Source organism: Alkanindiges hydrocarboniclasticus, assembly GCF_001982605.1.
Taxonomy (GTDB): domain Bacteria; phylum Pseudomonadota; class Gammaproteobacteria; order Pseudomonadales; family Moraxellaceae; genus Alkanindiges; species Alkanindiges hydrocarboniclasticus.
This window is the reverse complement of sequence record NZ_MLCN01000008.1, coordinates 173,015-230,685: the sequence shown is the minus strand read 5'-3', so window position 1 is coordinate 230,685 and position 57,671 is coordinate 173,015. Positions and strand designations below refer to the sequence as shown.

The following is a 57,671-nucleotide window of genomic DNA, read 5'->3' as shown; positions in this document are numbered from 1 at the left end:
GGTTTGCCCGGTAACCTGCCACGTGTTCTGCCAAATGGTACGCGTGCCCGCATTGATACTGCGTCATGGCAGTGGCCTGCCCTGTTCAAGTTCCTGCAACTGCAAGGTAATGTCGATACCTATGAAATGTATCGCACTTTTAACTGTGGTGTCGGCATGGTCATTGCGGTAAGCAGTGAAGACAGCGAAAAAGCCTTGGCACAGTTACAGGCTGCGGGTGAAACAGCATGGGTCATTGGAAAAATTGAGGCAGATGCACAGTCAACCACTGATGCAGACGACCAAGTGAGGGTAATTCTGGCGTGATTAGATTTGCAGTTTTAGCTTCTGGGAATGGAAGTAATCTTCAGGCAATGATTGATGCAGTCCAGCAGGGTCGCATTCAGGCAGAGTTGGTCGGGGTTATTTCCAATATACCGGATGCCTATGCCCTGCAACGCGCCAAAGATGCAGGTATTCGCGCCCTGGTAGTTGACCATCGCCAGTTTGCTGACCGCGATGCCTTTGAAGCCGAGATGATTGCCGTGCTGCTAAACTGGCAGGTGGATGTGATTGTACTGGCTGGTTTTATGCGGGTGCTGACTGCCAATTTTGTGAATCGCTTTAGTGGCCAGCTGATTAACATTCACCCGTCGTTGTTGCCCGCTTACAAAGGTTTAAATACGCATCAGCGAGTGTTAAATACTGGTGACCGTTTTCATGGCTGTACAGTGCATTTTGTGACGGCAGAGCTGGATTCAGGCGCGGCGATTGCCCAGTCTGTATTACAGGTTTGCCCGCAGGATAATGTGCAAAGCCTGAAAGCCAAAATCCATGTGCTGGAACATGAGTTGTATCCGCGCATTATGGGCTGGATTGCGGCTGGACGTGTGGCGCTGCTGGGTAATCAGGCCTATCTAGATGGGCAACCCCTGCTTGAACCCGTGCGGTTTATGCATGAACAGCTGATGCGCTGCATAAAATAAGCCGCTTTTGCTGATTACACATGTGTTTCATGTCTGGTTTAATTTTTATCTTCAGTTTAAATAGATGGCTTAGATTTCTAATTTAAACGGTATAAAGCACAAGCCAAACCATGCCAGTTCTGATTAATGCAGGCTGGCATTTTTAGTTTTCGCTAATGGACTATTTTGAAGCTGCTTATTCAGCTTTGCCCATTTGCATAATAATATCGGCCAATTGATCCAGCGTCATAGGGCCTTCCGGCTTATACCATGTCACTGTCCATGAAATAGCGCCACCAATTAAACGCCGCCAGATAAATGGAGGGTGTTTGATCAGGCCTTCCTGTTGCGCACGGTCCAACACGTTTAACCAGATTTGCTCATAGTATTCACGCATATTCAGCAAATAATCCTGCCGGTCTGGCGTCAAGGCATCCCACTCAAACACCAGCACCGCCATCGCTGTGCCGGTATCCCCGTTGATAGATTCCAGCTCGGCCCGGATCAAGCCCCGAATCTGGTTGAACGTGCCGGTGGCCTGTTGCACCGCCTGCTCCATGCGCGCTGTGTTGTAGCGAATGGCTTCTTCCATCACCGCCAGCAGGATATCATCCTTGCTTTTAAAGTGATGAAACAGGCTGCCGGATTGAATGCCAACCAGCTGCGCCAGCTCCCGAACTGTGGTTGACGCATATCCATTTCGCCGAAACAGGTAAGCGGCTGCCCGCATAACACGTCCACGCGGACTATCATCAAGCCCGCCTATTTGCGGCAATTGCTCCAGACTTTTAATTTCAAGCATTCATTTCAACCGTTAATTCCTACTTAAGCCTGAGCCACTCTGTTCAGGCCCTACTTCTGGTTTACTGTGCTGGCCTGCCGTAACGACTGACCATTTTGCACCACCAAAATGATACATTTTAACAATCACAAACCTAGCGCTTGCTTGGTATGGTTGTATTACGAATGGTACATTGAGTCAGGCAGATGAGCAACCCGGCAAATCATATGGATGCTGAACAACATAAAATTGTGCGAATTGGCTGTGCATCGGCGTTTTGGGGCGATACCAATACGGCTGCTTTTCAACTGGTTCACCTGAGTAATATTGACTATCTGGTGTTTGATTATCTGGCCGAAATCACCATGTCAATTATGGCTAATGCCCGGATGAAAGACTCCAATATGGGCTATGCCACCGACTTTGTTACTCGTGTTATGGCACCGTTGCTAAAAACCATTGCCAAAAAAAATATTAAGGTAATTAGTAATGCGGGTGGTGTGAACCCCATTGCCTGTCGTGATGCACTAAATAAGCTTATTACAGATGCTGGGCTGGACCTGAAAGTTGCCGTGGTGCTGGGCGATGACCTGATCGATAAGCAAAAAGAATTACAAGCCCTCAAGGTTGGCGAAATGCAAACAGGTGAACCATTACCCGCCAGTATTGCCAGCATTAATGCCTATTTGGGAGCCACACCCGTACAGGTTGCACTGGATCAGGGTGCTGACATTGTCATTACAGGACGTGTGGTGGATTCTGCCGTGGTGCTCGGGCCATTGATGCATGAATTTGGCTGGCAAACAACGGACTATGACCTGCTGGCACAAGGGGCACTGGCAGGCCATGTAATTGAATGCGGTGCCCAATGTACCGGCGGTAATTTCACCGACTGGCATCTGGTAAAAGACGGCTATTCCAATATGGGCTTTCCTATTGTGGAAGTAAGCCAGGATGGCAGCTTTGTAGTGACCAAGCCGGAAGCAACCGGTGGGCTAGTAAGTACAGCTACCGTAGGCGAGCAAATTGTTTATGAAATAGGTGATCCGCAGTCTTATTTGCTACCCGACGTCGTGGCTGATTTTAGCCATGTGCAACTGGAACAAGTGGACGACAACCGGGTAAAAGTGACTGGTGCGCTGGGCCGTGCCCCTACCCATCAGTACAAGGTAAGCGCAACTTATGCTGATGGGTTTCGGGTACTGGTAAGTTTTATGCTGGGCGGGCGTGATGCCAAGGCCAAAGCCGAAGCGGTTTCGCACGCCATTCTGGACAAATGCCAGCGTGTTTTGGCCATGCGCAATGTACCGGGATTTACTTCAACTTCAGTAGAAATACTGGGTACAGAAACCACTTATGGCGCTCAGGCACGGCATCAGGATACGCGTGAAGTGGTGATTAAAATGGCGGTGACCCATCCATTTAAGGAAGCCTGCCTGTTTTTTGCGTCTGAAATTGCGCAGGCAGCAACAGGGATGGCGCCCGGCATTACCGGTATTGTGGGTGGCCGTCCTAAAGCCTCGCCCGTTGTGAAGCTGTTTTCATTTTTGATTGATAAGGATCAGGTGCCGGTTGAAATCGAATTCAATGGCAAACGCACCGCTATTCCTGTCACAGCGCAGCCCACTGAGTTACCTGCGCCCCTAAGCAGTGGTGAAACTGCAAATAGCAATACAGTTTCCGATGCAGCAAGTGCATTGACTGAAGTCCCTCTTATTCAGCTCGCGTATGCCCGCAGTGGTGATAAAGGCAACCATTCCAATATTGGCGTGATTGCGCGCAAACCGGAATTTTTACCTTGGATTCGTGCATCGCTAACCGAGCAGGCCGTTGCAGCGTATATGAGTCATGTGCTAGATGATGCCAGCAGCGAAGTCATACGTTATGAGTTACCGGGTTTTCATGCGCTGAACTTTATGCTGAAAAATGCTTTGGGCGGTGGCGGTATTGCCAGCTTGCGTATTGATCCGCAAGGCAAGGCATTTGGCCAGCAGTTACTGGATATATTAGTAAAAATCCCGAAAGAACTATTGTAATTTTTAGAGAGATTCAAATGGGATATGACGTTCATATTACACGCAAAAAATTTTGGTTTGATGAAATCAATGAAGATATTGCTTTGGAAGAATGGATAGAGCTTGTCATTGAAGATTCAGAAATGAGACTGGATAAATTTGCCGAAACCAGCTTGAGTAATGGTCAGATATTGCGTGTAGAAAGTGAAGGATTAGCTGTTTGGACTAGTTATAGCAAACATGCTGAGAATGAAAGTATGGCTTGGTTTGACTATTTTAATGGACGTATTGCAGTAAAAAATCCTGATAGTGAAATATTGGGGAAAATGTGGTCTTTAGCGCAGAAACTGGCGGCAAAAGTCCAAGGTGATGAAGGTGAAATTTATGATGCTTATGGAAATGTCACTGAGTAAAAATTCAATTTGAACTGAATATAACGAAGTAAAGAATGCTTTAAGGAAAACAGATATGTCGTATCACTCAATTTTTCGCCATGATGCCTTTTTGGACAAAGTGATTATTGTCACTGGTGGCGGCTCGGGTATTGGGCGCTGTACCGCACATGAACTGGCCAGTCTTGGCGCACAAGTGATTATTACCGGACGCAAGCCGGAAAAACTGGATACTGTGGCTGAGGAAATTAGCAGCGATGGTGGCAAGGCGCTGGGTCTGGTGTGCGATATCCGTGATGAAGCACAGGTTAAGGACACCATTGCCAAGGTCATTGAACAGTTTGGCAAAATTGATGGACTGGTCAATAACGCTGGCGGCCAGTTTCCTTCGGCGCTGGAAAGTATTTCTGCCAATGGTTTTGATGCTGTAGTACGCAACAACCTGAATGGTACTTTCCTGATGATGCGCGAAGCCTACAATCAATGGATGGCCAAACATGGTGGCTCCATGGTGAACATGACTGCTGACATGTGGGGCGGTATGCCGGGAATGGGGCATTCTGGTGCTGCGCGCTCCGGGGTGGATAACCTGACCAAAACTGCCTCGGTGGAATGGGCCAAATCGGGTGTGCGGGTCAATGCCGTATCACCGGGATGGATTATGTCGTCTGGCATGGATACTTATCAGGGCGATTTTGCCAAGTTTGTAATCCCCAGTCTGTCGGGCAATGTGCCACTTAAGCGTATGGGCACCGAATCGGAAGTGTCTTCGGCTATTTGTTATTTACTGTCTGATGCGGCTGCATTTGTGTCTGGCGTGACCTTGCGCATTGATGGTGCAGCGTCTTTAGGTACACGCATGTATCCCTTATCTGATGCCAAAAACAGTCATTCCTATAATGGATTTCATCGTGCCTTTATTCCCGATGTTCTTAAACCCAAAGAAGAACAGGATCAATCCTGCCAGCCACAAACAGAAGACTCACCACGTGAAGAGAGCCAGCTATGAGTATTTTAAACAGTGAGCTGGATGCCACTAGTTCCGGCTTTGCGACCAACCGTACGGCCATGCAAAAAGCCATTGATGAGATGCGTGCCGTTCAGCAAAAAGTGCTGGATAAATCATTTGAAGCCAAGCCCAAGTTTGACAAGCGTGGCAAGATTCTGCCGCATGAACGCATCAAGCTGTTGCTGGATGCAGGCTCCCCTTTTGTCGAGTTGTGCGGGTTTGTGGGCTTTCAGATGTTTGATGATAAGGATGGCTCCGACGCTGGCGGCGGCGTGATTTCCGGTATTGGTTTTGTGCAGGGCGTGCGTTGCCTGATTAGTGCCGCCAATAGCGCCATCAAAGGCGGCACCATGTCACCGATGGGTGTGCAAAAAACCCTGCGCCTACAGGAAATTGCACTGGAAAATAAATTGCCAGTGATTACCCTGACTGAAAGTGGTGGAGCCAACCTGAACTATGCCGCAGAAGTTTTTATTCCCGGCGGCAAGACTTTTGCCAATCAGGCTCGACTATCGGCGGCGGGGATTCCACAAATTTCTGTCGTGCATGGTAACGCAACGGCGGGTGGTGCTTACCAGCCCGGCCTGTCCGATTATGTGATTGCCATTCGCAAGCAAACTGAAATGTTTCTGGCTGGGCCACCACTGCTGCGTGCTGCCACAGGTGAAATTGCCAGCAGTGAAGAACTGGGCGGCGCAGAAATTCATGCCCAGATTGCAGGCACAGCAGAATATCTGGCAGAAAACGATGCCGATGGCATTCGCATGGCACGTGATGTCTTGGCCATGCTGAACTGGAAGGAACAAACTTCAGTTAATGCAGAAAATTATTTAGAACCCCGCTATCCGATTGACGACGTACTAGGGCTGATTCCTGCTGATCCCAAACAGCCGTTTGATATGAAGGAAGTGATTGCGCGCTTGGTCGATGATTCCGATTTTCTGGAATTCAAACAGGAATTTGATGCACTGACCGTGTGCGGCTGGGCAAAAATTGGTGGCAAGACCATTGGCATTATTACCAACAATGGCCCGATTACACCGCAAGGTGCAGTGAAAACGGCCCAGTTTATCCAGCTATGTGACCAGACCCAGCGTCCTTTACTTTTCCTGCATAACACCACTGGTTTTATTGTGGGAACAGACGCTGAGCAAAGCGGCATTATCAAGCATGGTTCCAAGCTGATCCAGGCGGTTGCCAATGCCCGTGTACCGCGTATTTCCATTGTGGTGGGTGGTTCTTATGGTGCAGGTAACTATGCCATGTCGGGTCGTGGCTTATCACCGCGCTTTATTTTTGCGTGGCCCAATTCACGCACCGCAGTAATGGGTGGCGCACAGGCTGGCAAGGTATTGCGTATTGTGACGGAAGAAAAGCAGCGGCAAAAAGGCATGGAACCTGATCCGCAAGTGCTGGATTTTCTGGAGCAAGGCACCGCTGCCAAACTGGAACAGCAAAGTGGTGCGCTATTTAACTCTGCCCGTTTGCATGATGATGGCCTGATCGACCCGCGTGACACACGTCGTCTGCTGATATTTTTATTGCAAACCATTGCAGAGGCTGAACAGCGTCAATTAACAGCCAGCAGCTTTGGCGTGGCACGACTTTAATTTTTTACACCATTCATTTTTCAGATTAATCAAAGAAATTTTTAAAGGACATTTAAATGAAATTTAGCCCGGAACATGACGCCCTACGCCGCAGCGCCCGCCAGTTTGTGGAAAAAGAATTAAACCCGCACATTCCGCAGTGGGAAGAAGCCGGACGTTTTCCCATTCACGACGTGTTTAAAAAAATGGGCGACCTTGGCCTGCTGGGAATTTGCAAGCCCACTGAAAATGGCGGGTTGGGGCTGGATTATTCCTATAATCTGGTGGTGGCAGAAGAACTGGGCCGTGCAGCGTGCGGTGGCGTGCCGCTGGCAATTGGCGTACAAACTGATATGGCAACCCCGGCCCTTGCCCGTTTTGGTAGCCCAGAACTGCGTGATGAATTTTTAAACAAGGCCATTACTGGTGAATATGTTGCTGCCATTGCAGTCTCTGAGCCACATGCTGGTTCAGACGTGGCGGCCATTAAAACCACCGCTAAAAAAGACGGTGATGATTACATCATTAATGGCACCAAAATGTGGATCACCAATTCACTGCAAGCCGACTTTTTTTGCTTGCTGGCCAACACCTCTGATGATAAGCCACACGTCAATAAATCCATGATCATTGTGCCTGCCACAACGCCGGGCATTAGTTTTTCTGAACCATTAAACAAACTGGGCATGCGCTCAACCACCACCGCACAGGTATTTTTTGACAATGTGCGGGTGCCACAGCGCAATCTGGTGGGCGTGGAAGGCATGGGCTTTATGATGCAAATGATGCAATTTCAGGAAGAACGCCTGTGGGCAGCCGCCAATGCTATTGGTGGACTGGATCATTTGATTGAACAAACCATTGAATATTGCAAAGAACGCAGCACTTTTGGCCAACCGCTGATTAACAACCAGTCGGTACATTTCCGTCTGGCTGAACTGCAAACCGAAGTGGAAGCCTTGCGCGCGCTGACTTATCAGGCTTGTGAAGCGCATATTGCCGGTGAAAACGTAACCAAGCTGGCATCCATGGCAAAACTTAAAGCTGGACGCCTCACCCGTGAAGTGGCGGATAGCTGCCTGCAATACTGGGGCGGCATGGGCTTTATGTGGGATAACCCCGCATCCCAGCTCTATCGTGATGGCCGCTTAGGTTCAATTGGTGGTGGCGCTGATGAAATCATGCTGGGCATTATCTGCAAGCTGATGGATATTCTGCCGAAAAAACAAAAATAATCGGAAACCAAAAAGCTGCAATCCAGAAAGCCAGTGCAAGGAGCACAAGCATGCGATTCACCGCAGAACATGACGCCTTAAAACGTACTACCTTGCAGTTTGTGCAAAATGAGCTGAATCCTTACGCAGAACAATGGGAACGCGAAGGCCAGTTTCCCATGCATGAGGTGTTTAAGAAAATGGGCGATCTGGGTTTGCTGGGAATTTGCAAGCCGGAGCAATATGGCGGCTTGGGGCTGGATTATTCCTACAATCTGGTGGTCACCGAAGCATTGGGCAGTATGGTATGTGGCGGCGTACCTTTGGCAATTGGTGTGCAAACCGACATGTGTACCCCTGCCCTTGCGCGTTTTGGCAGTGAAGAAATCAAGCAGGAATTTCTGGTGCCTGCCATTGCCGGTAATCTGGTGGGTTCAATTGCAGTCTCTGAGCCACATGCTGGTTCAGACGTGGCGGCCATTAAAACCACCGCTAAAAAAGACGGTGATGATTACATCATTAATGGCAGCAAAATGTGGATTACCAACTCGCTGCAAGCTGATTTTTTATGTTTGCTGGCCAATACATCGGATGACGCGCCACATCGCAACAAGTCGCTGATTGTGGTTCCCACTAAAACACCGGGCATCAGCTTTTCTGAGCCCTTGCACAAGCTGGGTATGCGTTCCAGCCAAACCGCACAAATTTTTCTGGACAATGTGCGGGTGCCGCAGCGGTATTTAATTGGCGAAGAAGGTGCCGGTTTTCGTATGCAAATGATGCAATTTCAGGAAGAACGCCTGTGGCTGGCGGCCAATGCACTAGGTGCCATGGAATATTGTCTGGAAAAAACCATTGAATACTGTCAGCAACGCAAAACCTTTGGCCAGCCGTTAATTCACAATCAGGTCGTTCATTTTCGCTTTGCCGAACTGCAAACTGAAATTGAAGCCTTGCGCGCACTGACTTATCAAGCCTGCGAAGCCATGCTGGCCGGTGAAGATGTTTCCAAGCTAGCATCCATGGCAAAACTTAAAGCTGGACGCCTCACCCGTGAAGTGGCGGATAGCTGCCTGCAATACTGGGGCGGCATGGGCTTTATGTGGGATAACCCGGCATCCCAGCTCTATCGTGATGGCCGCCTGATTTCAATTGGTGGTGGCGCTGATGAAATCATGCTAGGCATTATCTGCAAGCTCATGCAAATTGCCCCTGCCAAGCGTTAAATTTTAGGAAAAAAGAATATGTTTGGAATTGAAAACCCACAAACCCTGCTGCTCCAGCAAGCTGGTGCAGTGCTGCACATTACCTTGAATCGCCCGGAATTGCGCAATGCCATGAGTGAAACCATGCTGCGTGAACTGGTTAGCGTATTTACTGCCATTAAGGATGACTTGAACATTCGTGCTGTCGTGCTGCGGGGTGCTGGTGGGCATTTTTGTGCCGGAGGCGACATCAAGGACATGGCTGCCTTGCGGAGCGAAGCCATGAATGCTGGCAACCATGACGGTTATATCCGTTTTAACCGTGCCTTTGGCACCCTGATTGAACAGGTCAACCATGCACCACAAGTGGTGGTGGCGGTACTCGAAGGTGCGGTTTTGGGTGGTGGTTTTGGCTTGGCTTGTGTGTCGGATGTGGCATTGTGCCGTGACAATGCGCAGTTTGGCTTGCCTGAAACTGGCCTCGGCGTGATTCCAGCGCAAATTGCCCCGTTTGTGGTACAGCGCATTGGCCTGACGCAAGCCCGTCGTCTGGCACTATTGGGCAACCGTTTTAATGGGCAGGAAGCTGCGCGCATTGGCATTGTGCATGAGGTGCTGTCCAGTGATGACACCTTAAATGAAGCTCTGGCAACCACCTTACAGCACATTCGCCGTACTGCACCTAACGCCAGCCGTGTGACCAAAGCCCTGCTACACACTAGTACTCAGGTCAATGATCTGGGCAACACACTGGATCAGGCAGCGGTACAGTTTGCCGCAGCAGTGAGTAGTGACGAAGGCACTGAGGGCACCATGGCATTTATCCAGAAACGCTTGCCAACATGGGCTGACTAAACCAGTTCAAGTAATCAATATTTTTAATGTTTTGTATTTAACTTTTATCTAATTTTTTATTGAAATGGGAGGCCGCATGGCATTCTCCAAAGTTTTAGTTGCCAACCGTGGTGAGATTGCAGTGCGTGTGATGCGCACTGCCAAAGCATTGGGCTACCAGACCGTGGCGGTTTACTCCAAAGCCGATGCCAAGGCGTTACATGTGCAATATGCCGATGAAGCCGTGTGTATTGGTGAATCCAAGGTCAGTGAATCTTACCTGAAGATTGAAAATATTTTAAATGCGGCCAAGCTCACTGGCGCAGATGCGATTCATCCGGGTTATGGTTTTTTATCAGAAAATTCCGGATTTGCGCAGGCATGCCAACAGGCAGGCATTTGCTTTATTGGCCCGACGCCAGACGCCATTGAACTGATGGGCAGCAAGCGCCTGTCCAAAATTGCCATGATTGAAGCCGGTGTACCCTGCATTCCCGGTTATGAAGGCGGCGAGCAATCACTAGAACATCTAACCGAGCAAGGCCAAAAAATCGGTTTTCCTTTAATGGTGAAAGCCTCGGCAGGCGGTGGTGGCCGTGGCATGCGTCTGGTCGAAACAGCAGATGACTTGCCTGCTGCACTGGCAACCGCCCGTTCCGAAGCTGAAAATGCCTTTGGTTCTGGTGAACTGATTCTGGAACGTGCCGTTATTGCCCCGCGCCATGTGGAAGTACAGGTGTTTGGCGATACGCATGGCAATGTGGTGTACCTGTTTGAGCGTGACTGCTCCATTCAGCGCCGCCACCAGAAAGTGGTCGAAGAAGCGCCCTGTCCGGTAATGACTGATGACCTGCGCCAGCGTATGGGTGAAGCTGCCGTGGCAGCAGCCAAATCCTGCAATTATGTGGGCGCTGGCACGGTTGAATTCTTGCTCGATAGCAACGGGAATTTTTATTTTCTGGAAATGAATACCCGCTTGCAGGTTGAGCATCCGGTGACTGAGCTGATCACCGGACTTGATCTAGTGGAATGGCAACTCCGCGTAGCCAATGGTGAGCCGTTACCTTTACAGCAAGACCAGTTGCAACTTAACGGCCATGCCATTGAAGTGCGCCTGTATGCCGAAGACCCAAGCCAGCAGTTTTTGCCACAAACTGGCTCTGTATTGCTGTGGCAGCCAGCAAGCTTGCCCAATGTCCGTATTGATCATGGCATGACACCACAAGGCGAAGTGAGCCCGTTTTATGACCCGATGATTGCCAAAATCATTGCTTATGGCAAAACCCGTGAGGATGCCGTGCGCCTGCTGGCCCGCGCGGTGGAAGATTCTGTGCTGCTGGGGGTAAATAGCAACAAACAGTTTTTGGTCAACCTGTTACGCCATCCTGAGCTGGTTGCAGGCAATACCAGCACGGCATTTATTGCCCAGCATTTTAGTGACGATGTGAGTCTTCATCCGGTGAATGCGGACTTTGAATCACTGGCGATTACAGCGGCATTGTATGCCAGTTCAGATGATGAAAATAATCAGGTTTGGCAAAGTGCACTGGATTTGCCACGAGTCATCAAGCTGCAAATGGGTGAGCAAACTTATACCATACAAATCTTGGCAAAAAATGATGGCTTGCATGTAAGCTGGAATGAGCAACAGGCAACTTTGCAAATACTACATCAGCAAGAAAACCTGCTGACTTATATCTGGCAAGGGGTGCGCCGCAACGTGGCATTTGTCCAGCAGCAGGATACGCTGTATCTGGATCGTGCCAATGGCAACCTGACCATTCAGCATACCACCTATGCACCGCCTGCCAGTGCCAATACCGCAGGTGATGGCCAAATCCGTGCACCAATGGATGGCGCTATTGTCAATGTGCTGGTTAATGCTGGCGATACCGTGACTAAAGGCCAAACTCTGTTGATTCTGGAAGCCATGAAAATCCAGCAGCAAATCAAGGCCGATGTAGACGGTATAGTGGCTGAAATCATTGGGCAAATTGGCCAGCAAGTGAAAAAACGTCAGGTATTGCTGAAAATTGAAGTAAACCAAGCATAAGGTTTAAGCGGTGTACAATACCCGGCCTATACGATAGATACGACAATTGAACTTATAAATACCCATAAAAAAAGCCAGTCATCAAAGACTGGCTTTTTTACAGCAATGGAATGCTACTTTTGCTGCTCGACAATTAACTGCTTAGCCAAGCGTGCCACCTGTTCCGGATGCTCTAGCGGAAACATGTGGCCGCCTTCAGTGATAATGTATTCAATACCCAGCAGTCGTTTTACCCGCTGTGGAAAACCTCGCTGTAAAAACTGACTGCTTTGACCCACCACCAGCTTGACTGGTACTTTGGGTGCCTTGCGCGGTGCAAACCAGAATAGCGATGGATTGGTACGGAAAATTTCCACTTCTGCCATTTTGGGAATGCTTAGGGTCACCCCACCACGGATCGGGTCTTCGGTCAGGCCATAGCGGATATAATCATCAAAACACTGTGGGTCAAAATTGGCAAAAAATCCGCGTGACCTGAGTTTTTCCGCCGCCTGTTCACGGCTTTCCCAGTGATCACGGCGGTTAATGGAAATCCCGGCAGGGGTTAGTTTATCTACATATTTCTGGTTAAACAGCTTTGCCAGATGAATGCCAAATGATGGAAAGCCATTAATCAGGGGCGGATCCAGCATAATTAATTGCTGGAATAGTTCTGGCCGGCGATAGGCTGCCATAAAGCTCAGCAAGCCACCCAGTGAATGACCCATGGCAATCACGGGCCTGCCCTGTGCCTGCCGTTCAATACTGTCAATGACCTGTGTAACCAGATGCGTCCAGTGATTGGAAATCGGATACTTGGGATCAGTCCCAATTTCCGGCAAATACACCACATCATATTCATCAGCCAGGGCTTCAAAAAACTTGCTGTAAACTTTTGAAGGAATCCCATTGGCATGGGCAAAGTGAATCAGGGGTTTCATCGAAGCTCCGCAGTTTGCTGGCTCTCTAGCCGTTGCTGAATAGACATCCCGATTCCCTGTCCAATTGAAGTACCCATGCGTCCAAGCAGGCTTTCCAGTGGATTGGCAGGCAGCGTGTATTCTACCGTTTTATCCAGTTTCAGTTCACGTGCCAGTGAGCTTACGTTTCCATTATGGTCAGCCAGCCCTAGAGCAATGGCTTGCTCACCGGTCCAGAACAAGCCACTAAACAGATCCGGATTGTCTTTTAGGCGCTTACCACGGCCCGCTTTTACTGCTGCAATAAAGTGTCCATGCACATTGTTCAACAGGTTCTGGATATGCACCTGCTCTTCCGGGTTAACCGGCTGGGTCGGGCTTAAAATTGCTTTATGGTCGCCGGCAGTCATGGTACGGTCTTCTACGCCAATTTTACGTGCCAGTTCCGACACCCCATAGTTGGGCATAATCACGCCAATGGAACCCACCAGACTGGATGGATTGACATAAATTTCATCGGCAGCCGAGGCAATATAATAAGCACCCGATGCACCCATATCACCAATCACGGCATAAACTTTCTTGTCCTTGTGCGCTGTACGCAGGCGCCTGATTTCCTGCCAGATTTCATCTGACTGGACAGGTGAACCACCGGGCGAATTGATTCTGAGTGCAATAGCCTTGCTACCACTGGCATTAAATGCTTTTTCCAGTGCCTCTGAAACATCTTCACTGTTAACGTCATTAGAGCCGGAACCAATCGTGCCATCAATATCAACCACGGCCAGATGTGGCGATGTGCTGCCTACCGACACACTGCCGCCATCCTGCGTACTACAGCCACGACCCATGATGATAAACAGCAGCAGCACATAAGCAAAAGCCAGCAGCTTGAAAAAAATGCTCCAGCGGCGAGCACGGCGCTGCTCCTGCACCGACGCCAGTACGGCTTTTTCTAGTATCTGTAAGGCATCACCCTGATGAGGCGCTGATGCATTGGAAGATAAACGTGGGTCTTGTTGACCGGGTGTATTGGAAGAATTTGGTTTTGGTGGCCAATCGGACATGAAAAGAACCTTATAAAATGGTTTTATGCAAAAGTTGCGAACTGTTGACCGGTGCTATTTTGCTTTTAAAAACTGACAGATAGCTTGTTGTAGCGCATGGCTCAACCAGTTATTTTAGCCAACCCGCTCTACCAGCCCATCTGTGTCAAATCATAGCGCATTAATGCTAGGAGGCAAATTGCTTTGTTTCAACAGCAAAAGCGTTAAAACTTTTGCTAAAGAGTAGCTACAATAGCAGCTTGCCCCTTTCTTCAAAATATGGTTACTTTCAAAGTATTATGGTTCAGGATAAACCACCTGCTGTTTCTGGCTTGGGTCGCACGCTGGCTATCATTAGCAAATTACCACTGGCCCTGCTGCAATGGCTGGCCCGGCTGGCTGCGGCACTGCTGGGTAGTCTGCCCGCTGCCAAAGCCTTTAAAACAGTCAATCGTAATCTGCAAATTGCCTTTCCCGGGCTATCTGCTGAGCAGCGTCACCAACTAACCCGAAAATCTGTTGCAGCCCAGTTTCAGTCCTCACTGGAATTTGTCAAAATCTGGGGTAATCCACCACAGTTTAGCCTTGACCATATTTGCCATGTTGAGGGACAGCAGCTACTAACCCATGCCATTGCCAGCAAAAAAGGACTCATTCTGGTATTGCCGCATTTTGGCAGCTGGGAAATCATGAACGCCTGGCTCAACCAGTTTACCGAAATGGTCATCATGTACAAGCCGGGCCAGAATCAGGCACTGGACCAGTTTGTACTTAAGGCCCGAAGCCGGCTGCGGGCCACTCTGGTTCCGACTGATGAAAACGGGGTACGCCAGATTTTTCGGGCGCTTAAACAGGGTGGCGTAACCGTAATCCTGCCCGATCATACCCCAAAAGCATCAGGAGGCCTGTATTCACCATTTTTTGGCTGCCCGGTACTCACCACCACACTGGTCTCCCGCCTGGCACAAAAAACCCAGTGTGAAGTGCTGCAATTATCCTGTATTCGCCAGCCGGATCATGGTGGATTTTCCCTGCTCATTGAGCCGGTAGACAGTCGCATTCGCAGCCCAGATTTACAAACTTCGGTAGACACCCTGAACCACAGTATTGAACAACTGGTACGACGCTATCCCAAGCATTATCACTGGAGCTATAAGCGCTTTAAGGCCAATCCCCTGCTTAAAAATGTCTACTATGTGACGGATGAACAAGCTGCGTTAGAGGTTGCCAAAGCGCAGCAGGTTTTTACCAGTAAAGTAGATGCATATCCTTCACAAGACTAATCAGTGTTCAAGCCGTTGCAGCCACAGGTTTTTATCACGGTAGCGCTGTGGCTTGATCAATACGTCCCTGCCCAGTTCATACGTCAGCGTGCCACTGTCAATAGTAGAATCAACCGCTATGCGTTGCTCGGCAAGGCGTGCCAGTACAATCGGCTTGGGATGGCCGTAACGGTTAAGATAGCCAGCAGAAACTACGGCACGCTGCGGCTGTACAGTGGCCAAAAACTGGCTGGAACTGCTGTGCTGGCTACCATGATGGCCTAAAACCAATAAATCTGCCTGTAATGGCATGGCCTGCTGTTGCAGTAAAAACTCGGTATACAGTCCAGCATCTCCCATAATCAGCACCCGCTGAGCCGCAAGCCCATCCTGCGCAGGCACTTCCACCATCAGCACACATGATTTTTCATTTTTTGAGCTTTCATTTTTGCCCTCGGCCCGAAAATGTGCGGGTAGCGGCGACAGTACACTAAATTGCACCCCATCCCATTGCCAGCTTTGCCCAGCCTCACACAAATGCGTGGGATATGGCTCAAACGCCTCATTGCTGGTGAGCTGACTGACGGCCAGTTGCTGCAATACTGCGGGCGCACCGCCGCTATGGTCATTATCCAGATGAGTGAGCATCAGCTTATCCAGCCTTTGAATTCCCTGTACCTGTAAGGCCGGAATCACTACCTTTTCACCCATACTGTTATTGCCAATTTTTGCGCCAGCATCCACCAGCATGGCATGTTGCCGGGTTTTTAATAGAATGCTCAGGCCCTGCCCTACATCCAGTACCTGAACTGTTAATGGTGCTATCGGCCGTACCGGATAACAGGCCGGGATGAGTAAAAAGGCAATCCACCAGCGCGGCAGTATGCCTTTGGGCAATATTAAAATGACCAGTATGGCAAACAGGGCGAATAGCTGGAGCGGGCCTAAATAAAAAGGCTGCAAGGCTTTAGGGAAATACCCGGCCAGAACCTGCAATATAAAATGGAAAGCTTTAAGCAAGGCCAGCGCCAGTTGCCAAAGTACATCAGCCAGCGCAGGTGACAGTAATGACAACGCATAAGCCAGTAAGTTAATCGGTAATATCACTGCACTTAACAATGGAATGGCCAGCAAATTAACCAAAGGAGCCAACCATGAGATTTTGGCAAAACTCAGCAATACCAGTGGTGCCAGCAATATAAACAATCGCCATTGCAGGTGCACAAACTCCTTGCCTGTGCTATGCCAATTTTTGAGCTTACTGCTGGGAGCCGCCGCATTAGCCTCGTCTGATTGCGGTACATGCATGCTCAGCAAAATGGCCACTGCCCCAAAGGACAACCAGAATGCAGCGGATAATATGGCCAATGGATCAAGCAGCAATAAAACACTCGCCGCCATCAGTAAAATATAACTACTGCGCCAGCGCTTGCGAAACCACAGCAAGGCAACGGTCAGGCCAACCATGCACACAGTGCGCTGTGCTGGAATATCAAAGCCGGCAAGCCCTGCATACAGCAGCACCACCAGCATAAAAATAGGCAATAACCATCGCTGCCGTTCTGCCTTTAAATACAGTGACGGAAAGCAATCCAGCAGTTTTTGCAGTAGCCATGTAATCATTAGCGCAGCCAAAATCACATGGGGGCCAGAAATGGCCAGCAGGTGACTAATACCCATTTTCTGGTAAAGCAGCGTGGTATCTGCATCTATCAGGCTGCGATCACCCGTGAGTAAGCCCAGCAATACCCCTGTGGCAGGACTGCTTTTTCCAGATTCCAATTGAATAAAATGCTGACGGATTCGCAGGCGCTCGTGCTGCAACGCATGATTAACCTGCTGTACCAGTGAATCAGGTTTTAGCGGTAACTGTGCAACCTGTAATGGCGTTAACGGTTGCGCTGACTGAATCGTTCCAGTCGCTACAATATGCTGCTGTAATAGCCACTTTTCCACATCAAACGCACCGGGCGACGCGTTACTGTGCGCAGGTTTTAACTTAACCTGTACCCGCCACAACTGTCCGGGTCGCATCTCTGGGGGCGTAACTGGTTGCTGGCGGTTCCAGTCAAAAGGCCCATACAACAACCATTTCACCGGCTGATTTGACTTATGATTAAATTCACGGTTTGCCACAACTGGCTCAACCACTTGCCGCCATTGTTCACCAACCCCGTCACTAATACCCACCACACGCACAACAGCGCTTTGCTCAACCGGCTGGCTTAAACGCTGTTGCAAAGCATGATTGAGTTGCCAGTGTGCATAACCTGCCCCAAAAATAAAGGCTAGCCCCAGCATGGCAACCTTAGTCATGCCATGCAAAATAGCTTGAGATATTAAATACTGCCGAACACGTCCAGTGTCCAAGACTGTAATCATAAACAGCAGTAATAACAGGCTTAGCAGCCAGCCAAAAACAGGCAGTGATGCAGCAAAACTATTGCTATAGCCAATCGTCGTTACCCCGGCAATAAAGCCCAGCAATGCCATCATCAATTGTTATTACTCTAAAATTTCTTATTTTTTATTGAATATAAAAGCCTTGCCAATCTGTTCATGCATGGATTGGCAAGGCCACAGGTTTTGTACCTAGTTTGAAGAATTAACCCACAAACCATCCTGCATATGCAAAATACGATCTCCTGAATGCGCTAGCTGGTCATCATGCGTCACAATCAGCATGGCCATATTTAGTTCGCTACGTAAATCCTTGAGCAAATCCATAATGTCCAGCGCCGTACGACGATCCAGATTTCCCGTTGGTTCATCGGCCAGTACCACGGCCGGACTGGTTACCAGCGCACGGGCCAGTGCCACCCGCTGGCGCTCACCACCGGACAGCTCACCGGGTTTATGGGTCAGGCGATGCTTTAGCCCAACCTTGGTCAGCAATTCAGTAGCACGCTGCTGGGCCTGTTCCACGGTGCTGTTTTCACGCAGCATCAAGGGCATGCTTACATTTTCAATTGCATCAAACTCGGGCAGCAAATGATGAAACTGATAAACAAACCCCAGATACTGGTTGCGCAGGTTGCCACGCTTGGTTTCGTTCAGCCGGTTCATGGCATGGCCCTTGAGGATAATCTCGCCTGATGTGGGCAAATCCAAGCCGCCCAGAATATGCAGCAGTGTACTTTTACCTGAACCACTGGTTCCCACAATAGAAACAAACTCGCCTTCGTGAATGGAAAAATCAAGGCCTTTTAACACCTCAACCTGATTACGGCCATCATCAAAGGTTTTGCTTAAACGCTGCGCCGAAAGCACTACATTGGTATGATTTTTTTGCAAATGCGGTTGCGGATTATTCATAGCGTAGCGCCTCTGCCGGTTGAATCTGGGCGGCACGGCGTGCCGGATAAATAGTGGCCAAAAAGCTTAACAGCAATGAGATTGACACCACAGTCAGTACATCCTGCCAGCGCAGATAAGAGGGCAAATAATTAATAAAGTAGGCATCAAACAAATGCAGGCCAAAGGTAGTGTTAATCCAGCCCAGCAGATCGCTAATGCTGAGGGCAAATAAAACCCCCAAGGCAGCACCGGCCAGTGTTCCAAATGCACCAATAATCACGCCCTGCACCATAAAAATCCGGGTAATGGTGGCAGGTGAAGCACCTAATGTTCTTAAAATGGCAATGTCTGATTTTTTATCAGTCACCACCATCACCAGCGATGACACAATATTAAAAGCCGCCACCAGCACAATTAAAAACAGCAACAGGCTCACCATGGCCTTTTCCATTTGAATGGCGCTAAACAGGTTACCGTGGGTTTCTGTCCAGTTGCTGGCATAATAATTAGGCGGTAGCTGGTTCAGTAGTTTACTGGCCACTTCAGGTGCGGCAAAAATATCATCCAGCTTCATGCGCACCCCTTGCGCACCATCCGGCAGGCGCAACAACTTGGCGGCATCATTAAGTGCAATGTAGCCAATCATTGAATCCACATCGGCACCAATGCTAAAAATTCCCACCACGGTAAAGCGCTTAAAGCGGGGCACTACCCCTGCTGGCGATGGCGAGGCCTCAGGCAACACCAGCGTAACCTTGTCATTAACCTGCAGGCCCAGTCCATCAGCCATGCCTTTGCCAATCACAATGCCAAACTCGCCATCCTTTAAATTATCCAGTGACCCGGCAGTCATATAATTCTGGACAATGGAAACCTTCTTCTCAAACTTTGGATCAATGCCGCTTACCAGAATACCAGCCACCTGCCCCTGCGCTGTCAACATGCCCTGCAACTGGGTAAACGGTGCAGAACCAGCGACATGTTGTTGTTTATCAGCTAATTCGACTAAAGGTCGCCATTCAGGTAAAATTTCTGTAGACGACACAGTCGCTTGAGGTATCATACCCAAAATGCGGTTTTTGAGTTCACGGTCAAAACCATTCATGACTGACAGAACAGTAATTAAAACTGCGACCCCAAGCGTTAGGCCAATGATGGACACTAAGGCAATAAAAGAAATGAAGTGATTGCTCCGCCGTGCTCGAGTGTATCGCAACCCAACAAACAGCGAGATCGGCTTAAACATATAGTCATCCGAGGAAAGAAAATGGAAAATTTACAGCAGGGAGCAGACACAGGTGAACGCCGTCTCATGTCACGCATCAATGCTGCCTTACGTACCAACTATCAACTCATCACCCGTACTGATGCGCTTAAAGACCCTTACGACCCCAGTTTTGTACTGCCCCGCTATTTTTTACTACTGGCAGAGCTAGACGAACTCGATAGTGTTCAGCAGCAAATCGCACTGGCCTTGCAAAAGGAAAGCCCGATTGTTGCACGTGTGGTTCAATTGATGAATCAAAAACTTGATCTTATCACTGGTGCTTTATATGACGCCATGGTTGAAACCATGCTGCCAAGCCCATCGCGTGTCAACATCTCTGAAAGCGGGCTGTCTTTCTATGCACGTGAACGCATTCCACCCGGTTCGCATGTTCACCTAACCTTAAGCCATCCTGAAAATTCATTTCATCTGGCAGCGACAGCACGTGTGGTTTACAGTGAAGATGAAGACCTTGAAGGCTTTAGAACCGGTGCTTACTTTATTAGCCTGCATCCCAATGATCGCGCCAAGCTGGCGGAATGCATCAACCAGAAACTGACCGAAGAAAATGAACTTGATCAGTTTAAGGCACTGGATGATTACTAATAAATTTTTAAGAATCACAACGTTTCAGTTAAGCCAGCCGTCATTCAGCGCTATTTTTAAGCGTAGGGCCTGAAAAAATCCTTAAAGGAAAATCAGTTCCTACGCTTTTTTTAACTCTCATTTTCACTGATTCATCAAGACAGTTTTTAATAACTCTCCTGCTGAGTCAACCTGTCTTTACAGCCCAGTCAATTCGGCCAAAATAACAAAGCGGCCACTTTAAATCAAAAGCTTAAGCGTAAATGTAAATTTTTTATAATGGTAAGCCCTGATTAAGAATAAAATAAAAACGCCCAGTCAAAGCAACTGAGCGTTAGAAATTCTTAAGCCAAATTTAACATGTTCTCACAAAGCAGCCGCCTTATGTCTGCTTTTTTCTAAATCCCACCATCCATTCCCGTACAAAATAAAGAATTAGTCCCAATAGCACAATCCCAACGCCATTTATCACTCCGGCTCCAATATGCTCATGGTTAAACCATACCCCCCATAACAGGGCCAGTACCGGGGTAAGTACTGTGGTAAGCGCAACTGTAGATGGATTAAGACGTTGTACCAGGTCAAAGTAGCACAGCATGGCAATAATCGACGCCACTACCACACTGTATAAAATTGCCATAATGGTTAATGTAGATGGCAGGTGCGTAGGCAAATGCTGCCAAAATAAGGGCATTAGCAATACAATGCCCACAGCAGAAATCACCAGTGAACCTGTGGTTTGAACCAGCGGATGCAGGTTGGCCTGTATACTTTTTACCCAGAACATGGAACCGACATAACACAACACAGCCAGAAAAATCAGGCCAATGCCCACAGGCTGCACAAAAGCACGTTCACCGCTTAAACAAATAAAACCCAGACCCAGCACTGCGATTAACATGCCCAGCCATTGTTCTGCAAACAGATGTTGTTCTTTAGTCCATATATATGACATCAGGCCAGCAACCAGCGGTGCAAAGCCAAACAACAGCGAAATCAAACCTGAGGCCAGATACGGCGCTGCCATGTAGGTCAGCAGCATAGCACCCAGCAGGCTTAAGCTACCGGCAATATAACTTTGCAAGGCCAGCTTATGTAGCGGCAACGCTAAACGAATAACCTTGCAAATGACATAGGCCAATGCAGCCGCCAGTACAAAACGCGCGGTCAATGCCCACATGGGATGCAGATCCTGCACACTCCACACCACCGCCAGCGGGGTACTTGACCAGATCAGTACCAGTAAAATATAGCGGCTACCTACCTGCCAGCGGCTAGCACTTTCTGCGGCCACTGTCATTGCTGTCTCGGCACTGGTGGGTAACCGCAACAGCTGCGGTGGCTTTTCACTACTCATCGTTGTTCTCCTGCTTTTAATGTAGTTAACGTTATCAGTGTGCTGATTCACTCTGCCGATCACATGACATAAAATCAGCAATATCAAAAACCAGCCATAAAAAAAGCCGCTCTGAGAGCGGCTATAAATCGAAATCCTGAAGCTATTTCCGCTCGTATTTTCCCAAGATTGCTGCCCAGATACGCGCAGCCACAGGTCGTACCACATTACGTGATACTCGGGGAGACACAACGGAAACCACATTGATTAAGTTCATGCGCTGATCATGCGCTTAAATTTTGACAGGCGCAAGACATTTCCGGATAAACCAGATAATTTTTATCCTGCTTACATTACCAGCAAAAATAACAGAACCTCAATAATAGAAATCTGGTGCTTATCAACTATAGTGCTTTGTTTTATATAATTTTTATGATTAAACTTTAATAATGCTCTTAGTCCAGAACCTGAGCCACCCGCTGCTGCAATCCTGGAATAATTTCTGTTTCAAACCATGGATTTCGCCGTAGCCAGAAAATATTGCGTGGACTCGGATGCGGTAAAGGCATGACATGTGGCCAGAACTCACGCCAGTTCATTACATTTTTAGTGAGTGAATCATGGGCCGCTTTAAGGTGATATGCCTGCGCATACTGGCCAATTAAAATCGTTAGCTCAATATTTGGCAAGGCTTTAAGTAGCTGATCATGCCATGTTGCTGCACATTCTGGCCGCGGTGGCAAATCACCCGATTTGCCTTTGCCTGGATAGCAAAATCCCATGGGAACAATGGCAATCTGGGTTGCATCGTAAAATGTCTCGCGGCTTAGCCCTAGCCAGTGCCGCAAGCGGTCGCCACTGGCATCATTAAATGGAATCCCGCTATCATGTGCTTTCCGACCCGGCGCCTGCGAGGCAATCAGGATTTTTGCCTGCGGGTTAAACTGCAAAATGGGTCGCGTGCCCTGCGGCAAAAAATCAGCGCACTGATTACAGCTACGAATGTCTTGAAGCAAGCTATCAATAGCTGAAAGATCAGTAGTAGAAATACGGTCAGAACACTGCGACAAAGCTTGTCCATATACTGTGGGGATAAGTGTTTAATGGGGATTATCAGTGACTTCTCAATACAATGAAGCGTGCAATATCGACGAGAAATTTTGTGTCCTAAACACACTATAACCTGACAAAATAAGGAACTGCTGATACGACAGCACCAATTAAAACGATCAACCCCGGGCTTTCAATAAAATAAGGAAAAATCATTAAAATCAAACCACATAAAAATGGCACAATGGTTTTTTGCTTTTTGCCATAGATAAAATAGCCCAGTCCAATGGAGCTAAACAGTACGCCGAGAAGTAATTGTGAGGTGTTCATTTTTTACGTCCAATTACTATTGTGCTAGAGATGAGCTAAAAATCCATAAACTGAAGTAACGTCTTGGCCATCTATAATAATTTTTATTTTCTCTCCACTACCACAATAAACAGTTAAAAATTTCTTTTTAAAAGTTACATTAATATCATTCTCAACATCCACACAACCATAATAAATCGTTATCATTGAATTAGATAATAAAGTATATCCCACCCCCCATGGCTCAAATATAACCTCAATACTATGATTTAATGGGTTACGCCATGAAAAACTAATGACTCGCATCTTTACGCTTCTGCTTTTGAATGGTTTTTTCCAGCGAATCTGCAAAGGCCTTTTTTTCTTTATCTGAAATGGGTGGTGGCCCGCCCGTTTGTACCCCTGCCCCACGCAGTACTTCCATATAATCACGCAAATGCAAACGTGCGCGCACATTATCCGGTGTATAAATATCACCGCGTGGATGAATCGCTATTCCGCCTTTTTCAATCACTTGCGCCGCCAATGGAATATCCTGCGTGACCACAATATCGCCAGCCTGCATGCGCTCTACAATTTCACGGTCGGCACTATCCGCGCCATGTGCCACCTGAATGGACTTGATCCGAACAGAAGGCTTAATGCCCAGCGGCTGGTTGGCCACAAACGTAACACCCAGTAAATGACGGTCTGAGGTACGAAAAATAATATCGCGCAAAATGCGTGGAATGGCATCCGCATCAATCCAGAGATGAAAACTGGCAGGAGTTTGTGGTTCATTCATATGAGGTTAAACATTAAAATTTTGGTTAAGCCTAAAATGTATGGCTCAACAAAGCAATTATCATTTTTTATTCTGATAAATGGCAGCGAAGCCTAATGCACCACTGCCATCACAACATTAAAAATTAGCGTGGTGCCATGCGAATTGCACCATCCAGACGAATCGTTTCACCATTCATAAAGCTGTTTTCAACAATATGCACGGCAAACTGGCCATATTCACTAGGATGCCCCAAACGTTTCGGGAACTGGGTCATTTCAATCAGTGGCATTTTTACAGAATCCGGTGAGCTATTCATCAGCGGTGTATTAAAAATCCCCGGTGCAATGCAATTGACACGGACACCGATCACTGCCAGATCGCGTGCTAATGGCAAAGTCATGCCCACAACCCCACCCTTGGAGGCAGAATACGCCACCTGACCAATCTGGCCATCAAAGGCTGCTACAGACGCAGTATTAATAATTACGCCACGCTCGCCATCATCATTAACAGGTGCATTATGCTGCATGGCTTCTGCCGCCAGACGGGTTACATTAAAGGTTCCAATCAGGTTAATCTGGATCACTTTGGCAAAGGTATTTAAAGGATGCGCGCCATTTTTACCTACCGTCCGGGTTGCCGAGCCAATACCTGCGCAGTTGACACAAATATGCAAGCCCCCAAACAAGGCAACCACTTGCTGAATGGCAGCATGCACTGCTACCTCATCGGTTACGTCTACGACTAGAGCGCGTACGTTTTCACCCAGACGCTGGGTTACTTCATCACCTTGTTGCTGGTTCAGGTCAAAAATCACTACCTTGGCACCTTTGGCCACAAAGGCCTCTACCGTTGCCAAGCCCAGCCCTGACGCACCACCAGTGACAATGGCGACTTTATCCTGTAACTGCATTATCATGCTCCTTTGTTACTATTTAATAGGGTTAATCTGAAAAACCAAAAAAATCATACCTGAGATTATCCTAAAATTTACTAGCAATAATTGCCACAACTTAGGCCAAAAACGTCGCTCTATCAGCTCTACAAAATTTTACGCAAGGATAGAATTCTATAAAAACTAAATTTATCAAATGTTTGCTAACATCATAATTTAAAATGATGAGTATAATATAATCATATTTTACCTAAATAGTTTGCTATATTTACACATCAACCTATTGAATTTTATAGAATTAATTAATTTACAAGTTACTCATTGGTATAAATTGGTATCTTAAATAAAAACTGCTTTTGTGGTTTAATATAACCATAATTTTTGTGGCGGCTGTTTCGCGATCCGAAGCCCGCTGTTTTGTACGTTGTACGCATCAAAGATAGGCCTCACCATGACCAAAGTGAACGCACCTGAATTCGTTCGCCACCCCAAGCTCATCGCATGGGTGGAAGAAATCGCCGCATTAACGCAACCTGACCGTATTGAATGGTGCGATGGCAGCGAAGAAGAAAATCAACGCCTGCTGGACCTCATGGTTGCAAACGGCACCATGCGCAAATTAAACCAAGAAAAACATCCAAACTCCTATCTTGCCAACTCCAGCCCCTCTGACGTTGCCCGTGTTGAAGACCGTACCTTTATCTGTTCTGAAAAACAGGAAGATGCTGGTGCAACCAATCACTGGACTGATCCGGCTGAAATGCGTCAAACCTTAAATGGCCTGTTTGAAGGCTGCATGCGTGGTCGTACCATGTATGTTGTTCCTTTTTCCATGGGCCCACTGGGTAGCCATATTGCACATATCGGGATTGAGCTGTCTGACTCTCCTTATGTGGTGGTGAATATGCGCATGATGGCGCGTATGGGCAAAGAAGTATACGACGTACTGGGTACCGACGGTGAATTTGTTCCTTGTGTGCATTCGGTAGGCATGCCGCTGGAAGCTGGCCAGAAAGACGTAACCTGGCCATGCAGTGACACCAAATATATCGTTCATTATCCTGAAACCCGTGAAATCTGGTCTTATGGTTCAGGTTATGGTGGCAATGCACTGCTGGGCAAAAAATGTTTGGCGCTGCGTATTGCTTCGGTGATGGGCCGTGACCAAGGCTGGCTAGCTGAACACATGCTGATTCTGGGCTTAACCAGCCCACAAGGTGAAAAACATTACGTTGCTGCGGCATTCCCATCTGCCTGTGGTAAAACCAACTTTGCCATGCTGATTCCACCGGCTGGTTTTGAGGGCTGGAAAGTTGAAACCGTCGGTGATGATATTGCCTGGATCAAGCCTGGTGAAGATGGACGTTTATATGCCATTAATCCGGAAGCTGGTTTCTTTGGCGTGGCACCGGGTACTAACACCAAGACCAACCCGAACTGCATGGCAACCCTGAACCAAAACGTGATTTATACCAACGTTGCGGTGACTGAAGATGGCGAAGTGTGGTGGGAAGGTTTAAGCAAAGAAGCTCCAGCAGGTCTTACCGACTGGACTGGCAAGCCATGGACACCTGAGTCAGGGAACAAAGCTGCGCATCCAAATGCCCGCTTTACCGTTTCTGCCAGCCAGTGCCCATCCATTGATGCTGACTGGGAAAACCCGGCCGGTGTACCGATTTCTGCCTTTATCTTCGGTGGCCGTCGTGCGGATACTGTGCCTTTAGTGGTCGAAGCATTTGACTGGGTTGATGGTGTTTATAAAGCAGCTACCATGGGCTCTGAAACCACTGCTGCTGCTGTTGGCCAGCAAGGTATTGTCCGTCGTGACCCGTTTGCCATGCTGCCATTTGCCGGCTATAACATGGGTGATTACTTCCAGCATTGGCTCAATCTGGGTGAAAAACTGGAACAATCCGGTGCCAAGCTGCCCAAGATTTTCAACGTGAACTGGTTCCGTCGTGATGAAAATGGCGACTTTATCTGGCCTGGTTTTGGCCAGAACATGCGCGTTCTGGAATGGATCATTGACCGTTGCGAAGGCCGTGCTGAAGCCACTGAAACGCCAATTGGCTATGTTCCAAGCTATCAGCAGTTGAACTGGACAGGTTCTGACTTCACTGCCGAGCAATTTGAGCAGGTGACTTCACAGAGTCCGGAACAGTGGGCCAAAGAGCTGGAAAGCCATGCTGAACTGTTTGAAAAAATTGGTAATCATGTGCCACAAGCATTGCAGGCACGTCGTGAACAATTGGTTCAGGCCATTAATGTAGAAAAAGTTGCTTAAATCATTTGTGATTTAAGTCACATCAAAAGAGTCGCGCTAGCGGCTCTTTTTTATATATGCCTTTTATACTCTAAAAAACATTGCGTCTAACAGGTGAAGTTTTCTCTTTTAATGACATCAACTGCACAATTGAAAAAACTCTAAAATTGAATCTTGTGCAATAATTTATACAGCAATTTTCATAGATCAATCAAAATAAAGGACAACACTCATGATCATCAGTGGCATGTTAAAAATCAGCATAAAAAAAACGCCATGGTCACAAGCTGCCCTGCTGGGTTTAATACTGGCAGCTACAGGGCTTACCGCCTGTCAAAGCATTCAGCCCTATAACGGAAAAACCGGTTATCAGCGTGAACCCGGCAACCCGGATCAGGTAATTATCAGCTATACACTGGACAGTAAAACAACAGCTGAAATGGTGCAACAAAAACTGCAAAAAGCCTGTGCCAAAGAGCTGGGACTTAACCTCAATACGCCAGTTAAAATTGATATTCTGGATCAAAAAGAGTTTGCCAGTTTGAATCAGCAGGAAAGCTTTACCAATGGTGCGGATAACAGCACTGTGCCCTTGGGCAGTAGTGATCGTACTTCATTTGGTTTTTCGACTACACCCAAGTTATCCAATAGCAGCAATACAGCAGGCCTCGATATGCTCAACACCAGCCCCAATACCTTAAAGCAGGTTACTGCCGCCTGTTTACGTTAAAGGCTAAAAAGCCCAATACTGGTAACGCTATCCAGTATCAGGCTTTTTAATTGAAACGTTAAGATTTTAGTAAATGCGTCAAAGCCATTGGACTATCTGCATTTTACTTAAGCACTTTGGGTCATAAGTTGTTGCCATTGAATTTTCTGGTAACGGGCCAGTTGATTTACGAGCCGCCAGGTCAGAATATATAGTGGGAAATAAAAACAATAAGCGGCCAACATCCACTCGTAGCCATTAAACCATTCCCCTACCGTATAGGCCCTGGCCAGCAATACCACCGCAACAACCTTACAGGTGTTGGCTGCAATCAGAATTACCCACCATACTGGAACCAGCCAGTGCTGAATACCATGACGGTGGTTTTTGGGAATGCTGGTACGCCACAGTTCCCGCATCATGCGCAGGGAAAAGAAAATGCTGATAAACAGGTTGGCAAACTGCTTGAGGTTGTTGATCAGGCAATGTTCTACCTGCTGAAACAGCGCAATCAGGTTACGCTTGGCATAATACAGCCAGCAAAAAGCAAAAAAGGTCAGCATGAGTATGGTCAGGCTAATCTGGGAAACCCGCAAAATACCATCCAGCATCAGCATCTGTGACAAGTCAGGACTCAAGCTATCCAGTGCTGCTAACGAAGACTGCCCGCGCAGGCGCTGCAAGCTGTATAAGCCGTGTAGCAGCCCAATAATGGTAAGTACAGCAGGTGGAAACAACAGGGTGTACAAGCAACGATTTAGCCAGACTAAATCGGTATAACGATAATACTTCACAGTAATATGCCTTTAATATTCTAGGTGTCCACTGGATAAGTGGCTGATTTTAATTGTGACCAGTTATTTTAAGGGCAACTAAACTAAGCACCCTAAAACTTAACTGGCTAATAATATAGCCAAATTTAGCCTTAGGATGCCATCTTTTACCGATAAAATGCGCCAGTATTAAACTTTTTATCAAGTTACTCAGTAAAACTTATGCTTAACTCACGGCTTTGATGGTGCGATAAAAGCTGACGTTCCTAAACTCCCGGGCTTCATCCAGATCCGGCCATGTGGTTGCGCTGCGCTCATCCACTTTTTCATAAGCGGGATGGACGAAATTCTTGACCCGCGAATCTGCAACCCAGACCTGTTTGCCAAATTTTAAAAACTCATCCAGAAAAAACCGGTTACTCTGGTCATACAGCACATCGGCTGCCAGCAGCACATCAGCCTGCTCAGTGTAGGCATACAGATCATCCAGATATTCAAGCTCAACCTGATTCAGCACTGCATTTTCCCGGCAGGCAATCAGGCTAATCTGGTCAATATCACAGGCAATTACCTGTTTGGCACCTGCCATTTTTGCAGCAATGGCCACTACGCCCGAACCTGCCCCAAAGTCCAGCACTACTTTATCCTTAACATGCTGTGGTTCAGCCAGCAGCCACTGGGCCATGGCAAGCCCGGATGCCCAACAGAAAATCCAGTACGGTGTATCATTCCAGATGCGTCGTACCACATCGTCATCCATGCGTTCTGTTGGCAAATCCGGTGGTATTAACCATAAATCAATCGGTGTTTCCGGCAAACGCTGACAACTTAAACCTGCGGCTGGAATCACCTGATGCAGCGCCTGCAATAATGCCTTAGGGGCTGCATCAGAAACTGATTGTCCTACCGGACTGTGTAATCCCTGCATTTAATCCAGAGCCTTTTCAGCCGCTTCAACAGTCTGGCGGATGAGCGTGGTAATGGTCATTGGCCCCACTCCGCCCGGTACAGGCGTATAGCTGCTGGCAATTTGTTCAATGCCAACAAGCTCTATATCGCCGACACCACCACCTTCACGCGGATGAAAACCGGCATCAACCACCACAGCGCCCGGCTTGATCCAGTCTTTCTTAATCAGCTCTGCCTTGCCTACTGCACCTACCACAATATCCGCCTGCTTCACCAGTTCAGCCAGATTCTGGGTGCGTGAATGGCAAATGGTCACGGTGGCATTGGCAGTTAGTAGCATCATCGCCATGGGTTTACCCAGAATGGCACTACGGCCAACCACCACAGCATGCTTACCGGCAATCTCAATGCCGTATTCCCTTAAAATGGTCATAATGCCCTGTGGCGTTGCAGAACCATACGCTGGTTCACCCATACTCATGCGGCCAAAACCGAGACAGGTTACGCCATCCACATCTTTATTCAGGTTAATGGCATCAAAACAGGCCCGTTCGTCTATTTGCTCAGGGACTGGATGCTGAAGTAAAATTCCATGCACATCAGGGTTGGTATTCAGCTTTTCAATTTCGGCCAGCAGTTGTTCAGTGGTAGTCGATTGCGGCAGTTCAATCTTGACAGAATCCATGCCAACACGACGGCAGGCATTGCCCTTCATACGGACATAGGTGGCCGACGCACCATCATCACCTACCAGAATAGTGGCCAGAATTGGCGTACGCCCGGTTTTTTCTTTCAAAGCCGTTACACGCTGGCTTAAATCCTGTTCTATTTTTGCAGCTAAGGCACGGCCATCCAGCAAGTTTGCCACAATCATTTCTCCGCAATTTAATGACTGTGCGCATGATACCTTAAATATAGGCATAAGTTTTGACGTGAATGCTGTCTTTTTAGCCATAATGTCAGCCTGATTTACTTGTATTTTTTTTTCAGGCTGATAATATTGTCGGCCTGAACAGCGGTCACAAAAAGCAATGCTTTTTTGCCGGCAAGACATGCAGCAATGCAGGTCATGCAGTCAGTTGGCGCGATAGCAAAGCGGTTATGCACCGGATTGCAAATCCGATTAGTCCGGTTCGACTCCGGATCGCGCCTCCAGTTTCTTTTTAGAAACTTGATCTTTATAAGTTTGGCCCCGATGGTGAAATCGGTAGACACAAGGGATTTAAAATCCCTCGCCTTAACGGGCGTGCCAGTTCGATTCTGGCTCGGGGCACCATTTATAATAGAAATTTAAAAGCCGCCACTTTGACTTTACAAAGTCTGGTGGTTTTTTTGTTTTGAGCATTAGCTTATTTTTATTTAATAGCTATAACAACCCTCTCGGGTTTCCCCGTTCTTATCACATATTTTAATCATTAAAAATTTGCTGTTATTCTGCTTTTCTCTTAAGCCTTTTTGAGCCTTATGGATATTCCCTATACTAATCAGCCCTGGTTATCCTTCAAGCAGCCTCTGGTTCAGGAGCTGGCCTTTAGCATTGCCAGTCCATCACTACTTGCAGACTGGCCAGTATCCTTGGTATCAGGTCCAAAAAAAGGATTACTGCCAGCGCAAGGTTTAACCCCAGAGCTGAAGCTGCCTGATCACCACTTCTGGCAACTTCAGTTTGCCAATTACCTGCCACGCTTGCTGCAACTGGATACCAATCCCCTGCCACTTGAACAACACATGCTTAGCTTGCGTAGTACAAGGCTGGGCATCCGGTTTGAGCATTTATTGGCGTTCTGGCTACAGGACAATGCGTATCATCCCTTTACCCTGCTGGGTCAGGGCATCAAGCGCATGGATGGACAACGCACAATTGGTGAAATTGATTTTTTAATTTTTAATCAGGACACCCGGCAGACTGAACACTGGGAAGTCGCCATTAAGTTTTATCTGGGAGAAGGTAATCTACAGGCTGAACACTGGCTAGGCCCTAATCGGCGTGACAGTCTGGATCGCAAACTAAAACACTTGTACCAGCACCAGTTTGATGTGACGCATGCCAAACAACATACCATTGACTTGCGCCGTGCCATTGTCAAAGGCCGCTTGTTTTATCCTGCTGGTGCTGCCATGTGCTTTCCGAGCTGGACCGCCCCTCAGCATTTGACTGGATTTTGGGGCGAGATTGTTCCTGTTGCGCCGCCCGGCTTTACATGGCGTTATGCCAGTCGTCAGGAATGGATGGTAGCAAAGCCTGACGGGTTAACCACAAAACCATTATCCGGCCACTCGATTATTCAAAATCCTGTGTACTGGCGCAGTGGTTTATATTTATTGTTAGATGCTGAAAATAAAGTAATTTTGCACTATATGTTACGGATCACTGACAAAATGCATAAATCCCTCAATAATGATAACACTTTGAAACCTAACCCTAACGCAGCAGATATTTTCAATCAGATATCAATCATATAAGTTTAGAGCTACAAACTATATTGTATTTTCTGGAGAGAAACATGAAATTAATCGCTGCTCTTGCACTGGTAGGTGTTGTTCTAACTGGCTGTAACACCATGAAAGGTTTTGGCCAGGACGTTTCAAAAGCAGGCGACAAAGTAACCGATACTGCTGCTGATACCCAGCACAAAATGTAATTTAAGCTTTAATCGGTTTAAATGATAAGCCCATTATCTACCTGATGATGGGCTTTTTGCTAAATGGCTTGTTTTTATGGAGCATGTTCAGTCTTCATTACTGCGTCAAATTAATCAATGCTATGATACCGCAACGGTTTAACTCATCTTCGATTAATTTATGACCACTACTGATTTGCATAATACCGACTCCCATAACAGCGATACCCTCGATCTTAGTCTGCAACTGTTGCGCTGCCCTTCTGTAACGCCTAATGATGCCAATTGCCAGACCATTATGGCCGAACGACTGGCCAAAATTGGTTTTCAGATTGAACTCATGCGCTTTGGTGATGTTGATAATCTATGGGCACGCCGGGGCACCACAGGCCCATTATTTTGCTTTGCAGGCCATACTGATGTTGTCCCTACCGGCGATCTGGCCAAATGGTCGTGTGATCCGTTCCAACCAGAAATCCGTGACGGCAAACTGTATGGACGTGGCAGTGCCGATATGAAAACTGCACTGGCAGCCATGGTGGTTTCCTGCGAGCGCTTTGTGGCCCAGCATCCCAACCATCAAGGATCTATTGCGTTTTTGATTACCTCTGATGAAGAAGGCCCATCCATTAATGGCACTGTAAAGGTCATTGAGGCTCTGGAAGCACGTCAGGAAAAAATTAAATGGTGTCTGGTGGGCGAACCATCCAGTACCAGCAAACTAGGTGATATCGTTAAAAATGGACGACGTGGCTCACTCAATGGCATTTTGACAGTCATTGGTAAACAGGGCCATGTGGCCTATCCGCAGCTGGCAGACAATCCCATTCACCGGGCCGCACCGGCATTAACAGTGCTGGCCAATGAAATATGGGATCAGGGTAATGCGTTTTTTCCAGCCACCAGTTTTCAAATTTCCAATATTCAGGCTGGAACTGGGGCGAATAATGTGATTCCGGGTGAGCTGGAGGTCGTGTTTAACTTCAGGTTTTCAACCGAAGTGACTGACGAACAATTAAAGCAGCGCGTGCACCATATTCTGGATAGCCATGGTTTAACGTATGATTTGAAATGGTCATTGTCTGGACAACCTTTCTTAACACCAGAGGGAGAGCTTGTCGCAGCAGCGCAGGCTGCTATTCGTCAGGTACAGGGCATTGAAACCACATTATCCACCAGTGGCGGCACATCTGACGGTCGCTTTATTGCACCAACCGGCGCACAGGTACTAGAGCTTGGTGTATTAAATGCCACCATTCACCAGATTAACGAACACGTTAATGTCAATGATCTGGAGCCTTTAACAGAAATTTATCAGCAGATATTGAATAAACTATTAGCCTAGATAACTTGTCATTGGCCAGATTTTCAGGGCAGCCAGTTTGAATAAGCTGGCTGCTTTTTTATTTTAAAATTGTGCTAAAACTTAAGATACCAGCGAGGCCAGATGCTGGTTAATCTTTTCAAAATCCGGCACCTGATAATGCTGCTCTTCCATTTTTACCACCTGAAACACAAAGGGATCATTAGTAGGCTGCTGGTCTTCATCGTGTAAGCTGGAAATACGCACCCGATGAGAATCCGGCATTTTTTCGGTAAGCAGGGCAAAGCGTTGACCATTAAGGCTTTCAATTACCAGTGCAACCGGCTTGGCAATTTGGCTATCAACCAGGCTAAGCACAGGCAGGTTATTGTCACGCCATTCAATTTCCTGAATACCGGATTCTGCACTTAAGGCTGCCAGTACCAGGTTTTGTGGAATCAGCCATGGCAGTTGCTTGTCTGCATCAATCACATAGACATCAACAAAACCTGTTGTGGTAGTGAGCAAGCTCATGGTGTGGCTGGCGTCTTGATTATTATTCACTGCTGTTCTCCCTACTTTGTCTATATTCAAGGTCAAGCTGTTGGGCCAGCCCTTCTGGTGTTTCATTAAAACAGACCTGCCCAGTGGCACGCATCTGGTCTGGCTGGCTGGCGGAAGCACAGCTTTCTGCGGTTTGCGCCCAGATTTTGCCACCACAGCTAATCTGGTATGCCGCTGAATGACTTCCATCATCGCCCATGCCACTAAATACAATGGTCAGCAGTTGCTGCCTGAAAACTGTGCTGGCGCGATGAATCATGGCAGTAATGGAAGGCTGGTAAGCACCGGGCCAGCTATCCGTCTGCATAACCACGCGGCCTTGCCGGTCAAAATTAATCTGGTGTTGCGCCGGAACAATATAAACCTTCCCAGCATCCAGTGACATTTCATGCAAATTAAGCACTTCAAAAGTCCACCGATTATGCCGGCTTAAAATACGGGGTAGCTGCGATTGCATATAAGGATCAATGTGCTGTACCAGCAAAAAAATTACGGGCAAGTCTGTGGAAACCTTGTCCAGAAATGCCTTGACTGCTTCAAGTCCACCCATGGAGGCCGCCAGTAAAACCACGCGCCATGCAGAAGGTAAGAGTTTGGCATTCAGGATTTGTTTGGCATTACCAGCCAGTGCTGAGTTTAAGGCAACACTGTTGTTTAGAATAGGAACCTTGTCACTTAAAAGCATGAGCAACTTGCGGCTAATCCCCTGCTTCCAACGTTTATAAAGCACTTGCTCGGTAAAAGCCGGGGCTGAAGTCATACCCATCAGCATAGGCTGGTCAAAGCCAATTAACTCCAGCAGGTCATCTTCATTTTCAACATCAATGATCCATAAATCTGGTTGTTGCTGGGCTATGGTGCTATCAAACTGCCTTGACGCCACGCAATGCAGGATTTCAAAGCCACACGACTGACTCACATCTGTCAGGGCATGGCGCTGCCGGGCATCATCTGCAACGATGATTAACTTTGGAATCATCTCACCACTACTACTGCACTAATGCCAGATCAAAATACCGCGTATAAACTACCAAATGATTAATTGCTTGCAGCAGCAAGTAATTCCTCAATATTCTGTAGTAACTCAGCTTCCTGGAACGGTTTACCCATGTAAGCATTTACTCCTGTCAGGAATGCACGCTCACGATGTTTTTCACCAGTACGCGATGTAATCATGATAATTGGCAAATCATTGATCCGCTCGTTATGACGCACCAGTGTAGCCACTTCAAAGCCGTCCATGCGAGGCATTTCAATATCAAGCAGCATGATATCCGGGGTCACTTCTTCCAGTTTCTCAATGGCATCTACACCATCCTTGGCAGTGACAACCTCATAACCCTGACGCTCAAGCAGACGTGATGTTACTTTACGCACAGTTACGGAATCATCCACCACCATGACCGTACGTTTTTTGCTTTCCTGTCTAGGTGCTGTTTCAGCTATTTTCTGGCTACCAACGGCCTGATTGCGGGTTGTTGCAGAAGCGCGGCGGGCCAGTGCCTGCGCATCAAGAATCACCGTTACCGAGCCATCTCCCAGAATAGTTGCGCCAGAAATCATGTCAATTGAAGTCAATTGCTGGCCTACAGGTTTAACCACAATTTCGGCACGGGAACCAACCAGTTGGTCAACCTGAATGGCCGTTGACTGGCCCATACCTTTAATCAGCAAGACTGGCAAGGACATGCTTTGTGACTGAAGGTTTGGTGCTTTTAAGCCCTGAATAAACTCACCCAGATATCTTAAGCGATAATTCTGACCATTCAGGTTAAAGCTCTCATCATGGCTTTGATAATACTGTTCCAGCGCTACGGGAGATACACGCACAATCCGGTCAATTTGTGATAGCGGAATGGCAAACTGGCGATCAGCTACACGAACCATCAGGGCATCAGCCACCGCAACAGTCAGTGGCAAGCGCATGGTAAAGCGTGTACCTTTGCCCGGTGTAGAATCCACATGCACCGTGCCACCCAACAGCTTGATTTCACTCTGAACCACATCCATGCCAACGCCACGACCAGAAATCTGGGTGACCTTGTCAGCAGTCGACAAACCGGCATGGAAAATAAACTGCATGACATCATAGTCATTCAATTTGGAATCCGTACTAATCAGCCCACGCTCAATGGCTTTTTGACGTACTGCCTGAATATTAATGCCCTTACCATCATCATCCAGTGTCAGGATAATCTCATTACCCTGACGCTCAATATTTAGTTCAATCTGGCCAACTTCAGGCTTGCCTGCTTCTGCACGCTGCTCAGGAGTTTCCAGGCCATGATCCACTGCGTTACGTAACATGTGCTCAAGCGGCGCGACCATGCGATCCAGAATGGTACGGTCCAGCTCGCCTTCAGCATTTTTAATGATCAGCTCAGCAGGCTTGTTTACCTCACCTGAAGTCTGGCGTACCACACGCTGTAAGCGCGGCAGCATTCTAGAAAATGGTACCAGACGGGAATTCATCAGACCATCTTGCAATTCAGACTGAATACGTGATTGCTGTAGCAACAGGTTTTCAGTATCACGGATCTTGTCAGTCAAGGTATTTTTAAAATCCACAAGGTCAGAAGCAGATTCCGCCAGTGATTTTGATAACTGGTTCAGTGCAGAATACTGATCCATTTCCAGTGGGTCAAAATCAGTATACTGCTCACGCTCTTCCTCGTGACGGGCCAGAATCTGTGATTCAAGCTCGCCTTCCATACGACGCAACTGCTCAGCCAGACGCTGAATGGTCAGTCCCATCTCATCCAGTACGAAGCCAATATTGTTGACGCCCATTTCAATGCGGCCACGGTTAATCGCGTTTTCACCAGCCAGGTTGATCATTTTTTCCATCAGGCTGGCAGAAACACGGATCATCTCATTGCTGGCAGCCTGTTCGGCATTCTGGCTTGCAAACAATCCAAACATGGACGGTGGCTCGGTGCCGTCACCATGCACTTCGGTAATACTTTCCTGCTCAAACAGGGTTTGTCCGGCATAATCCTGACGGAATTGCTGATCTGCCTCATCGAAGCGTGGCAAGCTGGTCAAGCTGTCAGCATCCTTACGGAAACGCTGCAGGGTTTGAATCAGGGCAACAGGTTCCAGTGGCTGCTGGTTGTGCTCCAGTGCAGAAATAGCATCACTTAGCCAATCATGGCAAAGTTGCAGTAAACTGCCCACCAGCGTTGGTACTGCTTTTTGGGCGGTTGCCAGATCTTCATACACAAATTCAAGTTCATGCGCAAAGTTGGCAACGCTGGTAATGCCTGCCATGCGGGCACCACCTTTCATGGTATGCAGGCTGCGTTGCAACTCTAGCAGGGCACGTTTGTCTTTGCTGTCTTTAAGCCATTGTTGCAATAGCTGGTTACTGTATTCAACCTGCTCCTGTGCTTCCTCCAGGAATAAGCCCAGCATTTCTGCATCCGGACGGTCTTCATCAGACCATTCCTGAGCACTGGCATAAGAGCGGCGGGCTCCACTGCTGGCACTGCTAATAATTTGCTGTGGAGCGGTTTTTTGTTCTGGCTGTGCCTGACTTGATACAGGCTGTACTGTCTGTTTGGCAGCCACTGTCTTGGTAATTTCGCCCTGATCAGCCAGTTGAGCCAGATCACTCTGCTGACTAACTTTTGCCTCATCAACCTGAGCGATAGCAGGGGTATTTGGCACTTCGGATGCAGTTGCGCTAGTAGAACCTGCATGAGCCAGAATACTGTCATTGCCACTGCTTAGGTAGGCACGCAGCAAGTCCAGTTCAGCGTGCGCAAAGAAGGACGTGCCATGGATCTGCAACTGCTCAACCTGCTCGGCCACCACATCCTGAGCATGACGCATAAATTGGATTAATGCCGGGGTTGACTGCAATGTGCCATTAACCAGTCGCTCATACACCGTTTCCAGTTCATGGCCAAAATCACCCAGACTGCTGACCTGTGCCATCCTTGCACCACCTTTTAAGGTATGCAAGTGACGCTGCAATACTTTTAAAGGCTCAATATCTGATGGATTATGCTGCCAAAGTACAAAACTCTGGTCAATTTCATTCACCAGCTCCTCTGCTTCTTCCATGAAGATTTCAAGCAACTCAGAATCAACCTGATCATCAATTGCTGGAACAGCAGGACTTGCAGCCGCTTGTGGTTGTGCTGCCGATGTGGAGATGCCAGCTTGTACAGGCTCAGCGTCCTTAATTTCAGGCGCTATAGTTTCAGCTTCTAAAGATTCGGCTTCCAAACTGTCACTTTCTGCTACTGTCGCTTCAGACTCTACTACATCACTGCTTTCAGCTTCTGCGGCAATTTCTGTCGCTTCTTCTACAACCACATCCAGACACGCTGGATTAAAGTCATGTGCCAGAATATCGCTTAATTCGTCGATAAGCTGCATGTCCAGTATTGGTTTTTGCGTCGCAGCCAGCGCATCAAAAATTTCGGTTAAGGCATAATGTGCACTTAACAGACATTCCACATGATTGGGTTCAATTGCTTTTGGTGGAACATCTTTTAGCTTGTAATAGACATTGGCCAGATACTGGGTTAGTTGCTGCAATGGCGTAATTGGTGTAGCCAGTGCCGCGGCATGCAATTGCTGGCTTTGCTCAGTCAAAGTAGTTAGATATTCTTTGATATCTGGGCTGCCCAAATGCTCTTCCAGCTCATATTCAGCGTCCAGAAGCTCATCCAGTGGCAAGGTCAGCAGTTGCGATACAATACCGGCATTAGAAGGTGCACCACCGGCAATGGCCTCGTTTTCTTCCTGTGCAGCCAGTTGGATAACCTGATTAACCTGTTCGATCAATGCAATATCATGTGCTTCCAGCGGTAATGCCCTGCCATCTTCCAGCGCTTCCAGATGGCTCCCTACACACTGGACAAACTGTTCCAAAAAGCCAATGTGGGCTTTTGAAACGGGTAAATGCATGCGGATAAGTCGTTTAAATTCTTCTTCCAGCACGCTGGCCAAACGATAGATAGAATCCACATGAGACATGGCCGCACTACCACGTAAGGTATGCAGCGCGCGAATAACATGATCAGGTACTTCTTCATGCGCATCTTCATCAGCAATAAAGAGATGCAGCGCATCAATGTGTTCTTCGGCTTCTTCAACAAAAATGGTCAGGCCTTCCTGATCATCCATTGGATTTTCAGCCGATTGGGTAGATGCCAATTCAACGGTATGCTCTACAGTGTCATGTTCTACAGCATGCTCGGTAGTATCCGCTTGCTTCGTTGCAAGTACATTTTCTGCCTGTGTCCAGGGCAGTTGGTCAGCTTCAACTAGCTGGCCTTTACTTAATGAATTGGCTACACCGATATAAGAACGCAACTCAATAGAAATCTCCTGCTTGGCTGCAAAATTTTCTACCAGTTCAGGATAAATCGCCAGCACAGTTGAGATCAGCTCAATCATCACTGGAGTGACTTCAATCGTATTATCCAGTACCCGGTTGAGCATGTTTTCAATAGACCAGGCAAGCTCACCCGAAGCTTTGGCACCCACCATACGGCCAGAGCCTTTTAAGGTATGAAAAGAGCGGCGAACCTCCTTGAGCGTAGCAAGGTCCTGTGGCTGGGCAGACCACTTTGGAAAGTTTTCCTGTAGACTTTCCAGTACCTCGGTGGCTTCTTCAACAAATATTTCACGAATATCTTCATCTTCGGAGAAATCATCTTCTGGCAGCGCGATATCAGCATAGGCTTGCAATACAGAATTATCAGTAGGCTTGGAATGTTGCTGTGAGGGCTTAGACATTGCTTCCCCTTCTATTGATGACAATAGCTCCAGTGGAGTCTGATCATGAAATATTTTTTCGCCGCCCACCGGTTCAGCAATATGATCTTCCTGTGAGTGGTAAACCTGCTGCAAGACCTGTTCCAGCTTATCCAGTACCTTTTCATCATGGAAGTGGGCTGCCAGTTGATCCAGATAATATTCCAGTGAAGCAATAACCTGTGCAATCAGGTCAATCTGCCCACGGCTGGTCACATACTTATTTTTAAGCAAAGTCTGATTCAGAGTATCAACCAACTGGTTAACCAGCGATGCGGCCCGGTTCAGGTTTAACAGTACAAAAATGCCTTTCAGTTCATTAAAACGCTCAGGCAAATCCTTGAGTAACTTGGCATCCCGTTTTGATGAACTATAGTTAAAAAACAGGTTCTTAATAGATTCCAGTGCAACCCGTGATTCACGTACCACAGCATTGTGGGCATCACTAATAATTTTCTGGTCGTCTAATTGCGTAGAACTATTAGACTGGGTTTCAAATGCCTGAACCAGATGATGGAGTTGTTGCTCGATATCATTTAAATGGTCGATCAGTTCTTCAGTCTGTAAGCGACTGGTACTACTATTCAACTGCTGCGTTAACTGTTCCAGTCCTGTACTGATATCACGCCAGCCAGTAAGCTCCAGTAAGCGAACCGCCTCTGAAAGCAGTCGCTTGACCTGCATGGTATCCAGTTTGGCAGGCTGTGACAGTTTGGTCCGTGCTTGCTGAACCAGTGCCAGAATCTTGTCCAGCACCAATGTTGAGGTAATGTTGCGATCATCCATTGCAGCATTAATGGCTTGCTGATGCAGTGCAAACTCATGCTCAAGATTAAACTGCTCAAACAGCTCCAATAGCTCAAACAGCATGCTTTCATCATACTGTTCCTGAGATAACATGCGCTCCAGACGGACCAGACTATGCTTTAATGAAACTGAGCTTAAATCTACTTTCCCTTCAAACATGGCCTGATGCAGCCGCGACAATACTTGCCATAATGCTGCATTTTGCAGGTTATTGGCACCTGCCGCAAAAAAGCGCGCCACCTTGACCAGATTTTCAAGGTTATCCTGCTGATTTGGATTTAATAAAAATTCATTGAGTAAATGACGATAAATTAAAGTTGTTTTTTTCCAGGTATCGTCATCCAGAACGGATTGCACCTGATTTGGCTCAACCAGCAAATTATAGTCAAGCTTTGGATAGGCAGTGCTGGTAGAAAGCTTTTGGGCCTGTAACAGCGACCGGACTTCTTTTACAGTACGGTAAATATTGATGGGCTGTAAACGCTTTGTCTGATGCAGCAACTGCAATTCGCGGTTCAGGATTTGAATGCCATTAAGCAAAACCGGCTGATGGCTAATATCAATATTATTGGCTGCCATTGCCTCTGCGAGTTGCTCTAGACTCTCGGACAAAATAAGCGGGTCTAGCAGCTCTGTCATGGTCAGGGTTCCACTGACCTGATGCAGTAACTCGCCTGCTTCTTTAAATTGGGCAGGTTGCTTGGCAGTCTGAACGATATCGCGGGCATTTTGCAGCGTTTCTTCCAGTGAATCAATTACCCAGCCCAGCGCCATGGCAGATTGCTGTGTGGTTTCTTTGTGAGAAGTGCTCATATTATCCAATTCAGATGCAAACTTTTTCATATGCCAGCGTCCCTGACCATTCAATTTTTTTCAATTGCGGATGACGCCACTCAAGTACTTCACCAGGTCCCAATACCAATATTCCGCCGATATCCAGACACTTGACCAAAGCATTCAAGATATCACGGCGGTCAAATTTCTTAAAATAAATCAAAACGTTTTGACAGTAGATAATATCTAGCTTTCTAAACGGTAATCCAACCACATTCATCAGGTTAAATTGCCGAAAAAAAACGTTTGACTTTAAGTGTTCCGCAATTTGCCAGTAGTGCTGGCCCAGGGCAGTACCATATCCTGAACGAAAGCGCGCAGGAATCTGCTCAGCCTTACGTGCCAGATAAACCCCTTCCTTGGCTGTCAGCAGAACTTGCTGGCTAATGTCTGTCGCCAGAACTTCATAACCATACATCGCAAAGCGGTCACCCAGCATGGCCAAAGACCATGCTTCCTCACCAGTTGAGCAACCAACACTCCAGAGTTTAACTGACTTATTGGCCTTAACCAGATACTGCTCAACCAGCTCAAATGAAGGAGTATGACGAAAAAAGGAGGTCTCATGAACAACCAGAGATTCGGCCAGTCGCTGCCACTCTGCCTTGTCCTTGCAAACCAATTGATAATAGCTTGTTGCATCCAATGCATACTGAGCCATATTTTTAACAATGCGTTGCTCAAACAACTGGTGTTGTCGCGCTGGCAACACCATGCCAATACGCGACTCAATCAGTGAGCGCCACAGGGTAGCAAGCTCGTTACCCATTAAAGACTTAAAGCCATCTTGTGCCAATTCATCCATGACGACACTCTCAACCAAACAAGTCTTAATGATCTTCTGGTAACTTGAAGTCAGAAACAGAAGCACGCAGCTCAACAGCCATTTCAGCCAGATCACCTACCGATTTAGCAGTATTGATCGTACCTGTCGTGGTCTGGCTGGTAATATCATGAATAATATTCATGGTATTTGAAATGTGACCTGCAGAAGCTGCCTGTTGACGCGCTGCATCAGAAATGTTCTGAATCAAGTCAGCCAATGTGCGTGATACGGTCTGTACCTGATCAAGTGCAATACCCGCGTCCTTGGCCAAATGCGCACCGCGAACAACTTCACTGGTGGTTTGTTCCATGGAAATAACCGCTTCGTTGGTATCACTTTGAATGGTTTTTACCAGACCTTCAATCTGCTTGGTTGCCGCAGCAGAGCGTTCTGCGAGGCGTTGTACTTCATCCGCTACCACCGCAAAGCCGCGACCTGCTTCCCCTGCCATCGATGCCTGAATAGCAGCGTTCAATGCCAGAATGTTGGTTTGGTCAGCAATGTCGTTAATCAGCGATACAATGTCACCAATTTCTTGTGAAGATTCACCCAGACGCTTAATACGTTTAGAGGTTTCCTGAATCTGTTCACGAATTACATCCATCCCCTCAATGGTGCGCTGTACTACATCAGCACCCGTATAGGCAATGTCTACCGAACGTTCAGCTACCGCAGCAGATTCCATGGCATTGGCAGATACCTGATCAATAGAAACCGCCATTTCATTAATTGCCGCAGAAGCCCCTGCAATTTCCTGTGCCTGATGCTCGGATGCATCAGCAAGCTGCATGGCAATGGACTGAGTTTCCTGAGAGTAATCAGCAACCTGTGCAGAAGTCGAGTTAATGCGGGATACCAGTGTACGTAGTTGGTCAATCGCAAAGTTAATCGAATCTGCAATGGCGCCGGTAAAATCTTCCGATACAGTTGCATTGGTGGTTAAGTCACCTTCTGCCAAGTCACCCAGCTCATCCAGCAAACGCAAAATTGCAGTCTGGTTCTGGTCATTTTCTTCCTGAATTTTATGCGCACGGTCAAGGTCGATTCTGGAACGCAAGCTAAACAAACGGTTCAGCGCATACGCAATCAAACCTAATGACAACAGCAGGATAAAGCCAGGCACAAAGTTGTTGTAACGGGCGTTTACACTATCAGACAAGCCATCCAGCTTTTTCAGCATGCCATCGGACTGGGTAAATACCTGTCCTGCTGCATTACGAACCTGCGTAATTTTAGGCGAATTTACCAGTACACGGGCTGCTGCCACCTGAATGACATCGTTGTAAGTTTCCTGAATAGATTCTAATGAACTCCGTAGGGAAGCATTACCGATACGCTCAACACCAAGTTCCGCATCACCACGCAACTGGCCATTTAAATAGCGGCCAAAATCCTCAGCATCTGTACTAAAGTCATCAGCAGAAGCAACCGATGCTTCATCACCTGTCAGTACCGAGTTTACCGAACGTAAAATACGCTCAGCCAGCCAAACCTGGTTTTTAGCTAGTGCGACCTGACTATTAGGGGCATTTTCACGCACCAAACCATCAACAACTACGTTATATTCAGCCTGAACATCGGGAATAGCTTCAGCAATGCTGATACCAATATCGTTCAATGAGTTAACAGTTTCCTGCTGGGATAAAATCAGGCTTACACCGTCATCAATATTGTTCCACAGCGTATCCACTTCCTGAATGGCTTCAGAGCCAGTGCCATAAATGTCATGCACATCTGTGAGGCGCTCATTAAACTGATCCTGAGCAACTTTGAGGTTTTGGGCTGCTTTTACATTACCGGATACCGCTGCTTCAGTTGCATAGCGAGAAATCTGCTGTGACAGCAGGCGCAATTCACCAATATCACGGGTCAGATTGTTGGCATTTGGCACATTGACAAACAGGTAAACCATGGAAATCAGCGTAACAATCAGGCCCGCTATTCCCAGCCACAATAAAGGCTTAGCTTGTTTTGGATCACCAAAAATAGAGGCTGTGGTATCCCAATAGGACTGAATATACTTCAGCCACTTTGGTGTTCCCGCATTGCCACCCCGCAACGAAAAAGGCATCTTTTTCTCGCCCAATTTTAAACTCATTCCCAAAACTCCCTAATTCTTTATCTCTCCGACCCCACAAACTTTTTGCTAGGCAGAAGCATTCAAATAAGCCTGATCCTGTATTAGCTTACTAAATAAAAATACATGCCACTGCTGTCCATGACGTTCGAAATAGCCGCTGGTATATTGCGCCAGTGCATCCGGCAACTGCGCATTTGAACTAAAATAACTTTGCTTGTTAAAGTGATGAATCCCCATGACCTGATCAACAATAACGCCACCATAATTGGTGGGCTGATCGACAATCATCACTTTACTTAATCGGGTAACTTCGGTTTCTGGCAAATCCAGAAATAATGCGAGGTCTGTCAGAGGAAGGAGGCGTCCCCGCACATTGGCCAAGCCACGCATCCAGCTTTTTGCACTGGGAATGGTGGTACTTCCGGGAACTGGCATAACTTCGGCAACTTCACCGAGTGGCGCAACAAACTGATAGCCTGCGAATCGAAAGGCAATGCCTGACCAGCGGGTATTCTGGTTTTCCTGTCCACCCTGTTGCCGCTGCCTTCCATAGTCGGCCAGACGCAAAAGCTCAATAAACCCACGGGCTGCCATAATTAAACTGCCGAGAGAAGTTGATGAATAACTCGTATTAAAGAAGTTTCTTCAATCGGTTTGGTCAGATAATCACGGGCACCCTGTCGTTTTCCCCAGACGCGGTCAGTTTCCTGATCCTTGGTGCTGACAATAACAATGGGAATATGCTTGGTTTCTGCGCCGCGAGTCAGTTGTCGCGTAGCCTGAAAACCATTAATCCCGGGCATTACCACATCCATCAGGATTAAATCCGGCAGCTCTGCACGAGCAACACTAATGCCATCAGCACCATTGGCTGCTTCAAGCACGTCATGTCCATTACGCTGTAGAATCTCGCGAAACCGGTAAGTTTCGGTTGGAGAGTCATCAATTACTAGAATACGAGCCATCCTGCTGCTCCTTAAATATTGACGTGCTGTCGAATGGCACTGAATAATTCTTCTTTACTAAATGGTTTTGTCAGATATTCATCTGAACCCACAATTCGGCCTTTTGCCTTGTCAAACAGTCCGTCCTTACTGGACAGCATGATGACAGGTGTTTTTTGGAAGGTTTGATTATTTTTAATCAGGGCACAGGTCTGATAGCCATCAAGGCGCGGCATCATGATATCAACAAAGATAATATCAGGATTTGAATCGGCAATCTTGGCAAGCGCATCAAAGCCATCAACTGCTGTAAACACTGTGCAACCTACTTTTTGCAACAACGTTTCAGCGGTTCTACGAATCGTTTTAGAATCGTCAATTACCATTACCTTTAAGCCAGAAAAATTTTCTTCCATTGGTTTCGTCTTCCCGTGTTATCTTGAGCGCAAGTTATATGGGTGTTTATTCACCATCACTTGCTTCCCCCATTTGCTACTCACTTTTTAGCACACCTGCAGCAGTTTTGCCAATGCACAATTGCCAAGGTTTGAACCAACGGTTCACTATTTTTTGTTTTCAGATGTTGTAATAATCAGTTTTATACCAATTAAGACATTAAATGCACAAATTTGCATTTGTAAAATCTTCTAAAAGCCATTGCCCTTACGAAAGTGCTTTCCTACAATGGCAGTCAGGAAGATGGAATGTGTATCATTCTTCAAGTCAGGATAAGGATATGAGCCAGTTGTTTTGCAATGCGTCACCACTGCTAAAAACAGGTTTTCTACCTGTTCGGTTAGCTGTGCTTGGTAGCATGGTGGCCTGCCTGACTTCCCTGCCTGCGGCTTCGGCGACTGCCAGTCCTTATGATTATTCGCGCTACTCAGGCGCCATCACTAATGTCAACAACCCGCAACCGATTATTCGCTGGTATCGCTACTATAATAGTAGTGGTCAACCCAGCCTGAGCAGTACCATCACTGATCAGCACTTAAAATACGGTTATGAAGCACTTGACCGCAACATGCAGGTTATCAAGCGGGTTCCCCCCTACTCTACCGAAAGCTATGCACGCCAAAAAGCCAAGCGTGAGGCCGAAGCTGCCAAGCGTCAGGCCGATATCAACTTGCGCAGAACCTATGGCTCGGTAGCGCAGGCAACGGCAAAGCGCAATCAGATGTTGGCGGATATGGCCTCACGCAAAACCTATCTGCAAACCCAGCTTACCGGTTTACAGCAGATGCTTGGTAAGGACATTGCCCAGGCTGCCAACTATGAACGACAGGGCAAGCCTGTGCCAGCCATGCTGAAAAAAAGTATTACAGACAATAAAAAGAATGTGCATGAGGCCCAGCAAAATATTCAGGCCATTAATGAGCGCCAGCAGCAGGTCATTCAGCAGTACGACGATATTCTCCGTCGTTTGAAAACGATGTAATTGGAATAAACAAAAAACTAATTAATGCTCAAATTTAAAGCTTTTGCTATGATAGTGCGGGCTTTGATTGACTGTCACGGACGTTATAAAACCTATAAGCCATTAAAATTACAGCGAATTCTGTAGAAAATACTACATTTTTCGTTAACTAGTCACGGAACTTTATATAAAATCTGGATTTGATTTTATGAAAATTTTAAGCGTTTTATCGGTAAGGCTGTGTCTTGCCTGTACTTTGTGCTTGGGTTTATCAAGCTGTCAAAAACCAGAAGCTCCTGCCCCTGAATCTTCAGCGCCGCGTCAGCTTGAATTAATTGGCACTGATCTGGTCAAACCACAGTATCGCAGCCTATCAAGCCAAATCCGGTTTACTGGAACCCTGCAAGCCCGCCAGCGCACCTCCGTACAGGCACAGACTTCAGGCACCATCACTCAGGTCTATGCCGATAATGGTAATCAGGTACAAAAAGGTCAGACTTTACTTCGCTTGAATAATCAGGATGATCAGGCCCGTTTACTACAAGCGCGAGCCAACTATACGGCTACCAAGGCGCAGGCCGATTTAAGCCAGAATCTTGCCGAGCGCAACCAGCGCCTGTTTAAGCAGGGTTTTATTTCTGAAATTGAATATGAACGCAGTAAAGCCGATGCACGTGCACAGCGCGAAAATATGGCGGCCCAGCAGGCCATGGTAAACATTGCGCAAAAGGCAGTGAATGATGCGGTGGTCAGCGCGCCTATTTCCGGGTTTGTTTCCAATCGACAGGTTCAGGTTGGCCAGACGGTAGCAACAGGCCAGACCTTATTTGAAATTGTGGATTCCAGTTCACTTGAATTACAAGGTGCCGCACCGGATACCCAAAATAATATTCAGGTCGGTCAGGCAGTTCAGTTCCAGCTGGCCGGACAAGACCAGCGTGTCTTTAATGCACGTATTTCCCGCATCAATCCGGTCACTGATCCAGCCAGTCGTGCAGTACAGTTTTATGCCAATGTCAGTAGCCCTGCATCTAGCCTTGCCATTGGCAACTATGTTGAAGGCTCTATTCAACTGAACAATAGCCAGTCCGGCCTGGTTTTGCCGGCGCAGGCCATTCAGCAGGATAATGCCCAGCAGGCTTATGTATGGGCCATTCGCCAGAACCGCCTGCACCGGGTTAATGTTGACGTGGTAATGCAGGACCGGGCCAGTAACAGTGTAATGGTTAAAGGCATTCAGCCGGATGATGTCATCAGTTTGATCAAATTTTCAGAACAGGCCAATGGTCGCCCTGTCAAGGTCAGCTAAGCCCTGTCCTTTTGCGTTTTAATTGCTTGAATACCCATGGACTGGCAACGTCGATAATAAGGTAAAAATATGTGGCTCACCCGAATTAGTGTAAATAATCCTGTATTTACAGCCATGCTCATGCTGGCATTGATGGTGACGGGTCTGGCCTCATGGCAGCGCATGACCGTTGAAGAATTCCCCGATATTGATTTTCCCTATGTGGTGGTTTACACCACTTATCCCGGTGCCTCACCTGAAATGGTGGAATCGGATGTTACCAAAAAACTTGAAGACTCCATCAATACCATCTCTGGTGTAAAACAGGTTATTTCTTCCTCCAGTGAAGGGCTGTCCACGGTCATTGTGGAATTTAATCTGGATGTACCTTCAACACTGGCAGCACAGGATGTGCGTGACAAAATTGCCATTGTGCAGCCTCAATTGCGTGATGAAGTGGAAGACCCGCTCATTGAGCGCTATAACCCCAGCGATGCGCCGGTACTGTCAGTCATCTTTCGTTCTAACAATATGCCCATGCGCGACCTGAGTAATTATCTGGATCAGCGCATTATTCCGCAGCTACGCACTATTTCAGGTGTGGGTAATGTCAACATGCTGGGCGATGTACAACGCCAGATTCGTATTGAAGTGATGCCGGAAAGAATGCAGGCGCTGGGTGTGAGTATTAACCAGATTATTGAGGTATTACGCACCGAAAATCTGCAACTGCCCAGCGGTACACTCAAGCGTGGCAATCAGGAACTGGTGGTTGAAGTTAAAGGGCGGCTGCAAAATCCCATAGATTTTAATCGACTGATTGTTGCCCGCCGCAACCAGACACCCATTTATTTGTCGCAGGTTGCAAACGTGGTTGATAGTCAGGCTGAAGCTGATACCGGTGCCTACTTTAATGGCAACAATGCAGTGAGTCTGGATATTTTAAAAACCTCTGATGCCAACGTTATTAAAGTCGTTGACCAGAGTAAGGCGGTGCTGGCCGACATTAAGCAGCAACTGCCTGCCGGAGTGACCTTCACCTTAAGTTCGGATCGGGCCAAGTCCATTCGTGCTTCCATTTCTGATGTGGTCAGAACCCTGATTGAAGGTGGCGTACTGGCTATCTTTATTGTATTGCTGTTTTTGGGATCATGGCGCTCGACCATTATTACCGGGCTGACCCTGCCTATTTCATTGTTTGGCACGCTGGCGGTGATCTGGGCATTTGGCTTTAGTATTAACCTGATGACCCTGATGGCCATGGCCCTGTGTATTGGCTTGCTGATTGATGATGCCATTGTGGTGCGTGAAAACATTGTACGCCATGCCGCCATGGGTAAGGATCATAAACAGGCTGCACTGGATGGCACCCGGGAAATTGGCCTTGCCGTACTGGCAACCACCCTTACGATTGTAGCGGTATTTTTGCCTGTTGCATTTATGGGTGGAATTATCGGCCGCTTCTTTTACCAGTTTGGGGTAGCTGTTAGCGCAGCGGTGTTACTGTCGATGTTTGTCAGTTTTACGCTTGATCCAATGCTGTCTGCCATCTGGCCGGAAAAACCGGAGAGTGATAAAAAGAAAAACTGGTTTCAGCGTTTTCTGGACGCCAGCGCACAGCAAATTGACCGCTTAAATGAAGTTTATACCCGCATTTTAAAATTCTGTTTGCGTTTCCGCTTACTAACGCTGGGCGGTGCCGTTTTATCGCTGGTGATTGCCTTTATGCTGGCCAGCCTGATTGGTAAAGAATTTGTGCCTACCCCGGATTTGGGCGAGCTTAAGGTTCAGTTTGAAACGCCTGTGGATTCCACCCTGCAATATACCGAAGCCAAGGTAAAGCAGGTTGACCGTATTTTACGTGATTTTCCGGAAGTGGTGACTACTTACGGCACCATTAACTCAACCGGAAGTCGGGGCCGCAACCGGGCGACGTTGCGAATCAGCCTGAAACCCAAGCAGCAACGGGAACGCGGCCTTAAGGTACTGGTAAATGACATCCGCCAGCAGTTGCAATCGGTCGCCGGCATTAAAGTAACTTCGGTTTCAGCCGATGACGACAGTATTTCGGGTGGCTTAAAACCAATCATGGTGTCAATTACGGGGCCGGAGCTGGATCAGTTGCAAAAGCTGTCAGACCAGTTTATGGCCAAGGTCAGTACTGTCCCCGGGATTGTAGACCTGCGCTCTTCCCTTGCTGAACCAAAACCTACCCTGGCGGTACATTTGAACCGCGAAGCAGCCAGTGACCTTGGACTTTCGGTCGGGCAAATTGGTCAAACCCTGCGCCCACTACTGGCGGGTGATAACATTACTACCTGGCAAGACCCGCATGGTGAAAATTATGATGTAAATGTCCGCTTGCCGGAAAGCGGTCGGCAAAATTTGAGTCAATTGCAAAACCTGTATTTTACTTCCAGTAATTTTAATCAAGGTCAGCAGCCCAGCCTGATTCCATTGTCACAGGTAGCTACCTTTGAACAAACGCTAGGGGCTTCACAGATTAACCGGCGCAACCTGTTCCGCGAAGTACTGATCGATGCCAATACTTCAGGGCGTCCGGCAGGTGATATTGGTGAGGATATCAAGCAAATCCAGCAGGAAATGAAGCTGCCGCCCGGTTATAAGTTTCAAACGCTGGGTGGAAATAAAAATATGGAAGAATCCATTGGATATGCCACCACTGCCCTGATTCTGGCCATATTGTTTATTTATATGGTGCTGGGCTCTCAGTTTAATAGTTTTTTACACCCCCTCACTATTATGGCCTCCCTGCCTTTATCACTCATCGGCGTATTTCTGGCCTTGTTCCTGTTCCAAAGCACTCTCAATATGTTTTCCATTATTGGTATTATTATGCTGATGGGTCTGGTCACCAAGAATGCCATTTTGCTGATTGATTTTATTAATCAGGCTGTTGAAGAAGGACGATCACGCGAGGATGCTATTATTCAGGCCGGGCAAACCCGCTTGCGGCCTATTTTAATGACCACCAGCGCCATGATTATGGGTATGGTCCCGCTGGCTCTGGGGCTGGGTGAAGGTGCTGAACAACGTGCCCCAATGGCTCATGCCATTATTGGTGGTGTGGTTACTTCTACCCTGCTGACGCTGGTGGTGGTTCCGGTCATTTATACCTATCTGGATGACCTGAAAAACTGGAGTATCCGTCAGGTTCATAAATACAAAAAAGCCAGTTCGTCATGATCTGGCTTTTTACAGGGACAGGCTAAAACCTGTTTTAATCAGTGAGGAAAAAATTTCTGTGATTTACAGGCTTTATGCGTCCTGATAATAGTTCAGCTCACTCATGTCATGGGCACAAAACACCTCAACTTCATCACCATGCTCGTCAATTAGCTGGCGCACCCGTTTGACATAGCCTAAGCGCTGGCGATTGTCGACAGCCAGCAGGTTTTCGCATTGCGTCATGGCAGCCGGGGCCTTGCCATACAAACTACGACGATCCATGTATAAATCACCTACATGAAACAACCATTTTCCGCTCGACTGCTTAACCGCAACGCCACAATGTCCACGCGTATGGCCATGCAATGGCACCAGCAGAATTTCCTCCTGAATGCCTTTAAGCCGGTGAATATTCTCAAACCCAAACCAGTCATCAGTCGTGTTGATGGTGGCTGCCCATTTGGGATTAAAATCAAACTGCTTGGCGCGGTAACGCAATTGATCGCGCCAGTGTGGCCTGAGCGCGGCTTCAACTTCGGTACTACACGCATGAATTTTTGCCGCAGGAAAATCTGAAATTCCGCCCGCATGGTCCAGATCCAGATGCGTAAGAATAATATGTCGCACATCACGGCGGTTAAAGCCCATTTGGTCTAGCTGAAACAGCGCAGTTTCTTCCAGCTCCAGCTTTGGCCGCATCAGACTTCTAAAGGTTCGACCTAAATGTTTTGGCGTTAGTACGTCCTGCACACCCAGACCAGTGTCTACCAGAATCAAGCCTTCATTGGTTTCAATTGCCAGACAATGGCAACACATCTTAGCCGATTGCAGCCAACTGCCCTTACCTTCCAGTAAACGCTGACAACTGGGGCAAAAAGTGCCGCAATTTAAATGATGAATTTTCATTATTGTTAAGATAATCCTATAAATCCGTTTAAGTACGCTTGAGGGTTATTGTACCTAAATCACTGAGTTCATAAACCTAATATGTATTTTATGTGAGCTGAAGCATGAGCATTACACTGGAATGTTAACTTTTGTAAGCCATGGCGTACAGCAATTGGGGTTGTGGCGACTATTTATAGCTAGGGAAATACGCGATGATGTGTTTAGCGAATCAAGGATGACATGGCACGGATTAGCCATAAGGATAGCGCGAACTGAAAGGTTGACAACAATCGCAAGGCTCGAATGGATGTTTCGAGAACAGGATGTACAGCAGGATGCTAAAGAAATGCCCGACCATTCAGGATGAATATAGTCGGGCTTTTTTATGCCTGTCTGATTTATTGACCCTTGAGCAACTTTTAGCTGTCTTCCCCTATTAAAGATGCTTAACTTTCTTCAGCTATCAGTGCTGCCTGTAAGTTCTGGCGGGCCTGCTGTTCATAATGGCCGTAAAAATAATCTGTCTGATAAATCCGTGAACGCTGATAAAACCTGTCTAGCACTTCCCGGCGCTTGAGTGCAAATAAAGCAGGAGGTACAAAGTCATACTCTGCCCTGATTTGCTGCTGATATTGCGCAAAACGTTCGGGTGGACTTCCTAAAATAGCTAAATCAATATCCACCATAAGTTGCTCATCCGCATTGCTGGCCTGATGGTGCTGGGTTGCCATAATGAACTGCGCGACCTGTTCAATCGTTACCGAATTAACCCCACAACGATGTAGGAATTGGCTAGCCCATTCAGCACTGCGCTGCTCATTATTTGGCTCATCCGGCTTTTGGCGGGTTTGATAAATGGCATCATGAAACCACAGCGCAATTTCCAGTGGTGCAGGCTGCATCGCCAGATGGCTAACCTTTTCAAATACAGTAATGCACTCAGCAAGATGCTGGACACCATGATAAGCACGATGGGATTGCCCGTAACAGTTCAGCAATTCTTCATAAACCTGAGCAGTAAAAGCCTGTTGGCTTTGTAGTCCGAATTGCTGGCAAATACGCTGCCATGAGTTTTTTAATACATCATTATATAGCGGGGTTGCTGTAGAAATAGGCATGCCGGTTTTCTCATTTGTCAGATATGGTTTAGCCAATACTTATTGATTTTGAATTTTTACCATAGCACTTCATATTAAACTTTCTTAGCTTTTATTTATTTTACATACCAGTTATTTTTGGCCTAAAGCCTTTGGCCCAGCAAAATTTTTCACTGGGTTTAATTGCCATTTAGCCTAAAATTCAATGTATCATCACAGTTAATTCAGGTGATACAGCCTTTGGTTTACAGCAAAAAATAGGCTGTCTTACCCGGTGTATCAGCTATAGCCCCTACCCTACTTGCCATGATCAGGATGATTCTTGCGTAAAATTGTGCATATTGATATGGATGCATTTTATGCCTCTGTCGAAATTCGCGATCAGCCGGAACTACGCGGCAAGCCTGTGGCAGTAGCATGGGATGGCCCGCGCTCGGTGATTTGTGCTGCCTCTTATGAAGCACGCCAGTTTGGCTTGCGCTCAGCCATGTCAGTGGCTAGAGCAAAGCAGCTTTGTCCACAGGCTATTTATATTGCACCCAGCTTTGATAAATACCGTGCTGTATCGCAGCAAATTCACGAAATTTTCCAGCAGTATACTGACCTGATTGAACCCTTATCGCTAGATGAAGCCTATCTGGACGTAACCAGCAACTTTAAGAACCTGCCCACTGCTACTGATGTTGCGCAGGCTATTCGTGCTGATATTTTTGCCCACACGCATCTCACTGCTTCAGCCGGGGTCGCACCCAACAAGTTTCTGGCCAAAATCGCTTCAGACTGGAACAAGCCAAATGGGCTATGCGTCATCAAACCTAATCAGGTAGCACAGTTTCTACCCAATTTACCCGTTGGCAAGATTCCGGGAGTTGGTCAGGTCACCCTGCAAAAGATGCAGTCACTCAACATTCAAACTGTGGGCGAACTGGCCCGGCATAGTCAGGCTGAACTGGCGCATCATTTTGGCCGCTATGGTTACCGGCTATATGATCTTGCCCGTGGTATTGATGAGCGTCTTGTCAATGCCAGCCGGGAGCGCCAGCAAATTTCCAAGGAAACCACGTTTAGCGATGACAAGTTTTTACCGGAACTGGCTGAACACTGGCAAAATCTGGCCTACCGGGTGTGGGAACAAATGCAAAAAAAACAAGTTATGGCACGTACAGTCAGTATTAAATTAAAAACCAGCCAGTTTAAAACCATTACCCGCTCAGTAACCTATTCCAGCCATATTCCGCACTATGATGAATTTCAGGCAGCAGTATTGCATATCATAGAACGCCTGACCCCAGAGCTTAGTCAACAGCTCATGTTCCGCCTGGCTGGTGTTGGAGTAGCCGAACTTGCCTTACAACAAGAGCAGGCGCAGCTTCGCTTACTGGAATAAATGAGTATATTTTTTTAGATTAATGGCTGAGGTGTAAGCCGCATTCACGCTTTTCTTCGCCCTTGGTCGGGTCATAATAATCCACGTTATCGGGTAACTGATGCGCCGTTAAATAGGCATACATCTCCTGTGATGACCAATACAATAAAGGGGCTACCTTAATCAGCCCATCCGGATTAATACTTACTGGTTGCATTTGCGCACGCTCAGCAGTATCACTGGCACGCAACGCCGTCAACCAGACTTGCGGTGCTGTTTCACGCAATGCACGGGCAAAAGGTTCCAGTTTAACCTCTTCGGTAAATGCTGCGTGACGGGAATCATTAATATCTGGTACAGGCCCTTCCAATGCCTCGCGGTGGGCACGCGAGCGTTTAGGTAAATAAATAGTTAAATTAAGATTCAGTAGTTTGGTTACTTCATCTGCAAAACGGTAAGTGGCCTCAGTATTGTAGCCATTGTCCATCCAGATCACCGGAATATCCGGCCTCACCTGCGTCACCATGTGCAAAATGACAGCCTCATATGGCCTGAAATTGGTTGTACAAATAGCAGGCTTCTCTAGCCCTAACGCCCACTCAATAAGCTGCTGCGGGCTGTGCCCATATTTTCGGTTAATTTCATCAATATTAATCGTCATTTTTTAAATCCCATTACCCTGCCACGCTGGTATGGAATACAGTTTAAACAGCCCATTACTCGTGCAAAATTGATTTCTTGTTATTGCTATTATTTTTATGGCTTCAATGATTAATAGGACTTGATATGCTTAATAAAATAGCAAGTCCTAGGGCATTCACGCTTTGATGACAGAACAATTAATTAAGGAGCAGCTAGTAAAAAACTCCTAGCGATGACAAGCCAATAATAAAACTGGCCAGTAGAATCATACTATTCCAGCGCTTATTGGGATATTGATGCCGCCTTAAAATAAGCTCTGTCATAATCAGGGGAATGATAATCAGGGCTGTTATATCAAGAACACTTAAATAATTTGCCTGCACTAACCAGCTTTGTTTCACTAACCCAATAATAAAAAATACGCTAATACACACTAGCCCCATCCGGTACAATAAACGCCAATACATGATGTTATTAAAGTTGCTGTATACCTGCTGCTCATAGAGATAACGATTGGGATGATTCATGGCCGGCCCCTTGTTTTCAGCAAACGATGTTAAGCTATATGCTTGTTTATAAGCTTAAATTGCTGAAATTCTGTGTTGTTTTCAATGCTACTTTTCCATGAATTCTTTGAATAATCTGAGATCAGTAGCTGCTATTTGTAATTTTTACTGTTGAGTTAGAAGCTTTTGTAAATTATAGCTTAACTTAACCCATTGCCCATGTGATTTTTATACTGTCCTTTAACCTGATCATCAAACACTGATATCCAGATTAACTTATGCTTCTTTTATGTACGTCTAGTAAACAAAGACTCTATTCAGCATGATGACAGCAATACATTTGACAAGCCGACGAAGCTAACAATTAAAATATCCAAGTAATGTAATAAATTGTTAATACATTGAAATTAAAATAAATTTAATCATTATCATCATTTTTTAATTTGTGATGCATTTCTCAAATGTTGCATTAATCCTACCCAAAAGCCGGAACACAGCGTTAACCATAAACCTGCCAGTAACTGGATAATAATACCCAGCAGTCCCAGTATATTGGCCATGTCGACGGATGGTGCTATAGGGATAAAGGACAATGAGGCAGGAAGCTGAGCTAGTGAACGCACAACAAAATAAATACCGGCAAGCTGGAACAGTATTTTTTGTGAATCCTCACCGAGCGCTAAGGGAGTATCTGTTTTAGCTGTTGCCAGTACAGAAGCTGCTGTTTTAAACACCAGATATGCCGCTACCAGACCAACCACCAAAAAACAGGTAATCATCCAGAAATAAATTACCGCTGGAATAGCTTTTTGCTGATATTGCTCAAGATGAGTAGACAGCATAACCAGACTGGGTACGTTTAAAAACATCTGTAAAACCAGCCAGATTGCTATGAGCTTTAACGCTACAGCAGTAATTTGTTGAGTGATCATGCCTTGCCTAAGTTTCATTAACAACAGTAATTGTAAATGCAAATCGTTCTAAGTTATGTATTGGCTTTTTTACTGGTTTGAAACCTGTGATGGCTGATAGCGCTGGCTTTTAATTCTCATGGCTTTTGCCCGAAGCTACAGTACAAACACGAGTAGAGCCATATAAAAAACCTGTTTTAAAACCTGAACATAGGTTCAGATTAATGACTTAAAGTGATAGAGGATAGAACTTAAGCAAAAAGTTAAAATTATGGAAAATAAGAGTTAATTGCGGATAACAGCTTGCTAAAAGTTACTTGATTTTACAAGAAAAAGTGGAGAATTTAAGTTTCACTTAATAAATTAGAAGCTTAGATTTTTACTTAAAACAGGAACACCTATATGCCCCTTCAGACAATTGATAAACCAAATCTTTACTTTGCGGCACAGTTATTAATTAATCATTTACTGGCTAAAATTGTAGAAGGCCATGCAGCCAATAATCAGATTCAGTATCACCTGTTTGAGCTCAAGCAGGTCTTTCGGGACAACGTGGCATCAACCACCACCCATCTAGAAGCAATTGCTGACCTGACTCAAACCTATGTCGTACTGCGCAATGAACATGATGATAACGACGGCATATCGTTTATTACTGCTTTTTTAATTAATGTCGAAAATAATACCGTAACGATTGATTTAAACCCGCAAGCAGTTGAACTGGTAAAAAGCCGGGATTTTCATATTAAGGCAGTTGATTGAGGGTCATATCAATAGAATGTAATGGCTAGAAAAACGCACTTTTGAGTGCGTTTTTAGTCTTCAAATGCAAAATAACTTATTGCATTGAATTAAAAAATAAATTTATTCTACTAACAATAGCTTATGGAGCATAGCCTTAAAATTTTGCTATAAGGCAATAAACTATTTAAGACAAATGCTTTTACGGAAGTTTCGACTTGAAATCGCAATAGAATTACCATCGGGGTCTTTGGTATTAGCAAATACATAGCCATTGGCTTGGTGGGTAGCACCAAAATTTAGCCCTAATGTAGCACTGTGCTGCTTAAACCCTTCGATATCTTCAATATCAAACATGAGCTTTAAACCCGCATGTCCCGTTCTAATGGTTCTGGCTGCCTGGTGAATTAAGATAGAGGCTCCCTGATTAGGGGCATTCAACTCAATCAAGCCATCAACCAACTGACCATCGC

General features: G+C 46.8%; 49 protein-coding genes, 2 tRNA genes and 4 pseudogenes (2 of these 55 running past the window's edge). 25 read left to right on the top strand and 30 right to left on the bottom strand.

Features of this window, described 5'->3' with window-relative positions; all coding sequences use genetic code 11:
* Nucleotides 1–306, top strand: partial view of a phosphoribosylformylglycinamidine cyclo-ligase gene (gene purM, locus BKE30_RS04250; RefSeq protein ID WP_076877389.1) — the final stretch only. The gene continues 765 nt to the left of window position 1, outside the view; 306 of the gene's 1,071 nt are visible here — the last part of the coding sequence; its start codon lies beyond the left edge, outside the window; it ends in the stop codon at nt 304–306.
* Nucleotides 306–965: a phosphoribosylglycinamide formyltransferase gene (gene purN, locus BKE30_RS04245; protein ID WP_076877469.1), complete on the top strand. Its 660-nt coding sequence runs from the start codon at nt 306–308 to the stop codon at nt 963–965. Before purM ends, purN begins: the two co-directional genes overlap by 1 nt.
* Before the next feature lie 175 nt (nt 966–1,140).
* Here the strand turns inward: purN and BKE30_RS04240 are convergent, their stop codons facing one another.
* A complete protein-coding gene (locus BKE30_RS04240; protein WP_076877388.1) occupies nt 1,141–1,746 on the bottom strand; it encodes a TetR/AcrR family transcriptional regulator in 606 nt (201 codons plus the stop codon).
* A 206-nt stretch (nt 1,747–1,952) separates the two neighbouring features.
* On the opposite strand from BKE30_RS04240, the pseudogene BKE30_RS04235 reads away from it, so the two are divergent.
* From BKE30_RS04235 to BKE30_RS04200, 9 genes and pseudogenes are all read left to right on the top strand, one after another.
* A pseudogene (locus BKE30_RS04235) lies at nt 1,953–3,323 on the top strand (acyclic terpene utilization AtuA family protein); the annotation flags it as partial.
* 102 nt (nt 3,324–3,425) lie between these two features.
* Nucleotides 3,426–3,761: pseudogene (locus BKE30_RS16620) on the top strand (AtuA-related protein); the annotation flags it as partial.
* A 17-nt stretch (nt 3,762–3,778) separates the two neighbouring features.
* Complete coding sequence (locus tag BKE30_RS04230; protein ID WP_076877386.1) at nt 3,779–4,153, top strand: hypothetical protein; 375 nt, start codon at nt 3,779–3,781, stop codon at nt 4,151–4,153.
* A gap of 55 nt (nt 4,154–4,208) precedes the next feature.
* Entirely contained in the window at nt 4,209–5,141 is a 933-nt protein-coding gene (locus BKE30_RS04225; protein WP_076877385.1) for an SDR family oxidoreductase, read from the top strand.
* Nucleotides 5,138–6,751, top strand: coding sequence for an acyl-CoA carboxylase subunit beta (locus BKE30_RS04220; RefSeq protein WP_076877384.1), 1,614 nt, complete (start codon nt 5,138–5,140; stop codon nt 6,749–6,751). The genes BKE30_RS04225 and BKE30_RS04220 overlap by 4 nt, the downstream gene beginning before the upstream one ends.
* A 56-nt stretch (nt 6,752–6,807) precedes the next feature.
* Nucleotides 6,808–7,965, top strand: coding sequence for an acyl-CoA dehydrogenase family protein (locus BKE30_RS04215; protein ID WP_076877383.1), 1,158 nt, complete (start codon nt 6,808–6,810; stop codon nt 7,963–7,965).
* A gap of 50 nt (nt 7,966–8,015) precedes the next feature.
* Nucleotides 8,016–9,170, top strand: coding sequence for an acyl-CoA dehydrogenase family protein (locus BKE30_RS04210; protein WP_076877382.1), 1,155 nt, complete (start codon nt 8,016–8,018; stop codon nt 9,168–9,170).
* 18 nt (nt 9,171–9,188) lie between these two features.
* Nucleotides 9,189–10,004, top strand: coding sequence for an enoyl-CoA hydratase/isomerase family protein (locus tag BKE30_RS04205; RefSeq protein WP_076877381.1), 816 nt, complete (start codon nt 9,189–9,191; stop codon nt 10,002–10,004).
* Nucleotides 10,005–10,080: 76 nt separating this feature from the next.
* A complete protein-coding gene (locus BKE30_RS04200) occupies nt 10,081–12,036 on the top strand; it encodes an acetyl-CoA carboxylase biotin carboxylase subunit (protein ID WP_076877380.1) in 1,956 nt (651 codons plus the stop codon).
* A gap of 113 nt (nt 12,037–12,149) precedes the next feature.
* On the opposite strand, the gene BKE30_RS04195 is transcribed toward BKE30_RS04200, so the two are convergent.
* Together BKE30_RS04195 and sppA are read right to left on the bottom strand one after the other, a co-directional pair.
* Nucleotides 12,150–12,956, bottom strand: a complete 807-nt coding sequence (locus tag BKE30_RS04195; RefSeq protein WP_076877379.1) for an alpha/beta fold hydrolase — start codon at nt 12,954–12,956, stop codon at nt 12,150–12,152.
* Nucleotides 12,953–14,002, bottom strand: a complete 1,050-nt coding sequence (sppA, locus tag BKE30_RS04190; protein ID WP_076877378.1) for a signal peptide peptidase SppA — start codon at nt 14,000–14,002, stop codon at nt 12,953–12,955. The genes BKE30_RS04195 and sppA overlap by 4 nt, the downstream gene beginning before the upstream one ends.
* A 278-nt stretch (nt 14,003–14,280) precedes the next feature.
* Between sppA and BKE30_RS04185 the strand changes: the two genes are divergently transcribed.
* Nucleotides 14,281–15,264 carry a lysophospholipid acyltransferase family protein gene (locus BKE30_RS04185; protein ID WP_076877377.1) on the top strand — a complete coding sequence of 328 codons (984 nt, stop codon included), beginning with the start codon at nt 14,281–14,283 and terminating at the stop codon, nt 15,262–15,264.
* Here BKE30_RS04185 and BKE30_RS04180 read toward each other — a convergent pair whose 3' ends face one another.
* The 3 genes from BKE30_RS04180 to BKE30_RS04170 all read right to left on the bottom strand — a co-directional run bounded on the left by BKE30_RS04180 (nt 15,265) and on the right by BKE30_RS04170 (nt 19,786).
* On the bottom strand, nt 15,265–17,739 hold the full coding sequence (locus tag BKE30_RS04180; protein WP_076877376.1) for a DNA internalization-related competence protein ComEC/Rec2: 2,475 nt from the start codon (nt 17,737–17,739) through the stop codon (nt 15,265–15,267).
* Nucleotides 17,740–17,835: 96 nt separating this feature from the next.
* Nucleotides 17,836–18,558: a lipoprotein-releasing ABC transporter ATP-binding protein LolD gene (gene lolD, locus BKE30_RS04175; protein ID WP_076877375.1), complete on the bottom strand. Its 723-nt coding sequence runs from the start codon at nt 18,556–18,558 to the stop codon at nt 17,836–17,838.
* Nucleotides 18,551–19,786, bottom strand: a complete 1,236-nt coding sequence (locus tag BKE30_RS04170) for a lipoprotein-releasing ABC transporter permease subunit (protein ID WP_076877374.1) — start codon at nt 19,784–19,786, stop codon at nt 18,551–18,553. The genes lolD and BKE30_RS04170 overlap by 8 nt, the downstream gene beginning before the upstream one ends.
* A 21-nt stretch (nt 19,787–19,807) precedes the next feature.
* Between BKE30_RS04170 and BKE30_RS04165 the strand changes: the two genes are divergently transcribed.
* Nucleotides 19,808–20,413, top strand: a complete 606-nt coding sequence (locus BKE30_RS04165) for a PilZ domain-containing protein (protein WP_076877373.1) — start codon at nt 19,808–19,810, stop codon at nt 20,411–20,413.
* A gap of 361 nt (nt 20,414–20,774) precedes the next feature.
* Here the strand turns inward: BKE30_RS04165 and BKE30_RS04160 are convergent, their stop codons facing one another.
* From BKE30_RS04160 to BKE30_RS04135, 6 genes are all read right to left on the bottom strand, one after another.
* Nucleotides 20,775–21,692, bottom strand: a complete 918-nt coding sequence (locus BKE30_RS04160; protein WP_076877468.1) for a DMT family transporter — start codon at nt 21,690–21,692, stop codon at nt 20,775–20,777.
* Between the two features lie 491 nt (nt 21,693–22,183).
* Nucleotides 22,184–22,798 (bottom strand): uracil-DNA glycosylase family protein, encoded by a 615-nt coding sequence (locus tag BKE30_RS04155; RefSeq protein ID WP_198938040.1) that lies wholly within the window; start codon nt 22,796–22,798, stop codon nt 22,184–22,186.
* A 106-nt stretch (nt 22,799–22,904) separates the two neighbouring features.
* Entirely contained in the window at nt 22,905–23,108 is a 204-nt protein-coding gene (locus tag BKE30_RS04150; RefSeq protein WP_076877372.1) for an amino acid transport protein, read from the bottom strand.
* A gap of 24 nt (nt 23,109–23,132) precedes the next feature.
* Nucleotides 23,133–23,393, bottom strand: a complete 261-nt coding sequence (locus tag BKE30_RS04145) for a hypothetical protein (RefSeq protein WP_076877371.1) — start codon at nt 23,391–23,393, stop codon at nt 23,133–23,135.
* Nucleotides 23,380–23,871, bottom strand: coding sequence for a YaiI/YqxD family protein (locus BKE30_RS04140; protein WP_076877370.1), 492 nt, complete (start codon nt 23,869–23,871; stop codon nt 23,380–23,382). The genes BKE30_RS04145 and BKE30_RS04140 overlap by 14 nt, the downstream gene beginning before the upstream one ends.
* Before the next feature lie 124 nt (nt 23,872–23,995).
* The gene (locus BKE30_RS04135; RefSeq protein WP_076877369.1) at nt 23,996–24,766 is read right to left on the bottom strand and encodes a 3-hydroxyacyl-CoA dehydrogenase; all 771 of its coding nucleotides are present in this window, start codon (nt 24,764–24,766) and stop codon (nt 23,996–23,998) included.
* A 433-nt stretch (nt 24,767–25,199) separates the two neighbouring features.
* Between BKE30_RS04135 and BKE30_RS04130 the strand changes: the two genes are divergently transcribed.
* The gene (locus BKE30_RS04130; RefSeq protein WP_076877368.1) at nt 25,200–27,032 is read left to right on the top strand and encodes a phosphoenolpyruvate carboxykinase (GTP); all 1,833 of its coding nucleotides are present in this window, start codon (nt 25,200–25,202) and stop codon (nt 27,030–27,032) included.
* Between the two features lie 211 nt (nt 27,033–27,243).
* Complete coding sequence (locus BKE30_RS04125; protein WP_083698426.1) at nt 27,244–27,741, top strand: hypothetical protein; 498 nt, start codon at nt 27,244–27,246, stop codon at nt 27,739–27,741.
* A 107-nt stretch (nt 27,742–27,848) separates the two neighbouring features.
* Here the strand turns inward: BKE30_RS04125 and BKE30_RS04120 are convergent, their stop codons facing one another.
* The 3 genes from BKE30_RS04120 to folD form a co-directional block, all read right to left on the bottom strand.
* Nucleotides 27,849–28,514, bottom strand: a complete 666-nt coding sequence (locus BKE30_RS04120) for a DUF4328 domain-containing protein (RefSeq protein ID WP_076877367.1) — start codon at nt 28,512–28,514, stop codon at nt 27,849–27,851.
* 205 nt (nt 28,515–28,719) lie between these two features.
* Entirely contained in the window at nt 28,720–29,421 is a 702-nt protein-coding gene (locus tag BKE30_RS04115) for a class I SAM-dependent methyltransferase (RefSeq protein ID WP_076877366.1), read from the bottom strand.
* Complete coding sequence (gene folD, locus BKE30_RS04110) at nt 29,422–30,270, bottom strand: bifunctional methylenetetrahydrofolate dehydrogenase/methenyltetrahydrofolate cyclohydrolase FolD (RefSeq protein WP_076877465.1); 849 nt, start codon at nt 30,268–30,270, stop codon at nt 29,422–29,424. It lies immediately after the preceding gene.
* A 213-nt stretch (nt 30,271–30,483) separates the two neighbouring features.
* Here folD and BKE30_RS04105 point away from each other — a divergent pair.
* The 5 genes from BKE30_RS04105 to dapE all read left to right on the top strand — a co-directional run bounded on the left by BKE30_RS04105 (nt 30,484) and on the right by dapE (nt 33,368).
* Nucleotides 30,484–30,557, top strand: a tRNA-Cys gene (locus BKE30_RS04105).
* 34 nt (nt 30,558–30,591) lie between these two features.
* Nucleotides 30,592–30,678, top strand: a tRNA-Leu gene (locus BKE30_RS04100).
* A gap of 188 nt (nt 30,679–30,866) precedes the next feature.
* Nucleotides 30,867–31,865 carry a DUF1853 family protein gene (locus tag BKE30_RS04095; protein WP_076877365.1) on the top strand — a complete coding sequence of 333 codons (999 nt, stop codon included), beginning with the start codon at nt 30,867–30,869 and terminating at the stop codon, nt 31,863–31,865.
* Nucleotides 31,866–31,906: 41 nt separating this feature from the next.
* Complete coding sequence (locus BKE30_RS04090) at nt 31,907–32,044, top strand: entericidin A/B family lipoprotein (protein WP_034279133.1); 138 nt, start codon at nt 31,907–31,909, stop codon at nt 32,042–32,044.
* Nucleotides 32,045–32,204: 160 nt separating this feature from the next.
* Nucleotides 32,205–33,368, top strand: coding sequence for a succinyl-diaminopimelate desuccinylase (gene dapE / locus BKE30_RS04085; protein WP_076877364.1), 1,164 nt, complete (start codon nt 32,205–32,207; stop codon nt 33,366–33,368).
* Nucleotides 33,369–33,449: 81 nt separating this feature from the next.
* Here dapE and BKE30_RS04080 read toward each other — a convergent pair whose 3' ends face one another.
* From BKE30_RS04080 to pilG, 9 genes and pseudogenes are all read right to left on the bottom strand, one after another.
* Nucleotides 33,450–33,890, bottom strand: a complete 441-nt coding sequence (locus tag BKE30_RS04080) for a CheW domain-containing protein (RefSeq protein ID WP_143253642.1) — start codon at nt 33,888–33,890, stop codon at nt 33,450–33,452.
* Nucleotides 33,883–34,869 (bottom strand): chemotaxis protein CheB, encoded by a 987-nt coding sequence (locus BKE30_RS04075; protein ID WP_076877362.1) that lies wholly within the window; start codon nt 34,867–34,869, stop codon nt 33,883–33,885. The genes BKE30_RS04080 and BKE30_RS04075 overlap by 8 nt, the downstream gene beginning before the upstream one ends.
* A gap of 59 nt (nt 34,870–34,928) precedes the next feature.
* Nucleotides 34,929–37,382, bottom strand: a pseudogene (locus BKE30_RS16575) (hybrid sensor histidine kinase/response regulator); the annotation flags it as partial.
* 309 nt (nt 37,383–37,691) lie between these two features.
* A pseudogene (locus BKE30_RS16570) lies at nt 37,692–39,644 on the bottom strand (Hpt domain-containing protein); the annotation flags it as partial.
* Nucleotides 39,645–41,292: 1,648 nt separating this feature from the next.
* Nucleotides 41,293–42,108: a CheR family methyltransferase gene (locus tag BKE30_RS04065; protein WP_076877361.1), complete on the bottom strand. Its 816-nt coding sequence runs from the start codon at nt 42,106–42,108 to the stop codon at nt 41,293–41,295.
* 25 nt (nt 42,109–42,133) lie between these two features.
* Entirely contained in the window at nt 42,134–44,200 is a 2,067-nt protein-coding gene (locus BKE30_RS04060) for a methyl-accepting chemotaxis protein (protein WP_143253649.1), read from the bottom strand.
* A 75-nt stretch (nt 44,201–44,275) separates the two neighbouring features.
* Nucleotides 44,276–44,803, bottom strand: a complete 528-nt coding sequence (locus BKE30_RS04055) for a chemotaxis protein CheW (RefSeq protein WP_076877359.1) — start codon at nt 44,801–44,803, stop codon at nt 44,276–44,278.
* A gap of 2 nt (nt 44,804–44,805) precedes the next feature.
* On the bottom strand, nt 44,806–45,174 hold the full coding sequence (locus BKE30_RS04050; protein WP_076877358.1) for a response regulator: 369 nt from the start codon (nt 45,172–45,174) through the stop codon (nt 44,806–44,808).
* Between the two features lie 11 nt (nt 45,175–45,185).
* A complete protein-coding gene (pilG, locus tag BKE30_RS04045) occupies nt 45,186–45,569 on the bottom strand; it encodes a twitching motility response regulator PilG (RefSeq protein WP_026469897.1) in 384 nt (127 codons plus the stop codon).
* A 320-nt stretch (nt 45,570–45,889) separates the two neighbouring features.
* Between pilG and BKE30_RS04040 the strand changes: the two genes are divergently transcribed.
* The 3 genes from BKE30_RS04040 (at nt 45,890) to BKE30_RS04030 (ending at nt 51,065) form a co-directional block, all read left to right on the top strand.
* On the top strand, nt 45,890–46,591 hold the full coding sequence (locus tag BKE30_RS04040; protein WP_083698423.1) for a hypothetical protein: 702 nt from the start codon (nt 45,890–45,892) through the stop codon (nt 46,589–46,591).
* A gap of 187 nt (nt 46,592–46,778) precedes the next feature.
* The gene (locus tag BKE30_RS04035; protein ID WP_076877357.1) at nt 46,779–47,879 is read left to right on the top strand and encodes an efflux RND transporter periplasmic adaptor subunit; all 1,101 of its coding nucleotides are present in this window, start codon (nt 46,779–46,781) and stop codon (nt 47,877–47,879) included.
* A 69-nt stretch (nt 47,880–47,948) separates the two neighbouring features.
* Nucleotides 47,949–51,065 carry an efflux RND transporter permease subunit gene (locus tag BKE30_RS04030; RefSeq protein WP_076877356.1) on the top strand — a complete coding sequence of 1,039 codons (3,117 nt, stop codon included), beginning with the start codon at nt 47,949–47,951 and terminating at the stop codon, nt 51,063–51,065.
* A 72-nt stretch (nt 51,066–51,137) separates the two neighbouring features.
* On the opposite strand, the gene BKE30_RS04025 is transcribed toward BKE30_RS04030, so the two are convergent.
* Nucleotides 51,138–51,953: an MBL fold metallo-hydrolase gene (locus BKE30_RS04025; RefSeq protein ID WP_076877355.1), complete on the bottom strand. Its 816-nt coding sequence runs from the start codon at nt 51,951–51,953 to the stop codon at nt 51,138–51,140.
* A gap of 428 nt (nt 51,954–52,381) precedes the next feature.
* Nucleotides 52,382–53,053, bottom strand: coding sequence for an HD domain-containing protein (locus BKE30_RS04015; RefSeq protein ID WP_076877353.1), 672 nt, complete (start codon nt 53,051–53,053; stop codon nt 52,382–52,384).
* Between the two features lie 301 nt (nt 53,054–53,354).
* Here BKE30_RS04015 and dinB point away from each other — a divergent pair, with 301 nt between their 5' ends.
* Entirely contained in the window at nt 53,355–54,419 is a 1,065-nt protein-coding gene (gene dinB / locus BKE30_RS04010) for a DNA polymerase IV (protein ID WP_076877352.1), read from the top strand.
* A 19-nt stretch (nt 54,420–54,438) separates the two neighbouring features.
* On the opposite strand, the gene BKE30_RS04005 is transcribed toward dinB, so the two are convergent.
* The 3 genes from BKE30_RS04005 to BKE30_RS03995 form a co-directional block, all read right to left on the bottom strand.
* Entirely contained in the window at nt 54,439–55,059 is a 621-nt protein-coding gene (locus BKE30_RS04005) for a phosphoadenosine phosphosulfate reductase domain-containing protein (RefSeq protein WP_076877351.1), read from the bottom strand.
* A gap of 193 nt (nt 55,060–55,252) precedes the next feature.
* Complete coding sequence (locus BKE30_RS04000) at nt 55,253–55,567, bottom strand: hypothetical protein (protein ID WP_076877350.1); 315 nt, start codon at nt 55,565–55,567, stop codon at nt 55,253–55,255.
* A gap of 410 nt (nt 55,568–55,977) precedes the next feature.
* Nucleotides 55,978–56,478: a hypothetical protein gene (locus BKE30_RS03995; protein WP_076877349.1), complete on the bottom strand. Its 501-nt coding sequence runs from the start codon at nt 56,476–56,478 to the stop codon at nt 55,978–55,980.
* A 381-nt stretch (nt 56,479–56,859) separates the two neighbouring features.
* Here BKE30_RS03995 and BKE30_RS03990 point away from each other — a divergent pair, with 381 nt between their 5' ends.
* On the top strand, nt 56,860–57,219 hold the full coding sequence (locus tag BKE30_RS03990; protein ID WP_076877348.1) for a hypothetical protein: 360 nt from the start codon (nt 56,860–56,862) through the stop codon (nt 57,217–57,219).
* Nucleotides 57,220–57,381: 162 nt separating this feature from the next.
* Here the strand turns inward: BKE30_RS03990 and BKE30_RS03985 are convergent, their stop codons facing one another.
* Nucleotides 57,382–57,671, bottom strand: partial view of a VOC family protein gene (locus tag BKE30_RS03985; protein ID WP_076877347.1) — the 3' portion only. The gene runs 85 nt beyond the window's last position; 290 of the gene's 375 nt are visible here — the last part of the coding sequence; the start codon falls outside the window, past its right edge; the stop codon is at nt 57,382–57,384.

What these genes read in the sequence shown, in the direction of transcription:
- BKE30_RS04240 (WP_076877388.1), bottom strand. Translation starts at nt 1,746, where the DNA reads ATGCTTGAAATTAAAAGTCTGGAGCAATTGCCGCAAATAGGCGGGCTT.
- BKE30_RS04230 (WP_076877386.1), top strand. Translation starts at nt 3,779, where the DNA reads ATGGGATATGACGTTCATATTACACGCAAAAAATTTTGGTTTGATGAA.
- BKE30_RS04225 (WP_076877385.1), top strand. Translation starts at nt 4,209, where the DNA reads ATGTCGTATCACTCAATTTTTCGCCATGATGCCTTTTTGGACAAAGTG.
- BKE30_RS04220 (WP_076877384.1), top strand. Translation starts at nt 5,138, where the DNA reads ATGAGTATTTTAAACAGTGAGCTGGATGCCACTAGTTCCGGCTTTGCG.
- BKE30_RS04215 (WP_076877383.1), top strand. Translation starts at nt 6,808, where the DNA reads ATGAAATTTAGCCCGGAACATGACGCCCTACGCCGCAGCGCCCGCCAG.
- BKE30_RS04210 (WP_076877382.1), top strand. Translation starts at nt 8,016, where the DNA reads ATGCGATTCACCGCAGAACATGACGCCTTAAAACGTACTACCTTGCAG.
- BKE30_RS04205 (WP_076877381.1), top strand. Translation starts at nt 9,189, where the DNA reads ATGTTTGGAATTGAAAACCCACAAACCCTGCTGCTCCAGCAAGCTGGT.
- BKE30_RS04200 (WP_076877380.1), top strand. Translation starts at nt 10,081, where the DNA reads ATGGCATTCTCCAAAGTTTTAGTTGCCAACCGTGGTGAGATTGCAGTG.
- BKE30_RS04195 (WP_076877379.1), bottom strand. Translation starts at nt 12,956, where the DNA reads ATGAAACCCCTGATTCACTTTGCCCATGCCAATGGGATTCCTTCAAAA.
- sppA (WP_076877378.1), bottom strand. Translation starts at nt 14,002, where the DNA reads ATGTCCGATTGGCCACCAAAACCAAATTCTTCCAATACACCCGGTCAA.
- BKE30_RS04185 (WP_076877377.1), top strand. Translation starts at nt 14,281, where the DNA reads ATGGTTCAGGATAAACCACCTGCTGTTTCTGGCTTGGGTCGCACGCTG.
- BKE30_RS04180 (WP_076877376.1), bottom strand. Translation starts at nt 17,739, where the DNA reads ATGATGGCATTGCTGGGCTTTATTGCCGGGGTAACGACGATTGGCTAT.
- lolD (WP_076877375.1), bottom strand. Translation starts at nt 18,558, where the DNA reads ATGAATAATCCGCAACCGCATTTGCAAAAAAATCATACCAATGTAGTG.
- BKE30_RS04170 (WP_076877374.1), bottom strand. Translation starts at nt 19,786, where the DNA reads ATGTTTAAGCCGATCTCGCTGTTTGTTGGGTTGCGATACACTCGAGCA.
- BKE30_RS04165 (WP_076877373.1), top strand. Translation starts at nt 19,808, where the DNA reads ATGGAAAATTTACAGCAGGGAGCAGACACAGGTGAACGCCGTCTCATG.
- BKE30_RS04160 (WP_076877468.1), bottom strand. Translation starts at nt 21,692, where the DNA reads ATGACAGTGGCCGCAGAAAGTGCTAGCCGCTGGCAGGTAGGTAGCCGC.
- BKE30_RS04150 (WP_076877372.1), bottom strand. Translation starts at nt 23,108, where the DNA reads ATGAACACCTCACAATTACTTCTCGGCGTACTGTTTAGCTCCATTGGA.
- BKE30_RS04145 (WP_076877371.1), bottom strand. Translation starts at nt 23,393, where the DNA reads ATGCGAGTCATTAGTTTTTCATGGCGTAACCCATTAAATCATAGTATT.
- BKE30_RS04140 (WP_076877370.1), bottom strand. Translation starts at nt 23,871, where the DNA reads ATGAATGAACCACAAACTCCTGCCAGTTTTCATCTCTGGATTGATGCG.
- BKE30_RS04135 (WP_076877369.1), bottom strand. Translation starts at nt 24,766, where the DNA reads ATGCAGTTACAGGATAAAGTCGCCATTGTCACTGGTGGTGCGTCAGGG.
- BKE30_RS04130 (WP_076877368.1), top strand. Translation starts at nt 25,200, where the DNA reads ATGACCAAAGTGAACGCACCTGAATTCGTTCGCCACCCCAAGCTCATC.
- BKE30_RS04125 (WP_083698426.1), top strand. Translation starts at nt 27,244, where the DNA reads ATGATCATCAGTGGCATGTTAAAAATCAGCATAAAAAAAACGCCATGG.
- BKE30_RS04115 (WP_076877366.1), bottom strand. Translation starts at nt 29,421, where the DNA reads ATGCAGGGATTACACAGTCCGGTAGGACAATCAGTTTCTGATGCAGCC.
- BKE30_RS04095 (WP_076877365.1), top strand. Translation starts at nt 30,867, where the DNA reads ATGGATATTCCCTATACTAATCAGCCCTGGTTATCCTTCAAGCAGCCT.
- BKE30_RS04090 (WP_034279133.1), top strand. Translation starts at nt 31,907, where the DNA reads ATGAAATTAATCGCTGCTCTTGCACTGGTAGGTGTTGTTCTAACTGGC.
- dapE (WP_076877364.1), top strand. Translation starts at nt 32,205, where the DNA reads ATGACCACTACTGATTTGCATAATACCGACTCCCATAACAGCGATACC.
- BKE30_RS04075 (WP_076877362.1), bottom strand. Translation starts at nt 34,869, where the DNA reads ATGATTCCAAAGTTAATCATCGTTGCAGATGATGCCCGGCAGCGCCAT.
- BKE30_RS04065 (WP_076877361.1), bottom strand. Translation starts at nt 42,108, where the DNA reads ATGGATGAATTGGCACAAGATGGCTTTAAGTCTTTAATGGGTAACGAG.
- BKE30_RS04060 (WP_143253649.1), bottom strand. Translation starts at nt 44,200, where the DNA reads ATGCCTTTTTCGTTGCGGGGTGGCAATGCGGGAACACCAAAGTGGCTG.
- BKE30_RS04055 (WP_076877359.1), bottom strand. Translation starts at nt 44,803, where the DNA reads ATGGCAGCCCGTGGGTTTATTGAGCTTTTGCGTCTGGCCGACTATGGA.
- BKE30_RS04050 (WP_076877358.1), bottom strand. Translation starts at nt 45,174, where the DNA reads ATGGCTCGTATTCTAGTAATTGATGACTCTCCAACCGAAACTTACCGG.
- pilG (WP_026469897.1), bottom strand. Translation starts at nt 45,569, where the DNA reads ATGGAAGAAAATTTTTCTGGCTTAAAGGTAATGGTAATTGACGATTCT.
- BKE30_RS04040 (WP_083698423.1), top strand. Translation starts at nt 45,890, where the DNA reads ATGAGCCAGTTGTTTTGCAATGCGTCACCACTGCTAAAAACAGGTTTT.
- BKE30_RS04035 (WP_076877357.1), top strand. Translation starts at nt 46,779, where the DNA reads ATGAAAATTTTAAGCGTTTTATCGGTAAGGCTGTGTCTTGCCTGTACT.
- BKE30_RS04030 (WP_076877356.1), top strand. Translation starts at nt 47,949, where the DNA reads ATGTGGCTCACCCGAATTAGTGTAAATAATCCTGTATTTACAGCCATG.
- BKE30_RS04025 (WP_076877355.1), bottom strand. Translation starts at nt 51,953, where the DNA reads ATGAAAATTCATCATTTAAATTGCGGCACTTTTTGCCCCAGTTGTCAG.
- BKE30_RS04015 (WP_076877353.1), bottom strand. Translation starts at nt 53,053, where the DNA reads ATGCCTATTTCTACAGCAACCCCGCTATATAATGATGTATTAAAAAAC.
- BKE30_RS04005 (WP_076877351.1), bottom strand. Translation starts at nt 55,059, where the DNA reads ATGACGATTAATATTGATGAAATTAACCGAAAATATGGGCACAGCCCG.
- BKE30_RS04000 (WP_076877350.1), bottom strand. Translation starts at nt 55,567, where the DNA reads ATGAATCATCCCAATCGTTATCTCTATGAGCAGCAGGTATACAGCAAC.
- BKE30_RS03995 (WP_076877349.1), bottom strand. Translation starts at nt 56,478, where the DNA reads ATGATCACTCAACAAATTACTGCTGTAGCGTTAAAGCTCATAGCAATC.
- BKE30_RS03990 (WP_076877348.1), top strand. Translation starts at nt 56,860, where the DNA reads ATGCCCCTTCAGACAATTGATAAACCAAATCTTTACTTTGCGGCACAG.